This is a genomic window from Haemophilus sp. HMSC071C11 (assembly GCF_001837655.1).
GTDB lineage: Bacteria > Pseudomonadota > Gammaproteobacteria > Enterobacterales > Pasteurellaceae > Haemophilus > Haemophilus influenzae.
The window spans coordinates 93,827-151,497 of record NZ_KV833409.1 but is presented as its reverse complement, the minus strand read 5'-3'; the positions used below and the strand labels follow the sequence as shown (position 1 = coordinate 151,497).

Annotated in this window: 56 protein-coding genes, 1 other RNA gene and 1 riboswitch (1 of these 58 cut by a window edge); of the genes, 34 read left to right on the top strand and 23 right to left on the bottom strand. The window is 38.2% G+C overall.

Annotated features, from left to right (window positions below; translation table 11 throughout):
* The gene (prfB, locus tag HMPREF2644_RS04285) for a peptide chain release factor 2 (RefSeq protein ID WP_105873601.1) occupies window positions 1-1,018 on the top strand (it extends 81 nt beyond the left edge of the window). Within the gene, window positions 1-1,018 belong to an annotated coding region that runs on past the window's edge; the region does not span the whole gene.
* 111 nt (window positions 1,019-1,129) lie between these two features.
* A complete protein-coding gene (gene lysS, locus HMPREF2644_RS04280) occupies window positions 1,130-2,638 on the top strand; it encodes a lysine--tRNA ligase (protein WP_011272443.1) in 1,509 nt (502 codons plus the stop codon).
* Between the two features lie 86 nt (window positions 2,639-2,724).
* On the opposite strand, the gene mdh is transcribed toward lysS, so the two are convergent.
* Window positions 2,725-3,660, bottom strand: a complete 936-nt coding sequence (mdh, locus tag HMPREF2644_RS04275) for a malate dehydrogenase (protein ID WP_070828258.1) — start codon at window positions 3,658-3,660, stop codon at window positions 2,725-2,727.
* A gap of 206 nt (window positions 3,661-3,866) precedes the next feature.
* On the opposite strand from mdh, the gene argR reads away from it, so the two are divergent.
* Together argR and HMPREF2644_RS04265 are read left to right on the top strand one after the other, a co-directional pair.
* Window positions 3,867-4,322 carry a transcriptional regulator ArgR gene (gene argR, locus HMPREF2644_RS04270; RefSeq protein WP_005657110.1) on the top strand — a complete coding sequence of 152 codons (456 nt, stop codon included), beginning with the start codon at window positions 3,867-3,869 and terminating at the stop codon, window positions 4,320-4,322.
* Window positions 4,322-5,212, top strand: coding sequence for a TIGR01777 family oxidoreductase (locus HMPREF2644_RS04265; protein ID WP_005657112.1), 891 nt, complete (start codon window positions 4,322-4,324; stop codon window positions 5,210-5,212). Before argR ends, HMPREF2644_RS04265 begins: the two co-directional genes overlap by 1 nt.
* 64 nt (window positions 5,213-5,276) lie before the next feature.
* Here the strand turns inward: HMPREF2644_RS04265 and purF are convergent, their stop codons facing one another.
* From purF to yfbV, 3 genes are all read right to left on the bottom strand, one after another.
* Entirely contained in the window at window positions 5,277-6,794 is a 1,518-nt protein-coding gene (gene purF / locus HMPREF2644_RS04260; protein WP_011272442.1) for an amidophosphoribosyltransferase, read from the bottom strand.
* Window positions 6,795-6,804: 10 nt separating this feature from the next.
* A complete protein-coding gene (locus HMPREF2644_RS04255; RefSeq protein WP_005657117.1) occupies window positions 6,805-7,296 on the bottom strand; it encodes a CvpA family protein in 492 nt (163 codons plus the stop codon).
* Between the two features lie 86 nt (window positions 7,297-7,382).
* Window positions 7,383-7,826 (bottom strand): terminus macrodomain insulation protein YfbV, encoded by a 444-nt coding sequence (gene yfbV / locus HMPREF2644_RS04250; RefSeq protein ID WP_005657119.1) that lies wholly within the window; start codon window positions 7,824-7,826, stop codon window positions 7,383-7,385.
* A gap of 216 nt (window positions 7,827-8,042) precedes the next feature.
* Between yfbV and HMPREF2644_RS04245 the strand changes: the two genes are divergently transcribed.
* Both HMPREF2644_RS04245 and pta read left to right on the top strand, forming a co-directional pair.
* Window positions 8,043-9,248 carry an acetate kinase gene (locus HMPREF2644_RS04245; RefSeq protein ID WP_011272441.1) on the top strand — a complete coding sequence of 402 codons (1,206 nt, stop codon included), beginning with the start codon at window positions 8,043-8,045 and terminating at the stop codon, window positions 9,246-9,248.
* 67 nt (window positions 9,249-9,315) lie between these two features.
* Entirely contained in the window at window positions 9,316-11,451 is a 2,136-nt protein-coding gene (gene pta, locus HMPREF2644_RS04240; RefSeq protein ID WP_038441339.1) for a phosphate acetyltransferase, read from the top strand.
* A 77-nt stretch (window positions 11,452-11,528) separates the two neighbouring features.
* Here pta and smrB read toward each other — a convergent pair whose 3' ends face one another.
* The gene (smrB, locus tag HMPREF2644_RS04235) at window positions 11,529-12,032 is read right to left on the bottom strand and encodes an endonuclease SmrB (RefSeq protein ID WP_005689264.1); all 504 of its coding nucleotides are present in this window, start codon (window positions 12,030-12,032) and stop codon (window positions 11,529-11,531) included.
* A gap of 130 nt (window positions 12,033-12,162) precedes the next feature.
* Here smrB and prmB point away from each other — a divergent pair, with 130 nt between their 5' ends.
* Window positions 12,163-13,107: a 50S ribosomal protein L3 N(5)-glutamine methyltransferase gene (gene prmB, locus HMPREF2644_RS04230; RefSeq protein WP_011272440.1), complete on the top strand. Its 945-nt coding sequence runs from the start codon at window positions 12,163-12,165 to the stop codon at window positions 13,105-13,107.
* A 58-nt stretch (window positions 13,108-13,165) separates the two neighbouring features.
* On the opposite strand, the gene cysB is transcribed toward prmB, so the two are convergent.
* The 7 genes from cysB to HMPREF2644_RS04195 all read right to left on the bottom strand — a co-directional run bounded on the left by cysB (window position 13,166) and on the right by HMPREF2644_RS04195 (window position 20,076).
* On the bottom strand, window positions 13,166-14,137 hold the full coding sequence (gene cysB / locus HMPREF2644_RS04225) for an HTH-type transcriptional regulator CysB (RefSeq protein WP_005689269.1): 972 nt from the start codon (window positions 14,135-14,137) through the stop codon (window positions 13,166-13,168).
* A gap of 10 nt (window positions 14,138-14,147) precedes the next feature.
* On the bottom strand, window positions 14,148-15,221 hold the full coding sequence (rluB, locus tag HMPREF2644_RS04220; protein WP_011272439.1) for a 23S rRNA pseudouridine(2605) synthase RluB: 1,074 nt from the start codon (window positions 15,219-15,221) through the stop codon (window positions 14,148-14,150).
* Between the two features lie 47 nt (window positions 15,222-15,268).
* Window positions 15,269-15,892 (bottom strand): L-threonylcarbamoyladenylate synthase, encoded by a 624-nt coding sequence (locus HMPREF2644_RS04215; protein ID WP_005689272.1) that lies wholly within the window; start codon window positions 15,890-15,892, stop codon window positions 15,269-15,271.
* Between the two features lie 120 nt (window positions 15,893-16,012).
* Complete coding sequence (sucD, locus tag HMPREF2644_RS04210) at window positions 16,013-16,894, bottom strand: succinate--CoA ligase subunit alpha (RefSeq protein WP_011272438.1); 882 nt, start codon at window positions 16,892-16,894, stop codon at window positions 16,013-16,015.
* On the bottom strand, window positions 16,894-18,063 hold the full coding sequence (gene sucC / locus HMPREF2644_RS04205) for an ADP-forming succinate--CoA ligase subunit beta (RefSeq protein ID WP_070828257.1): 1,170 nt from the start codon (window positions 18,061-18,063) through the stop codon (window positions 16,894-16,896). Before sucC ends, sucD begins: the two co-directional genes overlap by 1 nt.
* Before the next feature lie 35 nt (window positions 18,064-18,098).
* Window positions 18,099-19,190, bottom strand: coding sequence for a 23S rRNA (cytidine(2498)-2'-O)-methyltransferase RlmM (rlmM, locus tag HMPREF2644_RS04200; RefSeq protein WP_011272436.1), 1,092 nt, complete (start codon window positions 19,188-19,190; stop codon window positions 18,099-18,101).
* Window positions 19,183-20,076 (bottom strand): transcriptional regulator GcvA, encoded by an 894-nt coding sequence (locus HMPREF2644_RS04195; protein WP_005667412.1) that lies wholly within the window; start codon window positions 20,074-20,076, stop codon window positions 19,183-19,185. The genes rlmM and HMPREF2644_RS04195 overlap by 8 nt, the downstream gene beginning before the upstream one ends.
* Before the next feature lie 474 nt (window positions 20,077-20,550).
* Here HMPREF2644_RS04195 and ilvE point away from each other — a divergent pair, with 474 nt between their 5' ends.
* A complete protein-coding gene (gene ilvE, locus HMPREF2644_RS04190) occupies window positions 20,551-21,582 on the top strand; it encodes a branched-chain-amino-acid transaminase (RefSeq protein ID WP_011272435.1) in 1,032 nt (343 codons plus the stop codon).
* Between the two features lie 50 nt (window positions 21,583-21,632).
* On the opposite strand, the gene HMPREF2644_RS04185 is transcribed toward ilvE, so the two are convergent.
* Complete coding sequence (locus HMPREF2644_RS04185; RefSeq protein ID WP_005634891.1) at window positions 21,633-21,776, bottom strand: hypothetical protein; 144 nt, start codon at window positions 21,774-21,776, stop codon at window positions 21,633-21,635.
* Window positions 21,777-21,885: 109 nt separating this feature from the next.
* A riboswitch (PreQ1 riboswitch) is annotated at window positions 21,886-21,930 on the top strand.
* 1 nt (window position 21,931) lies between these two features.
* Here HMPREF2644_RS04185 and queC point away from each other — a divergent pair.
* The 8 genes from queC to HMPREF2644_RS04140 all read left to right on the top strand — a co-directional run bounded on the left by queC (window position 21,932) and on the right by HMPREF2644_RS04140 (window position 30,440).
* A complete protein-coding gene (gene queC / locus HMPREF2644_RS04180; RefSeq protein WP_011272434.1) occupies window positions 21,932-22,615 on the top strand; it encodes a 7-cyano-7-deazaguanine synthase QueC in 684 nt (227 codons plus the stop codon).
* Complete coding sequence (queD, locus tag HMPREF2644_RS04175; protein ID WP_011272433.1) at window positions 22,608-23,033, top strand: 6-carboxytetrahydropterin synthase QueD; 426 nt, start codon at window positions 22,608-22,610, stop codon at window positions 23,031-23,033. Before queC ends, queD begins: the two co-directional genes overlap by 8 nt.
* Complete coding sequence (locus HMPREF2644_RS04170; RefSeq protein ID WP_005686506.1) at window positions 23,034-23,669, top strand: 7-carboxy-7-deazaguanine synthase QueE; 636 nt, start codon at window positions 23,034-23,036, stop codon at window positions 23,667-23,669.
* A gap of 609 nt (window positions 23,670-24,278) precedes the next feature.
* Window positions 24,279-26,459: a DNA helicase II gene (gene uvrD / locus HMPREF2644_RS04160; protein WP_042594456.1), complete on the top strand. Its 2,181-nt coding sequence runs from the start codon at window positions 24,279-24,281 to the stop codon at window positions 26,457-26,459.
* 89 nt (window positions 26,460-26,548) lie between these two features.
* The gene (locus HMPREF2644_RS04155; protein WP_005647473.1) at window positions 26,549-27,550 is read left to right on the top strand and encodes an ABC transporter permease subunit; all 1,002 of its coding nucleotides are present in this window, start codon (window positions 26,549-26,551) and stop codon (window positions 27,548-27,550) included.
* Window positions 27,551-27,564: 14 nt separating this feature from the next.
* Entirely contained in the window at window positions 27,565-28,452 is an 888-nt protein-coding gene (locus tag HMPREF2644_RS04150; RefSeq protein ID WP_070828256.1) for an ABC transporter permease subunit, read from the top strand.
* A 9-nt stretch (window positions 28,453-28,461) separates the two neighbouring features.
* Entirely contained in the window at window positions 28,462-29,454 is a 993-nt protein-coding gene (dppD, locus tag HMPREF2644_RS04145) for a dipeptide ABC transporter ATP-binding protein (protein ID WP_005694258.1), read from the top strand.
* A 2-nt stretch (window positions 29,455-29,456) separates the two neighbouring features.
* The gene (locus tag HMPREF2644_RS04140; protein ID WP_005663823.1) at window positions 29,457-30,440 is read left to right on the top strand and encodes a peptide ABC transporter ATP-binding protein; all 984 of its coding nucleotides are present in this window, start codon (window positions 29,457-29,459) and stop codon (window positions 30,438-30,440) included.
* A gap of 28 nt (window positions 30,441-30,468) precedes the next feature.
* On the opposite strand, the gene HMPREF2644_RS04135 is transcribed toward HMPREF2644_RS04140, so the two are convergent.
* Entirely contained in the window at window positions 30,469-31,275 is an 807-nt protein-coding gene (locus HMPREF2644_RS04135; RefSeq protein ID WP_058222244.1) for a DNA ligase, read from the bottom strand.
* 207 nt (window positions 31,276-31,482) lie between these two features.
* On the opposite strand from HMPREF2644_RS04135, the gene lpcA reads away from it, so the two are divergent.
* The 6 genes from lpcA (at window position 31,483) to HMPREF2644_RS04105 (ending at window position 35,534) form a co-directional block, all read left to right on the top strand.
* Window positions 31,483-32,067, top strand: coding sequence for a D-sedoheptulose 7-phosphate isomerase (lpcA, locus tag HMPREF2644_RS04130; protein ID WP_070828255.1), 585 nt, complete (start codon window positions 31,483-31,485; stop codon window positions 32,065-32,067).
* 125 nt (window positions 32,068-32,192) lie between these two features.
* Window positions 32,193-32,924: an arginine ABC transporter ATP-binding protein ArtP gene (gene artP, locus HMPREF2644_RS04125; RefSeq protein WP_058222234.1), complete on the top strand. Its 732-nt coding sequence runs from the start codon at window positions 32,193-32,195 to the stop codon at window positions 32,922-32,924.
* Window positions 32,925-32,941: 17 nt separating this feature from the next.
* A complete protein-coding gene (locus HMPREF2644_RS04120) occupies window positions 32,942-33,661 on the top strand; it encodes a lysine/arginine/ornithine ABC transporter substrate-binding protein (protein ID WP_050845870.1) in 720 nt (239 codons plus the stop codon).
* A 3-nt stretch (window positions 33,662-33,664) separates the two neighbouring features.
* Window positions 33,665-34,330: an arginine ABC transporter permease ArtQ gene (artQ, locus tag HMPREF2644_RS04115; RefSeq protein ID WP_005660414.1), complete on the top strand. Its 666-nt coding sequence runs from the start codon at window positions 33,665-33,667 to the stop codon at window positions 34,328-34,330.
* Window positions 34,330-35,013 carry an arginine ABC transporter permease ArtM gene (gene artM, locus HMPREF2644_RS04110; RefSeq protein WP_005657179.1) on the top strand — a complete coding sequence of 228 codons (684 nt, stop codon included), beginning with the start codon at window positions 34,330-34,332 and terminating at the stop codon, window positions 35,011-35,013. The genes artQ and artM overlap by 1 nt, the downstream gene beginning before the upstream one ends.
* Window positions 35,014-35,105: 92 nt before the next feature.
* The gene (locus HMPREF2644_RS04105) at window positions 35,106-35,534 is read left to right on the top strand and encodes a YadA C-terminal domain-containing protein (protein WP_227990536.1); all 429 of its coding nucleotides are present in this window, start codon (window positions 35,106-35,108) and stop codon (window positions 35,532-35,534) included.
* Between the two features lie 97 nt (window positions 35,535-35,631).
* Here the strand turns inward: HMPREF2644_RS04105 and HMPREF2644_RS04100 are convergent, their stop codons facing one another.
* The 4 genes from HMPREF2644_RS04100 to HMPREF2644_RS04085 form a co-directional block, all read right to left on the bottom strand.
* Entirely contained in the window at window positions 35,632-36,144 is a 513-nt protein-coding gene (locus HMPREF2644_RS04100; RefSeq protein ID WP_005647500.1) for an opacity family porin, read from the bottom strand.
* A 50-nt stretch (window positions 36,145-36,194) separates the two neighbouring features.
* Window positions 36,195-36,710: a SprT family zinc-dependent metalloprotease gene (locus HMPREF2644_RS04095; RefSeq protein ID WP_005667437.1), complete on the bottom strand. Its 516-nt coding sequence runs from the start codon at window positions 36,708-36,710 to the stop codon at window positions 36,195-36,197.
* A 294-nt stretch (window positions 36,711-37,004) separates the two neighbouring features.
* Window positions 37,005-38,159 (bottom strand): methionine adenosyltransferase, encoded by a 1,155-nt coding sequence (gene metK, locus HMPREF2644_RS04090; RefSeq protein WP_070828254.1) that lies wholly within the window; start codon window positions 38,157-38,159, stop codon window positions 37,005-37,007.
* 84 nt (window positions 38,160-38,243) lie between these two features.
* Entirely contained in the window at window positions 38,244-38,825 is a 582-nt protein-coding gene (locus HMPREF2644_RS04085; RefSeq protein ID WP_011272424.1) for an anthranilate synthase component II, read from the bottom strand.
* A gap of 41 nt (window positions 38,826-38,866) precedes the next feature.
* On the opposite strand from HMPREF2644_RS04085, the gene HMPREF2644_RS04080 reads away from it, so the two are divergent.
* Complete coding sequence (locus HMPREF2644_RS04080; RefSeq protein ID WP_038441346.1) at window positions 38,867-39,853, top strand: aminodeoxychorismate synthase component I; 987 nt, start codon at window positions 38,867-38,869, stop codon at window positions 39,851-39,853.
* Window positions 39,853-40,419 carry an aminotransferase class IV family protein gene (locus tag HMPREF2644_RS04075; protein ID WP_011272422.1) on the top strand — a complete coding sequence of 189 codons (567 nt, stop codon included), beginning with the start codon at window positions 39,853-39,855 and terminating at the stop codon, window positions 40,417-40,419. Before HMPREF2644_RS04080 ends, HMPREF2644_RS04075 begins: the two co-directional genes overlap by 1 nt.
* A 39-nt stretch (window positions 40,420-40,458) precedes the next feature.
* Here the strand turns inward: HMPREF2644_RS04075 and HMPREF2644_RS04070 are convergent, their stop codons facing one another.
* Window positions 40,459-40,803, bottom strand: coding sequence for a DUF496 family protein (locus HMPREF2644_RS04070; RefSeq protein WP_005647511.1), 345 nt, complete (start codon window positions 40,801-40,803; stop codon window positions 40,459-40,461).
* Between the two features lie 190 nt (window positions 40,804-40,993).
* Here HMPREF2644_RS04070 and serC point away from each other — a divergent pair, with 190 nt between their 5' ends.
* Together serC and hisC are read left to right on the top strand one after the other, a co-directional pair.
* Window positions 40,994-42,082, top strand: a complete 1,089-nt coding sequence (gene serC, locus HMPREF2644_RS04065) for a 3-phosphoserine/phosphohydroxythreonine transaminase (protein WP_070828253.1) — start codon at window positions 40,994-40,996, stop codon at window positions 42,080-42,082.
* A gap of 87 nt (window positions 42,083-42,169) precedes the next feature.
* Entirely contained in the window at window positions 42,170-43,270 is a 1,101-nt protein-coding gene (gene hisC, locus HMPREF2644_RS04060) for a histidinol-phosphate transaminase (protein WP_050838312.1), read from the top strand.
* A 76-nt stretch (window positions 43,271-43,346) separates the two neighbouring features.
* Here the strand turns inward: hisC and grxD are convergent, their stop codons facing one another.
* Complete coding sequence (gene grxD, locus HMPREF2644_RS04055; RefSeq protein ID WP_005653629.1) at window positions 43,347-43,670, bottom strand: Grx4 family monothiol glutaredoxin; 324 nt, start codon at window positions 43,668-43,670, stop codon at window positions 43,347-43,349.
* A gap of 150 nt (window positions 43,671-43,820) precedes the next feature.
* The gene (gene ompA, locus HMPREF2644_RS04050) at window positions 43,821-44,885 is read right to left on the bottom strand and encodes a porin OmpA (RefSeq protein WP_070828252.1); all 1,065 of its coding nucleotides are present in this window, start codon (window positions 44,883-44,885) and stop codon (window positions 43,821-43,823) included.
* Between the two features lie 378 nt (window positions 44,886-45,263).
* Here ompA and HMPREF2644_RS04045 point away from each other — a divergent pair, with 378 nt between their 5' ends.
* From HMPREF2644_RS04045 to cydC, 7 genes are all read left to right on the top strand, one after another.
* A complete protein-coding gene (locus HMPREF2644_RS04045) occupies window positions 45,264-48,347 on the top strand; it encodes a D-2-hydroxyglutarate dehydrogenase YdiJ (protein WP_070828251.1) in 3,084 nt (1,027 codons plus the stop codon).
* A 13-nt stretch (window positions 48,348-48,360) separates the two neighbouring features.
* Complete coding sequence (locus HMPREF2644_RS04040; RefSeq protein WP_009766849.1) at window positions 48,361-48,777, top strand: hotdog fold thioesterase; 417 nt, start codon at window positions 48,361-48,363, stop codon at window positions 48,775-48,777.
* Window positions 48,774-49,745: a ferrochelatase gene (gene hemH, locus HMPREF2644_RS04035; protein ID WP_070828250.1), complete on the top strand. Its 972-nt coding sequence runs from the start codon at window positions 48,774-48,776 to the stop codon at window positions 49,743-49,745. Before HMPREF2644_RS04040 ends, hemH begins: the two co-directional genes overlap by 4 nt.
* Before the next feature lie 73 nt (window positions 49,746-49,818).
* A complete protein-coding gene (locus HMPREF2644_RS04030; RefSeq protein WP_070828249.1) occupies window positions 49,819-50,676 on the top strand; it encodes a co-chaperone YbbN in 858 nt (285 codons plus the stop codon).
* A 73-nt stretch (window positions 50,677-50,749) separates the two neighbouring features.
* On the top strand, window positions 50,750-51,706 hold the full coding sequence (trxB, locus tag HMPREF2644_RS04025) for a thioredoxin-disulfide reductase (protein WP_070828248.1): 957 nt from the start codon (window positions 50,750-50,752) through the stop codon (window positions 51,704-51,706).
* Between the two features lie 71 nt (window positions 51,707-51,777).
* On the top strand, window positions 51,778-53,538 hold the full coding sequence (gene cydD / locus HMPREF2644_RS04020) for a heme ABC transporter permease/ATP-binding protein CydD (RefSeq protein WP_011272412.1): 1,761 nt from the start codon (window positions 51,778-51,780) through the stop codon (window positions 53,536-53,538).
* A complete protein-coding gene (cydC, locus tag HMPREF2644_RS04015) occupies window positions 53,538-55,268 on the top strand; it encodes a heme ABC transporter ATP-binding protein/permease CydC (RefSeq protein WP_070828247.1) in 1,731 nt (576 codons plus the stop codon). The genes cydD and cydC overlap by 1 nt, the downstream gene beginning before the upstream one ends.
* Window positions 55,269-55,289: 21 nt before the next feature.
* Here the strand turns inward: cydC and ffs are convergent.
* Window positions 55,290-55,388: signal recognition particle sRNA small type (gene ffs, locus HMPREF2644_RS04010), an RNA gene on the bottom strand.
* Window positions 55,389-55,516: 128 nt separating this feature from the next.
* Here ffs and nrdG point away from each other — a divergent pair.
* Window positions 55,517-55,984 (top strand): anaerobic ribonucleoside-triphosphate reductase-activating protein, encoded by a 468-nt coding sequence (gene nrdG / locus HMPREF2644_RS04005; protein ID WP_005667477.1) that lies wholly within the window; start codon window positions 55,517-55,519, stop codon window positions 55,982-55,984.
* A gap of 99 nt (window positions 55,985-56,083) precedes the next feature.
* On the opposite strand, the gene HMPREF2644_RS04000 is transcribed toward nrdG, so the two are convergent.
* A complete protein-coding gene (locus tag HMPREF2644_RS04000) occupies window positions 56,084-57,406 on the bottom strand; it encodes an L-cystine transporter (RefSeq protein WP_005686463.1) in 1,323 nt (440 codons plus the stop codon).
* Window positions 57,407-57,671 lie beyond the last annotated feature (265 nt).

Here is a 57,671-nt window from a genome sequence, read left to right as displayed (position 1 = left end):
TGATGCCAAAGTTGAGCGTTTAGAAGAAGTCAATGCGGAATTAGAACAGCCAGATGTTTGGAATGATCCAGATAAAGCCCAAGCACTTGGTAAAGAACGCGTTTCTTTAGAACAAGTTGTAAATACCATCAAAAATTTAGAACAAGGTTTAGAAGATATTGATGGGTTGCTAGAACTTGCCATTGAAGCAGAAGACGAAGACACCTTCAATGAAGCGGTAGCTGAATTAGATGAACTCGAACAACAACTCGAAAAATTAGAGTTCCGTCGAATGTTTAGTGGCGAACATGATGCTTGCGATTGCTATGTGGACTTACAAGCAGGCTCTGGCGGTACGGAAGCTCAAGATTGGACAGAAATGTTGCTGCGTATGTATCTCCGTTGGGCTGAAAGCAAAGGTTTTAAAACAGAACTGATGGAAGTCTCTGACGGCGATGTAGCTGGATTGAAATCGGCAACCATTAAAGTGAGCGGTGAATATGCTTTTGGTTGGTTACGAACAGAAACGGGGATTCATCGCTTAGTGCGTAAAAGTCCATTTGATTCCAATAACCGTCGTCACACATCATTCAGCGCAGCATTTGTCTATCCTGAAATTGATGATGATATTGATATTGAAATCAATCCTGCTGATTTACGTATTGATGTTTATCGAGCATCGGGAGCTGGTGGGCAGCACGTAAACAAAACTGAAAGTGCGGTGCGAATTACCCATATGCCAAGTGGTATTGTGGTGCAATGTCAAAATGACCGTTCACAGCACAAGAACAAAGATCAAGCGATGAAACAATTAAAAGCGAAATTGTATGAGCTTGAATTACAGAAGAAAAATGCGGATAAACAAGCAATGGAAGATAATAAATCTGACATTGGTTGGGGAAGCCAAATTCGCTCTTACGTATTAGACGATTCACGCATTAAAGATTTACGTACTGGCGTGGAAAACCGTAATACGCAAGCCGTATTAGACGGGGATTTAGATCGATTTATTGAAGCGAGTTTAAAAGCTGGGCTTTAAGCATGATTTGCTGGATAAGTAAAGACGCGTTACTTATCCCATCATAGAAATAACCCAAAAGTGCGGTTATTTTTTAAGGTATTTTTAAAGTTAAAATTAAAGGTAAACAACATGTCAGAACAAGAAGTTAAAGAATTAGATCTCAATGGCGAAATGCTCGTCCGTCGTGAAAAATTAGCCGCATTGCGTGCAAAAGGTAATGCCTTTCCGAATAAATTCCGTCGTGATGCGCTCGCACAAGATTTGCACAATCAATATGATTCAGAAGACGGGGAAATCTTAAAAGAGAAAAGCATTGAAGTACAAGTTGCTGGTCGTATTATGACTCGCCGTGCAATGGGTAAAGCAACGTTTATCACTATTCAAGATATGAGCAGTAAAATCCAGCTTTATGTTGCACGCGATAATTTGCCTGAAGGTGTTTATAAAGATGACGTTGGTACTTGGGATTTAGGCGACATCGTTGGCGTTAAAGGCACTTTATTTAAAACAAAAACCGATGAACTTACCGTTAAAACCACTGAGGTTCAACTTTTAACTAAAGCACTTCGCCCATTACCAGATAAATTCCACGGTTTAACCGACCAAGAAGTTCGTTATCGCCAACGTTATTTAGATTTAATTTCTAACGAAGAATCTCGCCGCACTTTTATTATTCGTTCTAAAGTTGTCGCGGGGATTCGTGAATATTTCATTTCTAAAGGCTTTATGGAAGTGGAAACGCCAATGTTACAAGTCATTCCAGGCGGTGCATCTGCGCGTCCTTTCGTAACTCATCACAATGCATTAGATGTGGATATGTATTTACGTATCGCACCTGAACTTTATTTAAAACGCTTAGTCGTTGGTGGGTTTGAACGAGTATTTGAATTAAACCGTAACTTCCGTAATGAAGGGGTTTCTGTTCGTCATAATCCAGAATTTACTATGCTTGAATATTATCAAGCCTATGCGGATTACCATGATTTAATGGATAACACCGAAGAACTGCTTCGTAAATTAGCGATTGATATTCTTGGTACTACTATTGTGAAATACGGCGAATACGAATTTGATTTTGGTAAACCATTCGAACGTATTACGTTACACGATGCAACGGTTAAATATGGTGCAGACAAAGGTATCGTAAAAGAAGATTTATATGACTTTGATCGTGCAAAAGCCACGGCAGAACGCTTAGGTATTGAAGTACAAAAATCTTGGGGTTTAGGCAGCATTGTCAATGCAATTTTTGAAGAAGTGGCTGAACATCACTTAATTCAACCAACATTCTTAATGGCTCATCCTGCGGAAATTTCTCCACTTGCACGTCGTAATGATGAAAATCCAGATGTAACAGATCGTTTTGAGCTCTTTATCGGTGGTCGTGAAATCGGTAATGGTTTCTCAGAATTAAATGACGCAGAAGATCAAAATGAACGTTTTGATGCACAAGTGGCTGCAAAAGAAGCTGGCGATGATGAAGCGATGTTTAAAGATGAAGACTTTGTTGTTGCATTAGAGCACGGCTTACCACCAACAGCTGGGGAAGGTTTAGGTATCGACCGCCTAGCAATGCTTTATGCAAATGCACCATCAATTCGTGATGTGATCTTATTCCCTGCAATGCGTCAGAAATAATAAAGATACAAACAAAAGCCACCATTTGGTGGCTTTTTTATTTTAATAAAAAGAGAATTTTATATTCCCTTCTTATTGTTTAACGATTAACCATTAATAAATTTTTCGCCTAATTCAATATCTGCACGTAAAGTTGGCAACATATTTTCTAAAGCTTGTTGTTCAAAATTGCTTAATGGGCCAATTGGTAAAATTTCTTCTACACCCTCTTTGCCTAAACGAACGGGTTGAGAGAAGAAACGAGCATATTTGCCATCGCCTTCAACATAAGTACATTCAACCACTGTCTCGCCACTTAATCCTTTCACTAAAGAACGAGCAAAACGTGCCGCAGCTTGCGCCATTGAAAGCGTTGCAGAACCGCCACCTGCTTTTGCATTGACCACTTCTGTACCTGCATTTTGGATACGTTTTGCTAATGGTTCGATTTCATCTTCATTCCATTTTGCATATTGAACTTGAGAAAGTAATGGAAGAATAGTCACACCTGAGTGACCACCAATAACAGGAACGCTGGTACGAGAAACATTTAAACCTTTTAATTCAGCCACAAAAGTTTCAGAACGTAACACGTCTAAAGTTGTCACACCAAATAATTTACGTTTGTCATAAACGCCTGCTTTTTTCAACACTTCAGCCGCAATCGCAACAGTAGTATTTACTGGGTTAGTGATGATACCAACACAAGCTTTTGGGCAAGTAATCGCGACTTTCTCAATTAAACCACGCACGATACCTGCATTAATATTGAATAAATCTGAACGATCCATACCAGGTTTACGTGCAACACCAGCAGAAATTAATACAACATCCGCACCTTCAAGTGTAGGAGTTGGATCTTCGCCAGAAAAACCTTTTACATTCACTGCTGTTGGAATATGGCTCACATCTACTGCAACACCTGGTGTTACTGGGGCAATATCATATAATGCTAAGTCGGTGCCTGCTGGCAACTGAAGTTTTAGTAATAACGCTAATGCTTGACCAATACCACCTGCGGCACCTAATACAGCAACTTTCATAAATACTCCTTATGTGTTAGTTAATTTAAAACAGACTGATTTTAAAATGTTCATCTTACAATTACAAATAGAGAAATATCATTCTATGATCTAGTTCACATTTCTGAGATAAATATTTTCTTCTCTTTGTTCTTATTCATATTTCAGTTGATGAAAGTGAATTTTTATGCAATTCTTATGCAAATTTTGACTATTAAAAAATAAAGATGACTGACAATTTAACTCGTGCTTTTAAAGAATTACTCAATCAAGAACGCTTTGGTTCTCAAAATGAAATTGTCGATGCCTTAAAAAAACAAGGCTTTACTGGTATTAATCAATCAAAAATATCGAGAATGCTCAGCAAATTTGGTGCGGTTCGCACTCGTAATACAAAAATGGAAATGGTCTATTGCTTACCAAATGAATTAAGTGTTCCCAATACCAGTAGTCCATTAAAAAATCTTGTCTTAGATGTTGATCACAATTCGATGTTAATCGTAATAAAAACGACGCCCGGTGCTGCTCAATTAATTGCACGATTACTTGATTCCATTGGAAAATCGGAAGGCATTTTAGGCACTATCGCAGGCGATGATACTATTTTTGTCACGCCCACAAACGATAAACCTATTGCTGAATTATTGCAAAATATCCAACGTTTATTTGAAAACGCATTGTAATGAATATTTTATTAACAGGAGGCACAGGGCTTATCGGCAAAGCACTTGTTGAACAACTTTGCTTACGTAATGAACAAGTGACGATCTTAACGCGCTCAAGTTCGCCGCACACTCTCTCAAAGCAAAAAAACATCAAATTTATTACCGCACTTTCAGAACTCGATTTACAAGAACAGTTTGATGCCATCATCAATCTTGCTGGCGAACCAATTTTTCATAAAGTTTGGTCGAAAAACCAGAAATCTATTTTACGAGAAAGTCGTTTAAGCCTCACTACTCAACTGGTTGAATTCATCAATCAGTATCAGCAATACCCAATTTTTATATCAGGTTCAGCAACTGGAATTTACGGCGATCAAGGCGAACAAAAAATTACCGAAACAAGCAAAACAGCAAAAACCTTTACCGCACAATTATGCCAAGATTGGGAAAATATCGCTCAACAAGCTAATGCGAGAGTTTGTTTGATTCGAACAGGCATGGTCTTTTCTACAAAAGGTGGCGCACTTGCTAAAATGTTGCCTTTATACAAATGGGGACTTGGCGGTAAACTGGGCAATGGAGAGCAATATTTCCCTTGGATTGCTTTGGAAGATATGGTAAACGGCATTTTATTTTTACTCGACCATTCAGAATGCCAAGGATCATTTAACTTCACCGCCCCGAATCCCATAAAACAGCATAAATTTAACCGCACTTTGGCTGGAATATTAAAACGTCCTGCCTTTGCAACTATTCCAAAATGGATATTACATTTCATTCTTGGCGAACGAGCGAATCTATTACTAGAAAGCCAAAATGTTGTGCCTGAAAAATTACTCAACGCTGGATTCCAATTTCAGTATTCTGATTGCAAAAACTATCTAGAAGAAATCCTAAAAAACAAATAAAAAATCACCGCACTTTTTTAATGCGGTGATTTTTATCGGACTAAATATCTCACCTTATCGCAATTTATTGTTCATTATAAATTTCAAGATTGGATGCTTGTTTTTCACGTTTTTTCTTTGCACTATCGTTGCGTTGAAGTGCGATTTTATCAAGATATTCAGGACTAATATCGCCTGTAATATATTCGCCTGTGAATACTGAACAATCAAAACCTTGAATGGCTGGATTTTCCAATTGAACAGATTCAGTAAGTGCGGTCAGATCTTGGAAAATTAATTTATCTACGCCGATCAAATGTGCAATTTCCTCAACATTTCGACCGTAAGCGATCAGTTCATCACAACTCGGCATATCAATACCATATACATTCGGATAACGAATTTCAGGAGCTGCAGAGGCAAAGTAAATTTTCTTCGCACCAGCTGAGCGAGCCATTTCAACAATTTGCTCAGAGGTTGTGCCACGAACGATAGAATCGTCCACCAATAACACATTTTTATCTTTAAATTCAGCTTTAATGGTATTCAATTTGCGACGAACAGAACTAATACGCTGTGCTTGACCTGGCATAATAAAGGTACGACCAACATAGCGATTTTTCACAAATCCTTGTCGATAAGGCTTCCCTAGAACACGAGCTATTTGTAACGCAATATCTGTGGAGGTTTCAGGAATAGGAATGACCACATCAATATTATCAATTTCATCCGCCCATTCTTTTGCAATTTTTTTCCCGAGTTTTTCCCCCATATGAACACGTGCCGCATAAACAGAGACACCATCAATCGTTGAATCTGGGCGTGCAAAATAAACATACTCAAAAATACAAGGATTTAACACCGCACTTTCGGTACATTGTTGTGAATAAAGCTCGCCATCAAATGTCACATAAACGGCTTCGCCCGCAGCAATATCACGCACAAACTCGAAACCCACAATATCTAAAGCTACTGTTTCAGAGGCGAACATATAATCAGTTTTGCCATTTTCTTCACGTTTACCCAACACCAAAGGACGAATACCAAAAGGATCTCTAAATGCAACCATTCCGTGTCCAATAATCATCGCTACGCAGGCATAAGCACCACGAATATCATTGTGAGTTTTACGAACAGCATAGAAAATATCTTGTGGATCAAGATGGTTTTGAGGAATGTGATCAAGATGATTAGCGAGAATATTAAGAAGAAGTTCAGAATCTGAATTAGTGTTTACGTGACGGCGGGCAGTTTTAAAGACTTTTTCTTTTAACTCCACTGAGTTGGTTAAATTGCCGTTATGCACCAAAGTGACACCATAGGGAGAATTTACATAAAAAGGTTGTGCCTCTGAGACGCTAGAACTTCCTGCCGTAGGATAGCGAATATGCCCTAATCCAGCATTTCCTTGCAAGCGTAGCATATGCTCTTGACGGAACACATCGCTGACTAAGCCATTAGCTTTACGTAAGCGGAAACGGTTTTCATCATCAACCGTTACAATACCCGCCGCATCTTGTCCACGATGTTGCAAAAGAGTTAATGCTGCATAAATAGATTCATTAACCGGACTTTGGCTAACAATACCGACAATACCACACATTTTGTGTTCCTTATTGATTAAGCGTTGGATTTAAAAAACTTGAACTTGACTGAAGCTGTTGAAAGAACCATTCAATAATAAAACCAAAATGCGGTATTAATTGAGATTCTTTCCACCAATCAGTTTGTTCAAAATTGGTAAAAGTATCCATAAAAAATAACAACGCAGCCACAATCAATGCACCGCGCACTAAACCGAAAGCAGCACCTAATACGCGATCAGTGCCGCTTAAACCCGTCTTATCTACTAATTGACTAATCACATAATTTACTATTGCGCCCACGATTAAAGTCAGAACAAACAGAATGGCGATTGCAGTTCCATTACGCACATACATTGATTCAATTTGCGTAAGATAAGTGGCAAGATAAGGATAGAACTGGCTTGCTACGATAAATGCCACAACCCAGCTACCAAGTGAAAGTACTTCGCGTACAAAACCACGTAATAAGCTGACAAGAATGGAAAAAGCGATAATGCCAATAATAATGTAATCGATCATTAAAAAATCTCTCAATGAAAAACGGCCGTTTAAAACGACCGAGGTATTCTACAAAAATACAGCCAAAAAGAAAACGTTTGCGTAAACTAAATTTCCTGCCAAAAAGCACGTTCAAATTTGCTTTGAGCTTTCCTTAAGACTTCCGCTAAATGTTGATATGTCGGTTTTTCTTGCACAAAAGGCAAGGGTTCATTTTGTTGTTTTAAGCGTTCGCAAATATCGTAAAACCATACCGCACTTTGATTTTCTAATGGCGAATTTGCACGCTTACCAAGCCAATAAAGCCCTTGAAAAGGAATAAGCAAGGCAAAAAGTGCGGTCAAAATTGCGATAGAAAATGCCATTAAATCATTTTTTGCATAAATCTGTTGCCACAGTATTGCAAATACAGCAACAAAAGGCATAAATTTTTGTGCAAAACTCGTGGCTTTCATAATACGGTTTTCAGGGAAAATAATCCCTAACTTCGCCTCCTGCGGCCAAGTATTAAGATAAATTTGTCCCTGTTTAAAAATGGAAAAAAACGCCATAAAAAACACCTCAAAAAATTGACCGCACTTATCATACGCTATTTTAAGTCTATTTTTAGTAAAAATAGTTTAATTTTTCAAAAAATACGATAAAGTTTGTATTTTTTCCTTACCGATGAATTTATTTTATTCATCAAAAGGTGTATCCTATACCTAATTTTTCAAACCATCTTAAATGATGGATTTCTATTAACCTCAATCAAATATAGGGTTCCTATGTCAAAACTTGTTCTTATCCTTAACTGCGGTAGTTCTTCACTAAAATTTGCAATTCTTGATCCAGCAACAGGGGAAGAAAAATTATCTGGCTTAGCCGAAGCATTTTTCTTACCAGAAGCACGTATCAAATGGAAACTCAATGGAGAGAAAGGTAACGCAGATTTAGGCGCAGGCGCAGCGCATACTGAAGCGCTTAATTTTATTGCATCTAACATTCTGACTGATGAACTAAAAAATTCTATCGCAGCAATTGGTCACCGTATCGTTCACGGTGGCGAAAAATACACCCAATCTGTTATCGTAACTGATGAAGTTGTTAAAGGTATTGAAGATGCTGCACAATTTGCGCCACTTCACAATCCAGCTCACTTAATTGGTATTCGCGAAGCATTTAACGCATTCCCACACTTAAAAGATAAAAACGTGGTAGTTTTTGATACAGCATTCCACCAAACTATGTCTGAAGAAGCATTCCTTTATGCCCTTCCATACTCTTTATATAAAGAACACGGCGTACGTCGCTATGGTGCACACGGCACAAGTCACTACTTCATTTCTCGTGAAGTCGCTGAATATGTAGGCAAACCCGCAGACCAAGTCAATGCTATTATTTGTCACTTAGGTAATGGTGGTTCTGTTTCTGTTGTGCGTAACGGTCAATGTATCGATACGTCAATGGGTTTAACTCCACTAGAAGGTTTGGTAATGGGTACGCGTTGTGGCGATATTGACCCTGCAATCGTATTCTATCTATACAAAACACTAGGTATGTCTATGGAACAAATCGAAGAGACTTTAGTGAAAAAATCTGGTCTTTTAGGTTTAACTGAAGTAACCAGCGACTGCCGTTATGCTGAAGATAACTACGATAATGCATCTAAACCAGAAGCAAAACGCGCTTTAAATGTTTATAGCTATCGTTTAGCGAAATACATTGGTGCTTATATGGCTGTGTTGGGCGATGATCACTTAGATGCGATTGCATTCACTGGTGGTATTGGCGAAAACTCAGCGCACGTTCGTGAATTAGCATTGAATCACTTAAAATTATTTGGCATTAAAATTGATAATGAACGAAATCTTGCCGCACGTTTTGGTAAAGATGGCGTAATCACGACTGATGATTCCGCATTTAAAGCGATTGTTCTTCCAACTAACGAAGAATTGGTTATCGCACAAGATACCGCAAGACTTTGTTTCTAATTCAACAACAAACTGCCGAATTTTTCGGCAGTTTTTATTTATAACATATACATATTAAGGTTTAACTATGTCTCGCACGATTATTCTTATCCCTGTAAGTACAGGCGTGGGTTTAACTAGCATTAGTCTTGGATTAATCCACTCTCTCGAACAAAAAGGCACAAAAGTTGCTTTTATGAAACCCGTTTCTCAACCAAGCACTGGCGAAGATAAATTGGATCGCACAACCTCTATTATTCGCACTAGCACTAGCCTTGAAACTGCCGAACCCTTTATGTTAAGCGTGGCAGAATCATTAATTGGTCAAAATCAGTCTGACGTATTGTTAGAAAAAATTGTAGCTAACCACCAACAATTAACCAAAAACAACGATATCGTTGTGGTGGAAGGTTTAATTCCAACAAGAAAACACGGTTATGCAAATAATATCAACTATGAAATTGCACAAGCATTAGATGCAGAAATCGTATTAGTTGCAGCACCAGCAACTGAAACCCCAACCGAATTAAAAGATCGTGTAGAAGCAGCAGCCTCTTTATTTGGTGGTAAAAACAATCCAAATCTTTTAGGCGTAGTTGTAAACAAATTCAATGCACCTGTTGATGAATCTGGTCGTACACGCCCCGATCTTGCTGAAATCTTTGATTCATTCCAACACAATCATATTAGCGAAACAGAAGTAAACAAATTATTTGCAGGTAGTGCCATCAAGTTATTAGCTTGTGTGCCTTGGAATGCAAATTTAATCGCTACACGAGCAATCGACTTAGTCAAACATTTAGGTGCATCAATCATTAATGAAGGGGAAATCAATCGCCGTATTCGTGGTATCACTTTCTGCGCAAGAAGTTTACCAAATATGGTTGAGCATTTCCGTGCAGGCAGTTTATTAGTCGCTTCAGCAGATCGTCCAGATGTGCTTGTAGCAGCCGCTCTCGCAGCGTCAAATGGTATTGAAATCGGCGGTATTTTATTAACAGGCGGTTATAAAATTGATGCTCAAATTAATAAACTTTGCCAACCTACTTTTGAAAAAGCAAAATTGCCGATCTTCCGTATTGAAGGCAATACTTGGCAAACGGCATTAAGTTTACAAAGCTTTAATCTTGAAGTGCCTGTTGATGACAAAGAACGTATTGAGAATATTAAACAATACATTAGCCAACACTTTAATGCTGACTTTATCAATAATTTAGTTGCAGATTCTAGCCGTTTACCTCGCTTATCCCCACCTGCATTCCGTTTCCAATTAACTGAACTTGCTCGTGCGGCGAAAAAACGTATTGTGCTTCCTGAAGGCGATGAACCTCGTACAATCAAAGCAGCCGTACTTTGCGCAGAACGTGGCATTGCGGAATGTGTGCTTTTAGCAGATCCTGCATCCGTTCAACGTGTTGCAGAAGCACAAGGTGTTAAATTAGGTAAAGGCATTACAATCATTAACCCAGCAGATGTTCGAGAAAACTATGTTGATCGTTTAGTTGAATTACGTAAAGCGAAAGGCATGACCGAAACCGCAGCACGTGAACAATTAGAAGATACCGTAGTGCTTGCTACTATGATGTTAGAAGCAAATGAAGTAGATGGTTTAGTATCTGGTGCCGTTCACACGACTGCAAACACCATTCGCCCACCAATGCAGATCATCAAAACTGCACCAGGTAGTTCAATCGTTTCTTCTATCTTCTTTATGTTATTACCAGATCAAGTACTTGTTTACGGTGACTGTGCGGTAAACCCAGATCCAACTGCAGAACAACTTGCGGAAATCGCAATTCAATCTGCGGATTCTGCGAAAGCATTTGGTATTGATCCAAAAGTCGCAATGATCTCTTACTCAACAGGTACATCTGGTAGCGGTGCTGATGTGGAAAAAGTGAAAGAAGCAACCCGTATTGCGAAAGAAAAACGCCCTGATTTATTAATCGATGGCCCATTACAATACGATGCAGCTGTGATGGAAGACGTGGCTCGCTCTAAAGCACCAAATTCACCAGTAGCAGGTAAAGCAACAGTATTCGTATTCCCTGACTTAAATACGGGTAACACCACTTACAAAGCAGTACAACGTTCTGCAGATTTAGTGTCTATTGGCCCAATGCTTCAAGGTATGCGTAAACCAGTCAATGACTTGTCTCGCGGTGCCTTAGTTGATGATATTGTATACACAATTGCCTTAACCGCAATTCAAGCAACACAATAGTTCATACAAAATTGTAAAAGAAAATACCGCACTTTGCCCTAGGCAGTAAAAGTGCGGTATTTTTTTATAACGTTTTTTTACAAATCAACCAAAATCAAAATTGCGGCTTCACCGCCCCATTCTCTTGGCGCTTGATGCAATGCCCGCACTTTAGGATGTTGTACTAGCCAACGTGGAATTTGTTTTTTCAATGTAAAGGTGCCATAGCCCGTCATGATACTGGCACAATCAATATGCTCATTTTCACAAGCCAGTAAAAGTGCGGCTAATTCTTGCTTAGCTTGTTCACGGGTTAAACCGTGTAAATCTAAAAACAATTCTGGCGAAAAATCTCCACGACGAAGTTGTTTTAATAAATGGGAATCTTCCCCATCACGTAAATATTTCACAACACCATCATGCTCATTCAGTAACGGCTCATATTCATCAGAAAAATAAAATAACGTATCTTCTTTCGCTCGTAATTCTTTCAATTCTATTTTTTTCTGATCACGTTTTTGGTGAGGGGCAACAAAAGTATCTTGTTTCATTGGCTTAATGCCTTTGGTTTCCGCACGGAATAAATCAAATTCGTCTTGCATTTTTTTCTCATTAATTTCAAATTTTGCGTATCATATCATAGTTCTACATTCTCATCTGTGGTATAACTACGCCAAATTTTCATACCGAATTTTATGCTAACTTTTCTACTCACTTTTATGGAGAAATGCGATGGAAACTTCACATAACCAAGAATTAGTTGCAACTATCTTGGAAGATAATGTTGCAAACGAACTGCAAACCATCCAAGATTTTCTGCGTTGGACGTATAGCATTCTCAATCGTTCTGATATTTACTTCGGGCAAGGGCACGATAATCCTTGGGATGAAAGCCTGCAACTCGTTTTAAGTGGCTTACATTTACCCATTGATTTACCTACCGAATTATTTAACAGTCGATTAACCCCATCTGAAAAAGAAACCTTAGTTCAACTTGTATTAACCCGAATCGAACAACGCATACCTGTGGCATATTTAACGAATAGCGCTTGGTTCTGCGGTCACGAATTTTATGTCGATGAACGAACCATTATTCCACGTTCTCCAATTAGTGCTTTAATTCAAGATCGCTTTGAAGATTTAATTTCACAAGAACCAAATCATATTCTCGATCTATGCACAGGCAGCGGTTGTATTGCCATTGCTTGTGCTTATGCTTTCCCGAATGCGGAAGTAGATGCGGTAGATTTATCGGTTGATGCACTTAATGTCGCAGAGATCAATATTTCACGCCATCAATTAGAGCATCGTGTATTCCCGATTCAATCAAACTTATTTGAAAATATTTTGGGACAGAAATACGATCTTATCGTGACCAATCCACCTTATGTGGATGAAGAAGATCTCGCCGATATGCCAGAAGAATTCCATTTTGAACCAGAGTTAGCCTTAGGTTCTGGCAGTGATGGCTTAAACATTACCAAACAAATTTTGAAACAAGCACCAGATTACTTAACCGAAAATGGCGTGTTGGTGTGTGAAGTGGGTAATAGTATGATTAGCTTAATTGAGCAATATCCAGATGTACCATTTGAATGGGTAGAACTTAAAAATGGCGGACTAGGCGTATTTGCTATTCAGCGTAAAGATTTAGTGAAATATCACGATCTGTTTTAATCTTTCAAGTGCGGTTAAAATTCTTATTAAATTTCAACCGCACTTCATTTATACATTGTTATCTTGTTTCCAATTCAATGCCTTCAAATAATTTTTTCACTGAATTGTTATCACGCAAACGCTCGGCTTTTTCTACGACACTACGAATTAAGTGCGGTGAAAAATATTCCATAAAATCGTACATATAATTACGTAAGAACGTGCTATGTTTAAATGCAATATTCGTCATACTCGGGCGGAACAAATGGCTTGCATCAATTAGCACAAGATCCGCATCTAATGCCGTATGCGCCATAGATGCCATAATGCCCACCCCTAAACCCAAGCGCACATAAGTTTTAATAACATCAGCATCGGTAGCCGTAAAAACTATATTTGGTAAAATGCCTGCACTATTAAATGCGTAATCTAAATCAGAAACACCCGTAAAACCAAACGTGTAAGTCACAAGTGGGTATTTGCCTAATTCCTCAATGGTCAGTTCTTTCACTTTGGCAAGCGGATGTTCTGGCGAAACAATCACGGCACGATTCCACCAATAGCATGGAATCTGAACTAAATCATCAAATAAATAAGGTGCTTCAGTGGTAATTGCCAAATCCACTTCACCTGACATTAAAGCATCGTGAATTTGTGTTGGCGAACCTTGATGAATATGCAAGCTCACATCAGGATATTTTTTAGAAAAACGTTCAATCACGCTTGGCAGCATATAACGTGCCTGAGTATTTGTCGTCGCAATACGTAATACACCGTGATTTGGCCGAGTATATTCATCGGCAACGGCACGGATACCTTGCGCTTTAACAAGTAACTCGCGTGCAATTGAGATAATCTTTTTCCCTGCTGGTGTAATTGATTTTATATGCTTGCCATGACGCTCAAAAATTTCCAGACCTAATTCATCTTCTAATAGGCGAACTTGTTTACTGATACCCGGCTGTGATGTGTAAAGTGCATTTGCCGCTTCTGTGACATTCAAATTTTGGTTTACAATCTCAACGATATAACGCAATTGATGCATTTTCATAAAAAAGTCCTTATTTTTTATAACGTTTGTTCATCTCCGAATAACGTTTTACCGCTTTACGAATTTGCCCAGATTTTGGACGACGACTAGCCTGTTTTACATCTAATTTCGTTTCAGTCTCAGCAGGTAATCCCACCAATTCACGTAAATAATTGACGTTTTCAAGATCCATTTCTTCCCAGCCACCACGAGGCAAACCTTTCATCAGTTTGATATTTCCATAACGAATACGAATCAAGCGGCTAACTTGAATCCCTTGAGATTCCCACAAACGACGAACCTCACGGTTACGTCCTTCCATCAAGGTTACGTCATACCATTGGTTAATACCCACACCGCCTGTAAATTTAATTTCTTTAAAATTAGCAGGACCATCTTCAAGCTGAACGCCTTTACGTAAACGCGCTAACATCGCATCATCAACTTGACCAAATACACGCACAGAATATTCACGTTCAACTTCACGGCTTGGGTGCATTAAACGATTTGCTAATTCGCCATCAGTGGTAAAAAGCAATAAACCTGATGTATTAATATCTAAACGCCCCACCGCAATCCAACGAGATCCCGTTAAACGCGGCAAACGATCAAACACGGTCGCACGCCCTTCTGGGTCGCTACGTGTACAGAGTTCGCCTTCAGGTTTGTAATACATTAATACACGGCAAATTTCTTTTTGTGCGTGGCTAAGATTAATGATTTGACCATCAATACGCACTTTCACGCCAGAATGTACGTCAATACGATCGCCTAAAGTCGCAATTTTACCCTCTACGCTCACTCTGCCTGCGGCAATCATCGTTTCAATTTCACGACGAGAGCCTTGTCCAGCACGCGCTAAAACTTTCTGTAATTTTTCGCCCTCTGCTTTCGGTTGATTCGAGGCTCTTACAACAGGTTTCGCTTTTGGCTTAGATAAAAATTTGTTGTCAGAATTAACCGCACTTTTTTTCGTATTTGCTGTTTCTATGCGAGCAGTACGAGATACTGAACGTCTGTCATTTTTAGCTGAAAAATCACGTTTCTTTGCTGAATCTTTGGAAAAGTGCGGTTGTCTTTGAGTTTGTTTTTGACTAGGTTTCATTGTTTTCCTTGAATAATGGAAAGGTCGCTTTCACAAGCGTCTATAGGTTAAATAAAAGGAGCAGTACTTCCACTTCCTTCGCGTAAAATCACTGGCGATTCTTCCGTTAAATCTACCACTGTTGTAGGCTCTTGCCCTAAATATCCACCATGAATAATTAAATCCACTTGATGTTCCAAACGATCACGAATTTCTTCAGGATCGGATTGCGTAGTATGTTCTTCATTCGGCAACATTAACGAACAAGATAAAATCGGCTCGCCTAAGGCTGAAAGCAAATCTAAAGCAATTTTATTATCTGGTACGCGTAAACCAATGGTTTTACGTTTTGATGTCATTAAACGGCGAGGTAATTCTTTCGTTGCTGTAAGAATAAAAGTATAACGCCCTGGCGTATTATTTTTAATCAAACGATAAGCGGTATTATTTACCGTTGCATAAGTTGAAAGTTCCGACAAATCGCTACACACCAAGGTAAAATTATGTCCTTCAGGCAATTTACGAATTGCTACAATGCGATCCATTGCGTGTTTATCGCCCATCATACAGCCCAAGGCATATCCCGAATCCGTTGGATACACAATCACACCGCCTTTTTGTAAAATCTCTACGGCTTGATTAATCAAGCGCGCTTGTGGATTTTCAGGGTGGATATAGAAAAATTGGCTCATGTGTTTCTTCCTTAAAAAATGTGCGCTGATTATAGCAATTTTGTGCTCACTTTATAATGGCGAGCATATAAAAATAAAGGCGTAGAAAGCCAATCTACGCTTTAGAAAACTAAAGTGCGGTTAATTTTTAGATGATTTTAATAGCTTTCTCAAGGCTTCACCAATTTCAGCGAGGCTTTTTACACAGGTCACACCAGCGGCTTCTAACGCTGCAATTTTTTCTACTGCAGTACCTTTTCCGCCGCTAATAATGGCTCCCGCATGCCCCATCCGTTTTCCTTTTGGCGCAGTGATACCCGCAATATACGCAACCACTGGTTTAGTAACATTATCTTTAATGAAGATTGCTGCTTCTTCCTCTGCAGAGCCGCCAATCTCGCCAATCATCACAATGGCTTCTGTTTCGGGATCTTGTTGAAATCTTTCAAGAATATCAATAAAACTAGAACCTGGAATAGGATCTCCCCCGATACCCACACAAGTCGATTGTCCAAAGCCTTCATCTGTAGTTTGTTTTACCGCTTCATAAGTTAAAGTTCCAGAACGAGAAACAATCCCCACTTTACCTTTTTTATGTATGTGAGCGGGCATAATGCCGATTTTACATTCATCAGGCGTAATCACACCTGGGCAATTTGGCCCAATCATTACTACGCCCGTTTCATTTAATTTCTGTTTCACTTTAAGCATATCCAATGTAGGAATACCCTCAGTAATACAGACAATTAACTGAATCCCTGCATCAATGGCTTCAATTATGGCATCTTTACAAAATGATGCTGGCACATAAATAACTGTCGCTGTTGCCCCCGTATTTTCGACAGCTTCACGAACTGTATTAAATACAGGTAAACCAAGATGAGTGGTTCCACCTTTATTTGGCGATACGCCACCAACTAATTGCGTTCCGTAGGCTAATGCTTGTTCGGAATGAAAAGCCCCTTGTCCACCAGTAAAACCTTGGCAAATCACTTTAGTATTTTTATCAATTAAAATCGCCATTAGTGTTCTCCTTTTGCTGCATTCACAGCTAATTCTGCAGCTTGTTGTAAACTCTGTGCTGTAAGAATATTAACGTCGCTTTGCGCTAAAATTTGGCGACCCATTTCAGCATTCGTTCCTTCTAATCGCACAACCACAGGCACTCTCACGCCCACTTCATTTACTGCAGCAATCACGCCTTCAGCAATCAAATCACAACGAACAATGCCACCAAAAATATTCACTAAAATCACTTTAACGGAAGGATCGGTTAAAATGATTTTGAACGCTTCAGCAACCCGCTCTTTCGTTGCACCACCACCCACATCAAGAAAATTCGCAGGCTTCCCACCATAGAGTTTCACAATATCCATGGTGCCCATTGCAAGCCCAGCCCCGTTTACCATACAACCAATATCGCCCTCTAAAGCCACATAGTTTAACTGGAATTTTTCAGCTTCTGCTTCACGGGCATCATTTTGAGTTAAATCTTGCAGTGCTAAGAGATCTTTATGGCGAAATAAAGCGTTATCATCGACAGATATTTTGGCTTCGAGACAAACCAAATAGCCTTGTTTAGTTAGAACAAGTGGATTGACTTCCACTAAAGATAAATCTTTTTCTAAAAACAAACGAGATAAGCCCATAAAGATATCGGTAAACTGTTTGTTTTGCGTACCACTTAACCCTAATTTAAACGCCAATTCACGGCCTTGATAAGGCAATCCTCCAAATAAAGGATCAATCTCGACTTTATGGAGTAAGTGCAGTGAATTTTGCGCGACTTCTTCAATATTCATTCCACCAGCAGGAGAAGCAATAAACATAACTTTTTGAGAGGCACGATCAACAACCGCACTTAAGTAAAATTCTTTATCAATATCGCAAGTTTCTTCAAAATAAATCTGGTTTACTGGCTGACCCAATTTATCCGTTTGAAAAGTGACTAAACGTTGTCCCAGCCATTTTTCTGCAAAAGCTCTCGCTTCCTCTACATCCTGTACCAATTTAACGCCACCCGCTTTACCACGCCCACCAGCATGAACTTGGCATTTCGCCGCCCACTTATCGCCTGAAAGTTGAGCCAGTACCAAATCGACATCCTCAACAGATTGACAGACTGCCCCATTTTTTACGGGTAATCCATAATGCTCAAATAGTTGTTTTGCTTGGTATTCGTGTAAATTCATTCGCGACGTCCTTTTTGGTTATGAAAACAATTCACTCAAGGTTTTAATGCTATATGAACCGTGATTTCTTCACGATCGTGATATAAATGTTTTGCTTGGATATCAAAATTTAAATTCTGCTCAGCCAACATAACAGCCAAGTTTTCTAAACATAATATCACTTCTTGATAACGTTTTTTCATGGGTAATTTTAAATTGAAGATGGTTTCTCGGCACCAACCATTCAACAACCATTTACCAATCAATAACGAAATACGACTTGGTTGTTCCACCATATCACAGACTAACCAATCCACTTTTTTCCTTTTTGGGGGCTGAAATTTAAAACCATCTTCCGCGCAATGTTCAATGCACCCCGTATCATGCAAACTCGCCGCCATTTTTCCGTGATCAACTGCATAAACAAATAAACCTCGTTTGACTAATTGATACGTCCAACCGCCAGGGCAAGCCCCTAAATCAACGCCAATCATATTTTCATTTAAACGTTTATTCTCTTCTTTACGCGGAATAAAAGTCAAAATAGCTTCTTCTAGTTTTAACGTAGATCGACTCGGCGCATCTGCAGGAAATTTTAAACGAGGGATTCCCATAAAATGGGAGGAATGATTATCCACATAAGAATATCCCACATAGCAGCAATTCGGTTTTACAAAAAAACAATGTAAAAATTGACCGCACTTTTGACTCGCCTTTGCCGAAAGCCAACCTTGTTTTTTCAATGCCTGACGTAAAGGCACGGTAAACTTACGACAAAAAGTGGAAAGCTCCTTTGCTTCATTTGTGTCTGCAGTTTCTACAAAAAGCTCGCTAGATTGAGCAAAATTAACTTGTTGTGATAATTCTTCAAATGCCGCCACGATGGGACTAATACGATCAGCGGGATCTAAATCTTCCAATAAATCGGAAATAACCATCATCTGACGAGCAAAAATCAAACGATTAAAAGGAATGTCTCGGGCAAGGCGATCTGCCTCATCAGGTTGATAACATTCAAAAATCACGTAGCCCGAATTATCTTGCACTCGAGCAAAACCAAATACACCTAAATGACTTGCTTGATCGGTAATCTCTGCGGCGACTTCTTTCTCAAAACCTGGGCGACAATATAATGCGAGTTTATTCATTTTCTTCTTGTTTAATTGAGTTAATAATCCACTGACGGAATGCTTGAATTTTTTGGTCATCAAGGCGATCAAGATGATTGACCACATAAAATGATTTTGGATCAGGCAAATTAGTCGGCAACACTGCTTGCAATGAGCCATTTTCAATTTCTTGCAAGGCTAATAAGCGATTAGCTAATACAATACCTTGCCCGTGAATAGCCGCCTGTAACGCCATAAATGTATGGCTAAATAACGGCCCTTGCTGAATATTTAAATCATCTAACTGTAAATGATTTGCCATCGCTTGCCAATTATCACAGGTATGAATGTGAATTAATGTGTGTTTTTTTAAATCTTCAGGCTGAATAATTGGATTTTCTGCTAGCAATTCAGGTGAGGCTAAAATCAATAAATTTTCTTCGCAAAGACGATCTACTTGAAGATTCTGCCAATTTCCCAAACCATAATAAATAGCAAGATCAATTTCTTTATTTAACAAACCTTCATCTTGATCCACGCCTGTTAAACGAACCTCAATTTGCGGATAAAGCTGATTAAATTCACTTAAATGTGGCACTAACCATTGGATACCAAAAGTTTGTGGCACGCTAATATTTAAATGCGGATCCGTTTTTAACGTTAATAATCGCTCTGTTGCTTCATTTAAGCGACGCAGAATTTTATTAATATCAACAAAATAAGCTTTACCAAGCTCCGTTAATTCTAAAGAACGATTCTTTCGCTTAAATAATTCAATCCCTAAAAATTCTTCTAATAATTTAATTTGATGACTAACCGCCGCCTGTGTAACACAAAGCTCATCTGCTGCTTTAGTAAAACTTAAATAACGAGCAGCCGACTCAAAAGATTTTAGTGAATTCAATGGTGGCAAACGTTTATACATATAGTATTTCCATTTATAAAATTTTCGTCTATAATGGACAAGATTTATTTCAAATTAGTTTTTCTAATACCTAAAATAAAAAAACGTCACTTGTCCTTTCCTACCCTTTTCCTTACAATACAACCATACTTAATGATTGGTAATTCCTTACTAGTTAATGAGTTTCAGACTTAAGTATGATGTTGTGTTTGCATATAGTTCGGGAAACCGAACTTGAGTAACAATTTGTTACTCATTTACTTCCTGTATATTATTAAACCGATTTGGTTAAACGCTGCTCTCATTGAGTGGCGTTTTTTTCATCCCGATTTTAGCATAACTATATTGTTATTTCCTGCCCTGTTTCCAAAATTTCATTATTCCTTTTTAGTTGGCTAAAAATTGCATCATTTCGAGAATTTATTATTTAAATCACTTCAGGAATGGTGTAGATTAAGCGAAATTTCATTCAAAAAATAATATTAAGGAAGTAAAATGAAAGACTTAGACTGGAATAACCTTGGTTTTAGTTATATTAAAACAGATTACCGCTTCATCGCTCACTGGAAAGATGGCAAATGGGACGAAGGAAAACTCACCACAGACAATACTTTACATATTCACGAAGGTTCTACCGCACTTCACTACGGCCAACAATGCTTTGAAGGCTTAAAAGCTTACCGTTGCAAAGATGGTTCAATCAACTTATTCCGCCCGCAAGCAAATGCAGAGCGTATGCAACGTACCGCAGACCGTCTTTTAATGCCACGCGTACCAACTGAATTATTCGTGCGTGCATGTAAAGAAGTGGTTAAAGCTAACCAAGATTGGTTGGGTCCTTACGGTTCTGGTGCAACCTTATACTTACGTCCATTCTTAATTGGCGTGGGCGAAAATATCGGCGTGAAAACGGCACCAGAGTTTATTTTCTCTGTTTTTTGTTGCCCAGTGGGTGCTTACTTCAAAGGTGGTTTGGCTCCATCAAACTTTATCACGACTGATTATGACCGTGCTGCACCAATGGGCACTGGTGGTGTGAAAGTGGGTGGGAACTACGCAGCAAGCTTACTTCCACACGAATTAGCCGCAGAACAAGGTACGCCAGAACGTAAATTTGCGGATGCAATCTATTTAGATCCAAAAACTCACACTAAAATTGAAGAAGTCGGTGCGGCAAACTTCTTTGGGATCACAAAAGACAATAAATTCATCACACCAAAATCAGAATCTATTTTACCAAGTATCACTAAATACTCTCTTTTACATATCGCAAAAGAGCGTTTAGGTATGGAAGCTATTGAAGGCGATGTGTATATCGATCAACTCGATCAATTCGTAGAAGCTGGTGCGTGCGGTACAGCGGCGGTGATTACTCCAGTGGGCGGCATTCAACACAACGGAAAATTCCACGTATTCTATTCAGAAACTGAAGTAGGCCCTGTTACCCGTCGTCTTTATGATGAATTAACAGGCATCCAATTCGGTGATATCGAAGCACCTGAAGGCTGGATTGTGAAAGTAGAATAATTTCTACCAATAGAAAAACGAAAGTGCGGTTAAAAATCAACCGCACTTTTTTATTGATTCAATCCCCATTGGCGAGAATCTTTATCAAATTTAACACCTGAATGCGAACCTTCTGCACCGTTAAAATACACATCCTTATTTGCGCAAGCTGAAATAATCAACGCGCCTGCGATAATCAACAACCATTTTTTCATAAGTAAACCTTTTTGCTAAATTAAAAACCTGCGAATTGTAGCACAACGACTTCACATCCAACGAAATATTTCACTTGTCTTGCTAAAATAGAACTTCCCCACTAGAATACCCCCCGTAGTTCGCAAACCTCCTACAATAAAAAACTAGGTAAAATATGAATATTTTCAATCCAAACCACGATCGTAAAGCGATTGTCATCTTTTCAGGTGGACAAGACTCCACGACTTGTTTATTCCAAGCTATTGCTGAATACGGCAAAGAAAACATAGAAGCCATTACCTTTCAATATGGGCAGCGTCATGCTATTGAATTAGAAAAGGCACGCGCCATTGTGCAAGATCTCGGCATTAAACAAACCTTGATTGATACATCTGTTATGAAAGCTATCACACATAATGCATTAATGGATGAACAGGCGCATATTGAGCAAAAAGAGAATGAATTGCCAAACACTTTTGTTGATGGTCGCAATGCCCTATTTTTACTTTATGCAGCGATTTATGCGAAAGGCCAAGGCATTCAAGATATTATCACTGGCGTATGTGAAACAGATTTCAGCGGTTATCCAGATTGCCGAGATGTGTTTATCAAGTCAATGAATGTCACATTAAATTTAGCTATGGATTATCAATTCAATATCAAAACACCATTAATGTATCTCACTAAAGCCCAAACTTGGCAGCTTGCTGATGAATTAGGCGTATTAGATTATGTACAAAAACATACTCACACTTGCTATGAAGGCATCGAAGGTGGATGCGGAAAATGCCCAAGCTGTATTTTACGCAATAAAGGTCTAAAGAAATATTTGACTCAAAAAGGTAGAAAAAATGTTTAAAATTTCCAAAGAATTTAGCTTTGACATGGCACATTTATTAGATGGACATGATGGGAAATGTCAAAATTTACATGGACACACATATAAATTACAAGTTGAAATTTCGGGTGACTTATATGAATCAGGTGCAAAAAAAGCAATGGTCATTGATTTTTCAGATCTAAAGTCTATTGTGAAAAAAGTTATTTTAGATCCGATGGATCACGCCTTTATTTATGATCAAACCAATGAGCGAGAAAGCCAAATTGCCACTCTATTGCAAAAGTTAAACTCAAAAACTTTTGGTGTTCCCTTTAGAACTACGGCAGAAGAAATAGCTCGTTTTATTTTTAATCGTTTAAAACATGATGAACAACTGTCCATATCATCCATTCGTTTATGGGAAACCCCAGCTTCATTTTGCGAGTATCAGGAGTAAATGTTGATGGAAAAATATCATGATTTTGAACCGAACTTTAACATAGTCGAAATTTTTGAAAGTCTGCAAGGGGAGGGCTTCAATACGGGAATGCCAAGTGTTTTTGTACGATTTGGTAAATGCAATCTAGACTGTCCTTGGTGTGATACACCTTATAATAATTTTAAACGCTGGTCTGTATCACAAATTCTAGAAAAAGTGCGGTCATTTTCGTCAAAGAATATTATCATCACAGGTGGTGAGCCAACAATTGTACCAAAAATTGAATACTTACTTGAGCAATTTAAATCAGATGGCTATTTTCTTGCAATTGAAACCAATGGTCTAAAAGCAATTCCTGCACAAATAGATTATATTGCGACGAGTCCTAAGAGCCTTTATGCTCATAAGTATGAAAAGCGTTGCATTCCATTTGCAAATGAAGTACGTATTGTAATGGACAGTAATATGCCATCATTTTGTGAATTGATCGAGCAAAAAATAAAAGCAAAGAATTACTATCTTTCACCTTGTGAAATTGATGGGAAAATGAATTTACTTGAGACTATCACTTTACTTGGTCAATTGAATCAACGTTCAAATAAACCTAAATGGCAGCTAAGTTTACAAACACATAAATTGATTGGTATTGAGTAATAGAAGGAAATATTATTTTTTGATCAGTATATAATTTAGTATATGACGTTTTCTACTTTAGAGAGTGATCATAATGAAACTTGGATAGCACACTTCTCCCATTCCTTTGTGCTAACCATTTTTTGAAATTTTGTACCATATCTCACTCTTTCTTATTTGTATTAATTATGAATAACATTGAATTTGAGTAACTTTTTAACCTAAAACTTAATTCGGACAAAATCACCGACTATGCGTAAAATGGCGTGCAAGTAGAAGGAAAAGCAAATGTTTATAAAATCATTACAGGAATCCTAGCAAATCAAGTATTGATTAAGTCATTAAACAACATTCCTATACTATTACATCATGGGTATTTTTGGAAAAATGAGAAACCTTGCATTTTAGGAATGAGAGGTAAACGAATTAAAAATTTGTTTATAGATAGTATAAAAATAGCTTTCAAAGCATATGGTTTTGATGTTGAGTTTAAGGATATAGGAGAATCCCGCTTAATATTATTCTTAAAATGTTCTACCCTACTTTTGATATACTCACAAATCTTATTGTTTCACAAGATAGATGAGACTATAATAACTGTAAATTTAAACAGATTAAAGATAGTTTATGATGGATATTTCTGAATTACTTGACGGGCTTAACGATAAACAACGCGAAGCCGTAGCTGCTCCTCTTGGTAATCACCTAGTGCTAGCTGGTGCAGGATCGGGCAAAACGCGTGTATTGACGCACCGTATTGCTTGGTTAATTGCGGTCGAAAATATTTCTGAAGGCAGCATTATGGCGGTGACCTTTACCAATAAAGCCGCAGCAGAAATGCGTCATCGTATTCAATCTACCCTTGCCAAACACGCACAACATCAATTAGTTGGTATGTGGATTGGCACCTTTCACAGCATTGCCCATCGTTTATTACGAGCTCATCATTTAGATGTGGGATTGCCACAAGATTTCCAAATTTTAGATTCAGAAGATCAACTTCGTTTAATTAAACGATTATTAAAATTACATAATTTTGATGAAAAAGCTTTTCCGCCTAAACAGGCTTGTTGGTACATCAATAACAAAAAAGATGAAGGCTTGCGACCAAATGATATTGAAGATTTTAATGATCGCCAAGAACGTGAATGGATTAAAATTTATCAGATCTATCAAGACACTTGCGATCGCGCAGGGTTGGTCGATTTTGCTGAATTATTAATTCGGGTCTATGAATTATTTGAGAAAAAACCATTAATTTTGCAACGTTATCAACAACGTTTTCAGCATATTTTGGTGGATGAATTTCAAGACACCAATAAAATCCAATATAAATGGATCAAAATTCTTTCTGGAAAAACAGGCAAAGTCATGATTGTGGGCGATGATGATCAATCTATATACGGTTGGCGTGGTGCACAAATAGAAAATATCCAAAAATTCTTGAAAGATTTCAAAGCCGAAACAATTCGCCTTGAACAAAACTATCGTTCTACCGCCAATATCCTAAACAGCGCAAATGAATTAATTGCAAACAATAGTGATCGTCTTGGTAAAAATTTATGGACAGAGGGTGAAAAAGGCGATCCTGTGGGCATCTATGCTGCCTTTAATGAATTAGACGAAGCAAAATTTGTCGCCTCACAAATTCAGGATTGGGTGGAACATGGCGGAAAACTTGATGATTGCGCTGTACTTTATCGTAGTAATAGCCAATCACGGGTTATTGAAGAAGCTTTAATTCGTTGTCAAATTCCATACCGTATTTATGGCGGTATGCGTTTCTTCGAACGTCAAGAAATTAAAGATGCGTTAGCCTATCTTCGTTTGATTAATAATCGTCAAGATGATGCGGCTTTTGAGCGTGTAATTAATACGCCAACCCGTGGCATTGGCGACCGCACTTTAGATATATTGCGTAACTTAACACGTGAACGCCAAATTACCTTATGGCAAGCAGTACAAGTCGCAACACAAGAAAATATGTTGGCAGGGCGAGCCTCAACAGCCTTATTACGTTTCCAAGAATTAATTAATTCACTACAACTTGATACCGCAGAAATGCCGCTTTTCGCACAAACTGATTTTGTGATTAAACATTCGGGCTTATATGAAATGTATCAACAAGAAAAAGGCGAAAAAGGCGAAGTGCGTATTGAAAATTTGGAAGAATTAGTTACCGCAACCCGTGAATTTATCAAACCTGATAATGCGGAAGAAATGACCGAACTCACTGCCTTTTTAACGCACGCTTCCTTAGAAGCTGGCGAAGAACAAGCCTCGCCGCATCAATCTTGTGTAGAAATGATGACGTTGCACTCTGCGAAAGGCTTAGAATTTCCTCGTGTATTTATGGTGGGCGTAGAAGAAGGATTATTCCCAAGTTTTCGTTCTTTTGAAGAACCCGGACGTTTAGAAGAAGAGCGTCGTTTAGCTTATGTCGGTATTACTCGTGCGCAGAAAAAACTGACCATCTCTTATGCGGAAAGCCGTCGATTATATGCCAAAGAAGAACGCCATTTGCCATCACGGTTTATCGCAGAATTACCGAGAGAATGTATCCAAGAAATTCGTTTACGAGGGACAGTCACGCGTGCGATGAACCTAGCAAAAGTCGGTTCATTGTCGAATACCAGTGCGGTCGAAAATGAATGGAAAATGGGTCAAAAAGTTAAACACGAAAAATTTGGTTTCGGCACAGTGATTAATGTGGAAGGATCTGAAAATAACACACGTTTACAAATAGCGTTCCAAGCTCAAGGCATTAAATGGTTGATTGCGCATTTGGCAAAATTGGAAAAAGTGCGGTAGAATTCAAGAGTATTATATTTTTTACCGATTAATTTCTTTGAAAAGTGCGGTGAATTTTTACCGCACTTTTATTATCTACGAGTGATGGAATGTTTAAATTTGTATTCAAACGAATCTTAATGGTGATCCCTACTTTTATTGCCATTACTCTTATTACCTTTGCCCTTGTGCATTTTATTCCCGGTGATCCTGTGGAAATTCTGATGGGGGAACGTGGCTTAACGGCAGAAGTACATCAACAAATGATGCACCAATTGGGTTTAGATTTACCTCTTTATCAGCAATATTTCCACTATATTGGCAATGTAATTCAAGGGGATTTCGGTGCATCGTTCCGCACTCAACAACCTGTCCTTACTGAATTTTTTACGCTTTTTCCTGCTACCGCTGAATTAGCTTTTTTTGCGTTATTTTGGTCATTATTAGGTGGAATAATTTTAGGCACGATTGCCGCAGTAAAAAAAGACAGTTGGATTTCTCACACCGTTACAGCTGCATCGCTCACAGGTTATTCTATGCCGATTTTCTGGTGGGGTTTAATTTTAATTTTATATGTTTCGCCACAACTCGGTTTGCCACAAGGTGGACGTTTAGATAATGAATTTTGGATCGATACACCAACAGGATTTATGCTTATTGACAGCTGGCTTTCTGGTATGCCAGGTGCCTTCGAAAATGCGGTGAAATCCTTAATTCTTCCTGCAATAGTCCTAGGCACAGTTCCTCTCGCCATTATTACGCGTATGACACGATCTGCAATGCTGGAAGTATTAGGCGAAGATTACATTCGCACGGCAAAAGCAAAAGGTTTAAGCTATACTCGAATTGTTATTGTTCACGCATTGCGTAATGCGTTAATTCCTGTTGTCACTGTGGTCGGGTTAATTGTAGGTCAATTGCTTTCTGGTGCAGTTCTCACAGAAACTATTTTCTCTTGGCCGGGGATTGGAAAATGGATTATTGATGCCATTCAAGCCCGTGATTATCCGGTATTACAAGGTTCTGTACTGATTATTGCGACGATTATTATTGTGGTGAATTTAACCGTCGATTTACTTTACGGCGTGGTCAATCCGCGTATCCGTCATTAATTGTAGGAGAAATTATGTCTGACACGCCTTTAACTTTTGCGCCAAAAACACCTTTACAAGAATTTTGGTTTTACTTCAAACAAAATCGTGGTGCGCTAATTGGTTTAATTTTTATTTTGATTGTTGCCTTAATCAGCATTCTCGCACCTTATATTGCGCCTTTTGATCCAACAGAACAAAATCGTACCGCACTTTTACTTCCCCCTGCTTGGTATGAGGGCGGTAATCCTGCTTATTTACTCGGCACAGACGATATTGGGCGAGATATTCTTTCGCGTATTATTTATGGAACGCGAATTTCCGTCTTTGCGGGATTTATCATCGTATTACTATCTTGCGCCTTTGGTACCAGCCTTGGCTTGATTTCTGGCTATTATGGCGACGTGCTAGATACAATTATCATTCGCCTAATTGATATTATGCTCGCAATTCCAAACTTACTTTTGACGATTGTAGTCGTCTCTATTTTAGAGCCATCACTCGCCAATGCCACTTTAGCGATCGCCGTGGTATCGATTCCTAGCTATGTGCGTTTAACTCGAGCAGCGATGATGAATGAAAAAAATCGTGATTATGTGACTTCATCTAAAGTGGCAGGGGCAGGTATTTTACGCCTCATGTTTATTGTGATTTTACCAAACTGTTTAGCCCCTTTAATTGTGCAAATGACTATGGGAATATCCAATGCTATCTTAGAACTCGCGACACTTGGTTTCTTAGGCATTGGTGCAAAACCACCAACACCAGAACTTGGCACAATGCTTTCCGAAGCTCGTGGTTTTATGCAAGCGGCAAACTGGTTAGTTACAATTCCTGGCTTAGTGATTTTATCTTTGGTATTAGCTTTCAACTTAATGGGCGATGGCTTGCGTGATGCCCTTGATCCAAAACTCAAACAATAGGAAAACAGAATGGCATTATTAGACGTAAAAGAACTTTCTGTTCACTTTGGCGATAAAAAAACGCCATTTAAAGCAGTGGATCGCATTAGCTATCAAGTCGCACAAGGCGAAGTGCTTGGCATTGTGGGAGAATCAGGTTCGGGTAAATCTGTGAGTTCTCTCGCAATTATGGGATTAATTGATCATCCTGGACGTGTATCTGCTGAATCCTTGCAATTTGAAAATACTGATTTACTCACTTTAGAGAGTAAAGCTAAACGCCAGCTTATTGGTGCTGATGTTGCGATGATTTTCCAAGATCCGATGACAAGTTTAAATCCTGCTTATACTGTGGGATTCCAAATTATGGAAGCGTTAAAAACTCACGAAGGCGGCACAAAAAAGGCGAGAAAAGACCGCACTTTAGAGCTTTTAAAATTGGTCGGTATTCCTGATCCTGAATCTCGGATTGATGTTTATCCCCATCAGCTGTCTGGTGGAATGAGCCAGCGCGTGATGATTGCGATGGCAATTGCTTGCAGACCTAAATTATTGATTGCTGACGAACCAACCACGGCATTGGACGTGACTATCCAAGCTCAAATTATGGAACTCTTACTTGAATTGCAAAAGAAAGAATGTATGTCCCTAATTTTGATTACTCACGATCTAGCACTTGTGGCTGAAGCGGCAGAGCGAATTATCGTGATGTATGCTGGACAAATCGTTGAAGAAGGCACCGCAAAAGATATTTTCCGCGAACCAAAACATCCTTACACACAAGCCTTGTTACGTTCATTACCTGAATTTGCAGAGGGAAAATCTCGCTTAGAATCATTACAAGGGGTCGTCCCTGGAAAATACGATCGCCCAACAGGCTGTTTATTAAATCCTCGCTGCCCTTATGCCACCGAATATTGTCGCCAAGTTGAACCTCAATTGCATCATATCGGTTCGCGTAAAGTAAAATGCCATACTCCGCTGAACGAGCAAGGCAATCCAGTTGAATATCAAGGAGCTTAATAATGACGAATGAAGTAAAAGAAAATACGCCATTATTAAATGCCATTGGCTTAAAAAAATATTACCCTGTAAAAAAAGGCTTGTTTGCAAAACCACAGCAAGTAAAAGCGTTGGATGGTGTCTCTTTTCAGCTTGAACGAGGTAAAACTTTAGCAGTCGTGGGGGAATCTGGTTGTGGAAAATCAACGCTAGGTCGTTTATTGACAATGATTGAAGAACCAACCAAAGGCGAACTTTATTACAAAGGGCATAATTTTTTAGAAAATGATTCTGAAACAAAAGCACTACGTCGTAAAAAAATTCAAATAGTTTTTCAAAATCCTTACGCATCGTTAAATCCACGCAAAAAGATTGGTTCAATTTTGGAAGAACCATTAATCATCAATACAAAACTTTCCGCCAAAGAACGGCGAGAAAAAGTTTTATCGATGATGGAAAAAGTGGGCTTGCGCGCTGAATTTTATGATCGTTATCCCCACATGTTCTCAGGCGGACAACGCCAACGTATTGCCATCGCTCGTGGTTTAATGTTAGATCCAGATGTTGTCGTTGCCGATGAGCCTGTTTCTGCATTGGATGTTTCCGTGCGTGCACAAGTACTGAATTTAATGATGGATTTACAAGATGAATTAGGCTTGTCTTACGTGTTCATTTCACACGATCTTTCTGTGGTAGAACATATCGCTGATGAAGTGATGGTAATGTATCTAGGTCGTTGTATTGAAAAAGGGACGACAGAGCAGATTTTTTCTAATCCTCAGCATCCTTATACCAAAGCGTTACTTTCAGCGACACCACGTTTGTCGCCAAACTTGCGCCGTGAACGCATAAAACTGACAGGCGAATTGCCAAGCCCGATTAATCCGCCAAAAGGCTGTGCATTTAATCCTCGTTGTTGGAAAGCGACAGAAAAATGTCGTGAAAATCAACCGCACTTGGAACAATATACTGATGGAAAATTAATCGCTTGTTTCCATATTGATTAAATTCATTTTGTCAGATTTATAAATAGGCTCATTTTTTCTCTCGCCAATAGGTTGCAAATCGAGGTTTTCCACTATTCGTAATGCCTCGATATTTATAAGTAATCACAGATCCTATCGGAGGGGGATTTTCTCGTTCGTTTAAATTAAAACCCGAACCGATTTTAAATTCTCCCCGATGATTTTTACAAGTTAAAGCACCCATCACATTTTCAAATTGTCCTTTGCCTTTATGGTGTGCAATAACCGTACATTCTTCATCTCGTGCTGTTTTCAATTTTAAAATTTGTGAGCTTCGCTTACGTTCATAAGGTGCATTAGGGTTACGTACAACAACGCCCTCGCCTTGCAAATTTTCGACTTGTGCAAGAAATTGATATAAATGGGTTTTATCTTTAACAGGAATTTGCTCAATAATTTCAATATAAGTTGTAGGATATTCAAGTAAATAGGCTTTCAATTTAGCTAAACGCTCAAATAAATTGCCCTCTGCATCAGGCACATCAAAAACATACAATTTAAGTTTTTCCCAACCATCGCCTTTAAAAGATTTTGTGATGGATGAAATTTCCTCAAAATGATTTCGCTCACTAAATAATTCGCCATCAATGGCAAAAGGCGGAAAATCCTTAGTGAAATAGGCGGGCGGTAATAAAGGTTGCCCTTGTCGGGTTAATAATTGCTTTCCATCCCAATAACCTCGTACACCATCTAACTTTTCAGACATCACCCAACCCTCTATGGGTTGATTATTATAGGTATGAAGAAGCATTAAATCTGAGTTAGCAAAAGCAAAAGAACTAGCAAAGAAAAGTAACAAAGTGCGGTAAAATTTCATTGTGTTTTTGAAAATTAAAGGGCTAATAAGTTTACGCAAGATAAACATATCTTGAAAAATATCCAACCACTCAAACTTATTTTTTCGATCTAAATCGCAAAAAATCATTATTTCATCGAAAAAAGATGAATTTTTATTTAGGCTAGCGAAGAATCTTCATCTGCTATACAATGCCATCGCGATTTTATTCCCAACAAGGAGCAATCAATGTATTTAGATCAAATCAAAGCAGAACTTGTGGAAGCACAAGATGTGTTAAACAAATTTATTTCTGACGAAAATAACATTAAATTAATTCAAGAAGCGGCATTATTAATTTCCAATAGTTTTAAACAAGGTGGAAAAGTGCTTTCTTGTGGTAATGGCGGTTCGCACTGTGATGCGATGCATTTTGCAGAAGAATTAACGGGGCGTTATCGTGAAAATCGCCCTGGCTACCCCGCTATTGCGATTTCAGATGTAAGTCATTTAAGCTGTGTAAGTAATGATTTTGGCTATGAATATGTCTTTTCTCGCTATGTTGAAGCGGTGGGGAAAAAAGGCGATGTGTTATTCGGTTTATCAACCTCTGGTAATTCAAAAAATATCTTAAATGCTATTGAAGCGGCAAAAGCAAAAGGCATGAAAGTCATTGCGATGACAGGAAAAGACGGCGGGAAAATGGCAGGATTAGCAGATGTTGAAATTCGTGTACCCCATTTCCGTTATGCAGATCGTATTCAAGAAATCCATATCAAAGTTATTCATATTTTAATGATGTTAATTGAGTTTGAAATGGCAAAACAAGCCTAAAGTGCGGTTGATTTCAATCAAGTTTTTAAAATCCCAAATTTTTTGGGATTTTTTATTAATAGCACTTGCATAATTATGCATAAAAATGTAATATTTTTTCATCTTATGAAGCATAGAGAAGAAAAATGGCTATTCGTGTTAAAAATCTCAATTTCTTTTACGGTTCATCACAAACGTTATTTGATATTAACCTTGAAGCAGAAGAAGGCGATACCGTTGTGTTGCTGGGCCCAAGTGGTGCAGGCAAAAGTACATTAATTCGCACATTAAATTTGTTAGAAGTGCCAAAGTCTGGTGAATTAAGTATTGCAAATAATGATTTTAATTTATCCAATGCAATGGCAAATCCCAAAGCAATCCGACAATTACGCCAAGATGTAGGAATGGTTTTTCAACAATATCATCTCTGGCCGCACTTAACGGTAATTGAAAACCTAATTGAAGCACCAATGAAAGTACGTGGTGTGAGTGAAAATGAAGCGAAAACCGATGCAATGGAATTGTTAAAACGTTTACGTTTAGAACAACTTGCCGATCGCTTTCCATTGCATTTATCAGGCGGTCAACAACAACGTGTTGCAATAGCGCGCGCCCTGATGATGAAGCCACAAGTTCTGTTATTTGATGAACCAACGGCTGCGCTAGATCCAGAAATTACAGCGCAAGTTGTAGATATTATTAAAGAATTACAAGAAACTGGCATTACGCAAGTGATTGTAACCCACGAAGTCAATGTGGCGCAAAAAGTAGCGACAAAAGTCGTCTATATGGAACAAGGTAAAATCGTCGAAATGGGATCGGCTGATTGCTTTGAAAATCCAAAAACGGAACAATTTAAACACTATCTTTCTCACTAGAAAATAAGGAACTTACGATGAAAAAAACATTATTAACTGCCATTTTATTGGGATCATCTATTGCTGTAAGCGCACAAGAACTCACTTTTGCAATGGAACCTAGCTATCCACCATTTGAAACCACAAATGCAAAAGGCGAAATTATTGGTTTTGATGTGGATGTGGCGAATGCAATTTGTCAAGAAATTCAAGTAACCTGTAAATTCAAGAGCGAAACCTTTGATTCATTAATTCCAAGTTTAAAAGCAAAACGTTTTGATGCAGCAATTTCCGCAATCGATATTACCGATGCTCGTGCAAAACAAGTGTTATTCTCTGATGCGTATTACGATAGCTCTGCAAGCTATGTTGCTCTTAAAGGCAAAGCAACCTTAGAAAGTGCAAAAAATATAGGTGTTCAAAATGGTACAACATTCCAACAATATACCGTAGCAGAAACCAAGCAATATAGTCCAAAATCCTATGCAAGTTTACAAAATGCCATTTTAGACTTAAAGAGCGGTCGGATTGACATTATTTTGGGCGATACCGCAGTGCTTTCCGATATGATTTCCAAAGAGCCAGAAATTCAATTTGTAGGCGAAAAAGTAACCAATAAAAAATATTTTGGTAATGGTTTAGGTATTGCAATGCACAAATCAAACAAAGATTTGGCTGCACAATTAAACAAAGGTTTAGCTGCAATTAAAGCAAATGGCGAATACCAAAAAATCTATGATAAATGGATGACAAAATAATTTATGTTTTCTGACTTTCTTTCTTTAATGTTTACCGCTGCTCTAATGACTTTAGGGCTTGCGGTCTGTTCATTGCTCTTAGGCTTATTTTTAAGCCTTATTTTTGCCGTGCTTGAAGCAAATCGCTTTGTTGGCAAGCCGATGACAGTATTTGTGGCATTATTACGTGGCTTACCCGAAATTATTGTTGTATTACTTGTCTATTTTGGTTCTACCGAATTAGTCGAAATGCTGACAGGAGAATACATTGAATTTGGGGCATTTGGCTGTGGTGTGTTTGCGCTTTCTCTCATTTTTGCAGCTTATGCTTCACAAACATTACGCGGTGCAATTCAAGCCATACCAAAAGGACAATGGGAATCAGGTGCAGCGTTAGGCTTAAGCAAAAGCTATACGTTCATTCATATTGTTATGCCACAAGTATGGCGTCACGCCTTACCTGGTTTAAGCAACCAATGGCTTGTATTGCTAAAAGATACGGCATTGGTTTCATTAATTGGCGTAGACGATTTGATGCGCCAAGCGGATCTGATTAATACCAACACCCATCAGCCTTTTACTTGGTATGGTATTGCTGCGTTAATTTATTTAGCAGTGACATTAATTAGCCAAGTTGGTATTCGAAAATTAGAGCTGCGTTTTACTCGTTTTGAAAGGGGCGTGAAATAATGTTTCAAGAATATTTAACTGTGATCGCACAAGGGATCCCAACGAGTTTACTCCTCACAGTCGTATCCTTACTGATTGCTTTCTTTTTAGCCTTATTTCTTACTTTTTTACTTTCAATGGAAAACAAATGGATAAAAAGTGCGGTCAATTTATACCTTACTTTATTCACAGGCACGCCACTGTTAGTACAGTTCTTTTTAATTTATGCAGGGCCCGGTCAATTCCAATGGATTATTGACAGCCCATTATGGTATGTCTTATCCAATGCGTGGTTCTGTGCTGCATTAGCTTTAGCACTAAACAGTGCAGCCTATTCCACCCAATTATTTCACGGTGCAGTGAAAGCCATTCCCAAAGGACAATGGGAAAGTTGTGGCGCATTAGGATTAAACCGCATACAAACTTTAAAAATTTTAATTCCTTATGCCTTAAAACGTGCGTTGCCGTCTTACAGTAACGAAATTATTTTGGTATTTAAAGGCACGGCATTAGCATCCACCATTACGATTATGGATATTATGGGTTACGCACGCCAACTTTATGGGACAGAATATGATGCAATCACAATTTACGGCATTGCGGGCGGTATCTATTTAATTATTACGGGCATTGCAACATTATTACTACGTAAATTAGAGAAAAAAGTATTGGCATTTGAACGTTTTGAAGTAAGCAAAGCATAAAGTGCGGTAAAATTTTTAGTGATTTTAAATCCCAATCTCCGTTGGGATTTTTTATTTTGTGATCTTGATCACATATTTTTGAAATTAAGCCATTGGAAAATGCTTATAAAACAGAGCGTCAAAATTATGCTGATTTGGCAGAATTACATAATATTCTTTACGATTTGCCGAAAAAAAAAGAGGAAGTTGCTGGGTTAAAAAGCAATATGGAACAGTTGAAAACCGCAGCTAATCCAAATCAAGCTAAGATTGACAATGCGACTAAATCTTATGAAACAGCTAAAAATGAATTAGTTTCAATTTGGAAAGGCACTGCGGGTTCGGTTTCAGTGGGGAATGAAATAAGAGGCATAACCCGCCAAATTACTGGCGTAGCTGCAGGGACTACTTATCGAGGACAATCTGCCGTTGCAGTTGGGGTTAGTTATACACCTAAACCGAATATGGTAATTAGCCTTTCAGGCTCTGCTGATACCAATAACGGTGTGGGTGCTGCAACTGGGGTAAGTTTTGGGTTTTAGCGTATTGAAATCATCCCAAAATAAATAACGGTGATTGTTTTAAACGATCACCGTTAAATTAAAGTGTTTTATAAAAAAGATTTTTGTATTCTAAAAATTAGAATCCGTAACCCACACCAACTTTCGCACCATAGTTATTAACTTTGGTACTATCAAAATTACCTAAACGATTGTACTCAACTCCACCATTTGCGTACCAGTTGCCATCTAACTTATATTTTGCACCTGCTACAACCCCATATCCGAGCTTAATATCAGAAGAACTTTTAAACTTTTGTTCTGCGCGATTGGTGTATTTAAATTGATTAGTCGCTACACGAGCACCAACATAAGGTTGCACTTTAGAATTCGTGTCAAAATCATATAATACTGATGCACCTAAACCTTGAATTTTTGTGCCATCAACTTTTCCATGATGAGTATAATCACCCGCAACACGTGTATTTCCTACTTTATAACCCACGGATACGCGAGGTTCAACTCTTGTATTGTTACTACCGTTTGCTTTAGTTTGAGATAAACCGATATCGCCCTCAGCATAAATATTCGCATTTGCAACAGAAGCAAAGGCAAATGCACCAACAATAACTGCTAATAAAGATTTTTTCATTGGATAACTCCTTTATTTATTGAATAAATTGGAAAAATATATCACAAAAATTATTCTTCATCATCGACAAAAACTAATTTTCCCTTACATTTTTTACACAAATATTCGATGTTTTCTTTCATTATTTTGTTATGCCGACGAATAGTTAGAAAATGGGTTTGGCAAGCACAACGATATTCAAAGGTTTTACCTTGCACGTTTTTTATATCAAATTGATGGCAAGTGTCTGCGGGAAGCTTAAAAATTTCATTCATTACAAGCTGCCACTCTTTCCCGTGTGGTTTTACGCGACCAAACATTTGATACACAATCAAATGCGCAAGCTCATGTGGCACGACTTGTCGAATAAATTCATCCGTATTTTCTTGCAATAAAGTGCGGTTAAATTTTATTTCATTTTTTTGTAGGTAAGCCACGCCTGCCTTTATACCTCGTAACTCATAATTTACCTCTGGCATTGTAAATTTTCGCTTAAAATAAGCCTCTGCAAGCAGCAAAGACTGATTCAATTTGCGTTGCACTTGCATTTTTAAATGACGGAATGGAATAAGTGATATTGATGTCATCGGTAAAAGCAAAAACCGCTAGATAAGCGGCTTTTATATGATAGAATAACCAGTGGTTGGTCAGGTACGTTATTGCCTGACTGGCGGGTCAGGCAGTAACTCAATCTCGATCAGCTTTGTTTAACAACTCTGAAAGGAGATAGCCTTATGATAAAAATCATCTTAATGATTATTATCGGGTTCTTGTTGCTGTCCTTTAGCTCCCCAGCTTGGTAGCAACCTAAACCAACTAAGGCAACAAGAAACCTTGTTGCCTTTTCAATATAAGCCTTTCAAACTAAAAATTCAAGCCTATTATTTTAAACCTGCCGCAATACGTAAATCTTCTGTGCGATCCACTTTTTCCCAAGGGAATTGCTCACGACCGAAATGGCCATAAGCCGCCGTTTCACGATAGATTGGTTGGATTAAATCTAACATTTTAATTAAGCCATAAGGACGTAAATCAAAAAACTCACGAACTAATGACACTAATAATTCATTTGCAACTTTTCCAGTTCCAAAGGTTTCGACCATGATAGATGTTGGATCAGCCACACCAATCGCATAAGAAAGTTGGATTTCACAACGATCTGCTAAACCTGCTGCCACAATATTTTTTGCGACATAACGTGCAGCATAAGCCGCTGAACGATCTACTTTAGATGGATCTTTTCCTGAGAATGCGCCACCACCGTGACGAGCAGCACCACCGTAAGTATCCACGATAATTTTACGACCAGTTAAACCACAATCCCCCATCGGTCCACCAATAACAAAACGACCAGTCGGGTTGATGAAGAATTTTGTTTCTTTAGAAAGCCATTCAGTTGGTAATACAGGTTTGATAATTTCTTCCATCACACCTTCGTGTAAATCTTTTTGGCTAACTTCTTCAGAATGTTGAGTAGAAAGTACAACCGCATCCACACCAACAATTTTATTATCTTCATATTTTAACGTGACTTGGCTTTTCGCATCTGGGCGTAACCATGCTAATTTACCGCTTTTACGCACTTCAGCTTGTTTTTCCATTAAACGATGTGCATAAGTAATAGCTGCAGGCATTAATACATCCGTTTCATTGGTGGCATAACCAAACATAATACCTTGGTCGCCTGCACCTTGATCTAATGGATTTTCACGATCAACGCCTTGATTAATATCTGCAGATTGTTTACCAATCGCATTAAGCACCGCACAAGAATGACCATCAAAACCCATTTCAGAATGTTCATAACCAATATCACAAATCACTTTACGGGTTAAATTCTCAATATCAACCCACGCAGAGGTTGTGATTTCCCCACCCACCAATGCCATACCGGTTTTTACGTAAGTTTCACAAGCTACTCGTGCTTTTGGATCTTGTTTTAGGATTTCATCAAGTACTGCATCAGAAATTTGATCGGCAATTTTATCTGGATGCCCTTCAGAGACAGATTCAGATGTAAATAAATAGCTAGACATATTTTCTCTCTTCTTCTTTTAAATTTGGATGTATTGACGTATAGACGGCTATAATACGCATTTTTGCTTAATAAGCAAGCGGTATTATGGGTTAGTTGAGGGAGGAATCGCCAACCAATTACGCAAAATTTTCTCGCCAAAGTCTGACATATAAGATTCTGGATGAAACTGGACACTATAAATTGGCAAAGATTTATGTTGCATTGCCATCACCACGCCTTCATCGCAAAGTGCGGTAACTTCTAGGCAATCAGGAAAATCTTCTTCCTGTACGCCCCAAGAATGATATAGCCCGATATTAAATTCAGTTGGAAGATCAAAAAACAATGGAGAATTTGACCGCACTTTTAATGTTCGTTTCTGCCCGTGACGAACATTCTCTAAGTTATACAATGTACCACCAAAAAATTCACATAAGGTTTGATGCCCTAAACACACACCTAAAATAGATTTTTGCTGATAATATTTTTCCAACATAGAAAAAAGTTGTGGATAAGCGCGTGGTATATCAGGCCCTGGCGAAATCAATATATGACTATATTTTTCCGCTGTACTTTCCTTTAAATCTTCCACGTTTAAAACATCATAAGGCACATTTAATTTTCGAATTAAATCCACCAAGTTAAAAGTAAAAGAATCGTGATTATTAATGATGAGTAATTTCATAACAGTTCGGTATTCGTTATAATCAGGTCATTTTACGCAAAATGGCACAAAGCACAATGCAACATTTTATTGAACAGGCTAATCATTATGGCAAACAACGCACGCCATTTTTCTTTCTTATTGATTTTGAAAAAGAAAAACCCTTGATTTGTCCTCTCGAAAATTCTGCACAACAAGGCATTTATTTTGATATTTTAGGCAAAAGAAATTGCACGATTTCTCCACAATCTCTCCCTCTTAATTTCACCAAACATCCAATGCCTTTCTCGCATTATCAACAAGGTTTTGAACTTGTTCAAAGTGAATTACAAAAAGGTAATTCTTATTTATTAAATCTCACCTACCCCACTGAAATTTCAGGTAATCTGTCACTTGAACAAATTTTTCATCAAACCAATGCACCTTATAAATTGTGGTTACAAGATCAATTCGTTTGCTTTTCGCCTGAATGTTTTGTCAATATTCATGACAACAATATTTTTACCTATCCCATGAAAGGGACAATTAATGCCACTCTGCCCGATGCAGAAAATCAGTTACTCACAAATGAAAAAGAACAACGCGAGCATTACACGATTGTTGATTTAATGCGTAATGATTTATCCATGGTGGCAGAACACATTCAAGTGAAAAAATTTCGTTATATCGATCGCATCAAAACACAAAAAGGCGAAATACTGCAAACCAGTTCTGAAATTTACGGAAAATTGAATGAAAACTGGCAAAATCAAATTGGTGATATTTTAGAGAAACTGTTGCCTGCTGGGTCTATTAGTGGTGCACCAAAAGAAAAAACCACACAAATTATTCAACAAGCAGAAAAACAAAAGCGCGGTTATTACACGGGAATTTTTGGCATATTTGATGGCAAAACACTACAAAGTGCGGTAGCAATTCGATTTATTTCTCAAGTAGATGAAAAATTTTATTTTCATAGTGGAGGCGGGATTACCATTCATAGCAATGCGCAAGATGAATATGAAGAATTATTAGAAAAAGTCTATTTACCGATTGAAGGTGCTGATTAATGTATCCTCTATTTGAAACCCTTTGTATTGAAAACGGGAAAATTCAAAATATCGATTTACACCAAGCGCGATATGAACGTAGTTTGCGTGAATATTATGGCAAAAGTGCGGTGAAAATTTTTAATCTTTTTTCCCTTATTCAACTGCCTGAAGATTTACAAAATCAATTAGTTCGCTGCCGCATTGATTACAATGCCGAAACCACACAAATTCAATATTTTGAATACCAACGAAAAATCTACCGCACTTTTCAACCTGTAATTTGTGATGACATTGAATATAGTTTGAAATATTTAGATCGCAGTTTAATTAATACATTATTTGCTCAACGTGGTGCTTGTGATGAAATTATGATTATCAAAAATGGAAAAGTGACAGATTGTTCCATCGGTAATTTAATTTTTCGCCAAGGAAAAAAATGGTACACGCCAGACACGCCATTGCTTTTAGGCACACAACGAGAAAAATTATTACAAGAAGGGAAAATTCAAGAACGCACAATATTCCAAGAAGATATTGTCAATTTTGATGAAATTAAAATCATTAACGCAATGAATAGCTTATAAAAAATAAGCCGACTGATTTAGTCGGCTCTAGTTATCCTATTATTTTTCAGCATTTTTCAATAATTCTGCGTGTGCTTTTTTCTGTTCTTTCATTTTCGTACTCGCTTCACGGCGTTGCTTAGAAAGTTCAGCATTGCGAATTGTATAATCATCCACACGGCTTTCATAATCATCACGCATACTTTCAATAATTCCGCGTACTTCTGCAATAGTCATATCATCACGAATATATTGATTTAAATTATCCAATAACAATATGCGTTTTTGGTTATCGCGAATCTTACGATTATTGTCTTCCATATCTCGTTTAATTCTATTTTTTAAACGATACATACGCACGTATTCCAACACTTCTTGAAAAGATTGTTTATTCACAATTTCCATAACAACTCCCTTTAAAATAAATAAAATGACTGTGCCGTAATTTAGCTTTTTTTTAATCAATCGTCAAAATTTACCCTCTATTTTATGAATGATAGAAAGAATTTTTTTGATTTCAGTAAAAAGCATTGATTATCGATTTTTGTAGTGATAAAAAAGACATCATTATTTTCATAAAAAGCAAGGAAATACAATGTCACAAGTCTTTAATTTTAGCGCAGGTCCTGCGATGATTTTCCCAGAAGTGTTGCAAAAAGCACAAAATGAACTTACAAACTGGCTCAATCAAGGTGTTTCTGTAATGGAAGTAAGCCATCGTGGAAAGTATTTTATGGAACTCGTTACCCAAGCGGAAAAAGATCTACGTGAGGTTTACAATATTCCTGATAACTATCGTGTACTTTTCTTACAAGGTGGCGCTCGCGGTCAATTTGCCGCAATTCCGATGAACTTAATCGGTAAAAAAGGCAAAGCCCTTTATTTAAATAGTGGGCATTGGTCAGCTACAGCGGCAAAAGAAGCAAGAAATTTTGCAGAAATTGATGAAATCACTATCGTAGAAAATGGCGAACAGACTCGAATTACCGATCTTGATTTTAGCCATATCGCTGATCAATATGACTACGTTCATTATTGCCCGAATGAAACTATTAGTGGTGTAGAGATTTTTGATGTGCCAAATGTGGGCAATGCCGTATTGGTCGCGGATATGTCTTCAAATATTCTTTCACGTCAAATCGATATCAGTAAATTTGGGATAATTTATGCAGGTGCGCAAAAAAATCTTGGCCCTGCGGGTATTACGTTAGTGATTATTCGCGATGATTTAATCGGTAATGCACGTAAAGAACCCCCCTCTATTTGGAATTATGCAACTCAACGTGATGCAGATTCAATGATCAACACGCCTCCAACTTTTGCGTGGTATTTATGTTCCCTCGTATTTAAACATCTTAAAGAAATAGGCGGCTTAGAAATAATCGAAAAACGTAATGCACTAAAAGCACAAACTCTTTATGATTATATTGATTCGAGCAAACTTTACCGCAATGTGGTAGCAAAAGAAAACCGTTCAACAATGAATGTCACTTTCATCACAGGTAATCCTGAATTAGATGCAAAATTTGTCGCAGAATCTACTGCTACGGGTTTGCAAGCCTTGAAAGGTCATAAGGTTTTAGGTGGAATGCGCGCATCTATTTATAATGCAATGTCGCAAAATGGTGTTGAGGCACTCATTTCATTTATGAAAAAATTTGAAGCTGAAAATCTTCCTCAATAGGAAAAATATTTCCAATGGGCGTATTTACTACGCCCAAATTTATTTAAAAATACATACTAACCCATATCAATATTTACAAATAACACTATGCAGTACATTAACATTGCCAATCGTGGCGTAAAATCCTTATCACCTTACCAAGCTGGTAAACCGATTGAAGAATTAGAACGAGAAATTGGTATTTCCAATATCGTTAAACTTGCCTCAAACGAAAACCCATTTGGTTTTCCAGAAAGTGCAAAAAAAGCAATTTTCGAACAATTAGATAAACTGACTCGTTATCCAGATGCGAATGGCTTTGAACTAAAACAAACTATCGCAAAAAAATTTGGCGTTCAACCAAATCAAATTACACTCGGTAATGGCTCAAATGATTTATTAGAACTTTTTGCTCACACTTTCGCAACGGAAGGCGATGAAATCATTTATTCACAATATGCTTTTATTGTTTATCCTTTAGTGACTAAAGCGATAAATGCAATTGCAAAAGAAATTCCAGCTAAAAATTGGGGACACGATTTACAAGGATTTTTAACCGCACTTTCTGATAAAACAAAGCTCATTTACATTGCTAATCCCAATAATCCAACGGGTAATTTTTTAACATCACAAGAAATTGAAGATTTTTTAGCAAAAGTCCCCGAAAATGTAATCGTGGTATTAGATGAAGCCTACACAGAATTTACTAGATCTGAAGAACGAGTGGACTCTTTCAGTTTATTAAAAAAATATTCAAATTTAATTATTTCACGCACTCTTTCTAAAGCCTATGGCTTGGCAGGCTTACGCATTGGTTATGCGGTATCTAATCCAGAAATCGCAGATTTATTAAATCGAGTTAGACAGCCATTTAACTGTAATTCTTTGGCATTAACCGCTGCAGTTGCCGTAATGAATGACGATGAATTTATTGAAAAAGTCGCTGAAAATAATCGAATAGAAATGCGACGTTATGAAGACTTTTGTCAAAAAAATCAATTGGATTATATTCCCTCTAAAGGAAATTTTATAACCATTGATTTCAAACAACCTGCCACTTCGATTTATGATGCGTTGTTACGAGAAGGTGTAATTGTTCGCCCAATTGCTGGTTATGGTATGCCAAATCATTTACGCATAAGTATTGGTTTACCTGAAGAAAACGATAAATTTTTCACCGCACTTTCTAAGGTATTAAAGTTTGCTTAATCTATTATTTAATAATGAAAGGGAAATTTATTATATAAAAAACCCGCTTATTGCGGGTTTTATTTTTCCACTGTGATTAAGCGTGCTTTGCTGCCACTTCAGCTAATAAAGTTTGCAATTCGCCTGCTTGATACATTTCTAAAATAATATCACAACCACCAATTAATTCTCCCTCAACCCATAATTGTGGGAAAGTTGGCCAATTTGCATATGTTGGTAATTCAGCACGAATATCTGGATGTTGCAAAATATCCACATAACCAAAAGGCACTTTGCAGTGCATTAATGCCTCTGATGCACGAGCAGAAAAACCACAAGATGGTAATTTTGGCGAACCTTTCATATAAATAAGAATGGGATTTTCACTAATTTGCTTTTTGATTTTGTCTAAGGTTTCCATAATGTTCCCTATAAATAAACGAGGTAAGCATTTTATCACAAGTTAAAACTTGATTGAAATGCTTGGTTTTATATTCATTTAAAACAAAAGGCCTAAACCGAAGTTTAAGCCTTTTTCTGTATTTAATCTTTCGTTAAACAAATACTAAAATTATTTAGTACCGTTTACTGCGATTTCTACACGACGGTCTGGAGCAAGACAAGCGATAAGCGCTTTACGACCTTTAACTTGGTCACAAGTTGCACCAGTTACTGGGTTTGCTTTACCGTAGCCAGTTGCAGAGATTGCGTCTGCTGCAACACCTTTAGCAACAAAGTAGTTAGCTACTGAATCTGCACGTTCTTGAGAAAGTTTTACGTTGAACGCGTCAGAACCAATACGGTCAGTGTAACCAGCAATAGCTACTTTTGCACTTTTAACTTGTGACATTTCGCCATAGATGCTGTCTAATGTTGCTTGCGCTTGAGGTTTTAAGTTTGCTTTACCAAATGCGAAAGTTACATCAGAGTTTAAGCTGAAAGTTTTGCTTACAACTTCAGGTGCTGCAACAACTGGCGCTGCGCCTTGACCAAAACGGTAAGAAATACCCGCATTGATAGAACCAATCCAAGGGTTGTAGTTAAGTGCGGTATTTGGTTTATCTTGAGGGCGGTATTTACCTACGCGAGTTAGCCATTGGTATTCTAAACGAACTGCTAATTCTGGTAATACTGCATATTCTGCACCTACTGCAAATAAACCAGAGGCACGTGCTCTGTGATGTTCGCCTAGTTTTTTAAGAGTATTACTACTATTTTTATCGTACAATTTATAGTCAGAACGAACTAAAGCAACACCTGCTTTACCATAAACATCTAAACCTTCTAACACTTCATAGCTACCTTTTAAGCTTAAATGCGCACCGTGGTTAGTGTGTTTAGCAACAGTTTTACCTTTTTCACGACCTTTAGCACGACCGAAATCGTCGTAACCTAATTCAACCGCTAAACCTAAGTTATTTTGATTTAAAATTTGATAACCACCGAATACACCATAAGTGAAAGAATTACGGTGATAACCAACATTCTTTTCACGAGCTAGAGCACGAAGTCCATCGTGAAAAGATGCTTGACCAGCTTTAACGCCAGCGTAGAAAGTGTTTTCTTGTGGAGCTGCTTGAGCTACTGAAGCTGCTGCTAAACCAGCAACTACTAATGCGATTGCAGTTTTTTTCATTTTGATGTCCTCTATTTAGTGATCGAATAGTAATAAAAAAGTGTCCTTGTTTATACTGAACTTTTAATTAAAGTTACATTCTAAACAGTCACTTAACTAGGGTTTTGAATTTGCCCTACTTTATTACCTTTTGACAAATTCAATTCCTTTGTTTACGCCAAAGGAACGTTCAAAAGTGCGCTTATTATCCTATAAAAATTGAAAAGATCAAATTCTTTTGAATTTTTTGTTTATTTTTCATCCAAACAACACTCTTTTCTTGACTCATTTACTCCATAAAACACTCCTTAAAAATGCTCAAAATCTAATTCGACATCATTAACGCCTTAAGATATTATCAATAACCTGCCATTTTTACCTTTAAATGAGTTAAATACTATGTTGCCAAATCTAAATCGCATTCCTCAAGTTGAACAATATGTACTTGATTATCTTGATGATCTTCAATGCCAACATTTTGAGGGGGATATTGCAACAAATTATTCGGATAGATTAAGTCTGGCTACGGATAACAGCGTTTACCAACAACTTCCACAAGCGATTCTTTTTCCGAAAAATGTTGCTGATATAGTGCGTATAACCAAATTGGCAAATTTACCTGAATATCAATCAATCAGCTTTACGCCTCGCGGTGGAGGCACTGGCACAAATGGACAATCCATTAATAACAATATAATAGTGGATCTTTCTCGTCATATGACTGCCATTTTAGAACTCAATGTAAAAGAACGCTGGGTTCGAGTACAAGCAGGCGTTGTAAAAGATCAACTTAATCAATTTTTAAAACCACATGGTTTATTCTTTGCTCCAGAGTTATCCACCAGCAATCGAGCGACTTTAGGCGGAATGATTAACACAGATGCCTCGGGGCAAGGTTCATTGCAATACGGTAAAACCTCTAATCATGTTTTGGCATTACGTGCAGTCTTAATAAATGGCGAAATTTTAGATACAAGTGCGGTCAATTCTGTTGATGTTTTAGAAAACATTGATGCGCTTAAATTAAGTGAGAGTAGCAAAAGACTCCATCAAACAATCGCGCAACACTGTAAAGAAAAAAGAGCGGCTATCATTAAAGATTTGCCACAACTTAACCGTTTTTTAACGGGTTACGATCTGAAAAATGTCTTTAATGAAGATGAAAGTGAATTTAATCTCACGAGAATTCTCACTGGTTCTGAAGGTTCTCTCGCATTTATTTGCGAAGCCAAACTCAATCTTCTGCCAATTCCGCAGTATCGCACGCTCATCAATATTAAATATCGTTCTTTTGATGCGGCATTACGCAATGCACCCTTTATGGTAAAAGCCAATGCGCTTTCTGTGGAAACCGTTGATTCCAAAGTCTTAAACCTCGCCAAACAAGATATTATTTGGCACTCTGTGAATGAACTTCTTACAGAAGATGAAAAAGATCCAATTCTCGGTTTAAATATTGTGGAATTTGCTGGTAATAATAAAGAAAAAATAGACCGCCAAGTCACCGCACTTTGTCGCTCACTTGATGAAAAAATTGAACACAATCAAGATCACATTATTGGCTATCAAGTTTGTTCTGATTTACCTTCTATTGAACGTATTTATGCGATGCGAAAAAAAGCCGTGGGCTTACTTGGTAATGCAAAAGGTGCAGCCAAACCGATTCCTTTTGTAGAAGATACTTGTGTCCCCCCAGAAAATCTTGCGGATTACATCAGTGAATTTCGCGCTTTATTAGACCAGCACAATTTACAATACGGCATGTTTGGTCACGTGGATGCGGGTGTGTTACACGTTCGCCCTGCGCTTGATTTATGCGATAAAGAACAAGTGAAATTATTTAAACAAATTTCAGATGAAGTGGCAGAACTTACGATTAAATATGGTGGATTACTTTGGGGAGAGCATGGAAAAGGCGTGCGTTCCCATTACGGCGAAAAATTCTTTACCCCAGAACTCTGGCACGAACTTCGTTATATCAAAACCTTATTCGATCCGAACAATCGCTTAAATCCCGGCAAAATCTGTACGCCTTTGCATTCCAAAGAGGAACTTTATTCTATTCTTTCGCCGATGCGAGCTGATAAGGATCGCCAAATTCCTATCCAAGTGCGTGATGAATTTAAGGGTGCGATGAACTGCAATGGAAACGGGTTATGTTTTAATTTTGATGAACACAGCATTATGTGCCCGTCGATGAAAGTCAGTAAAAACCGTGTATTTTCGCCGAAAGGTCGCGCAGCCATGGTTCGAGAATGGCTTCGATTGATGGCGAATGAAAATGTTTCGTCCGAACAATTAGACTTCCGTAAAACAGAAATAAAACTAACCGCACTTGTAAAAAGACTAAGCAATACGGTTCAAAAATGGCGAGGCGATTATGATTTTTCTCACGAAGTAAAAGCTGCAATGGACACTTGCCTTGCTTGTAAAGCCTGTGCAAGCCAATGCCCGATTAAAATCGATGTACCAAGTTTCCGCGCGAAATTCTTTCATTTCTATCACAGCCGCTACTTACGCCCCGCAAAAGATCACATTGTGGCAAATTTAGAAATCGCTGCTCCTTATATGGCAAAGCAGGCAAAATTCTTTAATTATTTTACCAAGCTAAAAGTCACACAAACATTAGTGGAAAAAACGTTAGGCATGACCGATTTGCCCTTGCTTTCTGAACCCAATTTGCAACAACAACTGGTGGAAATTCATTATCAAGGCAAATCCTTGGAAGAATTGGAAGACCTAAGTGCGGTAGAAAAAAACGATATTTTATTTATTGTGCAAGATCCTTATACCTCTTACTATGATGCGAAAGTGGTACGCGATTTTGTTCTGCTTACGCAGGAATTAGGCTTTACACCAATTCTGTTGCCATTTAAACCAAACGGCAAAGCAATGCACATTAAAGGTTTCTTAAAACGCTTTAGCAAAACCGCACAAAACCAAGCCGAGTTTTTAAATCGAATGGCAAAATTAGGCATTCCTCTTGTGGGCGTTGATCCAGCCATCGTGCTATCTTATCGAGATGAATACAAAGAAGCACTACAAGAAAAACGGGGCGACTTTCACGTTCTCACCGCACACGAATGGTTAAAACAAAGATTACAAAATGCGGAGTTACAAGAGAAGTTAAAAAACATCGCCAAAACTGACCGCACTTTCGATTGGTATTTATTCCCGCATTGTACGGAATCTACTTTTATGCCGAACAGTCCAAAAGAATGGCAAGAAATTTTTAGAAGATTTGGACAACAACTTAATGTAGAAAAAGTCGGATGTTGCGGTATGGCTGGTGTATTTGGACATGAAGTGCAAAATCAAAAAATGAGCCGAGAAATCTACGATGTATCCTGGCATAAAAAACTACATGAAAAAGATCCGCACTTTTGTTTAGCAACTGGTTATTCTTGCCGCAGTCAGGTAAAACGTTATGAACATGTGGTGCTAAAACACCCTGTGCAGGCATTATTAGAAATTTTAGCGTAATGAAAGGAACATCATGATTTGGCAAAAAAACTTCACGCTCGAAAACTTAAATCAACTCTGCTCCAACAGTGCAGTTAGCCATCTTGGCATTGAAATTTCAGCTTTTGGCGAGGATTGGATTGAAGCGACAATGCCAGTGGATCATCGTACTATGCAGCCGTTTGGTGTATTGCATGGCGGGGTTTCGGTTGCTTTAGCTGAAACAATTGGTTCCCTTGCGGGTTCGCTTTGTTTAGAAGAAGGCAAAACTGCGGTGGGATTGGATATTAACGCCAATCATCTTCGCCCTGTTCGTTCAGGTAAAGTAACCGCGAGAGCCACGCCGATTAATTTAGGCAGAAATATCCAAGTTTGGCAAATTGACATCCGCACAGAAGAGAATAAACTTTGTTGTGTTTCTAGATTAACCCTTTCCGTAATCAATTTATGACAAAACCAGCAAAAATCGGCGTATTACTTGCCAATCTAGGCACGCCAGATAGCCCGACACCGAAGTCAATTAGCCGTTATTTATGGCAATTTTTAACGGATCCTCGCGTGGTCGATTTACCGCGTTGCAAATGGTATCCACTGCTAAAAGCCATTATTTTGCCATTGCGTTCAAAACGTATTGCCAAAAATTATCAAGCCATTTGGACAGAACAAGGATCGCCTTTACTTGCCATTTCACGACAACAAAAAGACGCATTACAAACCTATTTAGATAAGCAAAATATCGATACACAAGTAGAAATTGCCATGACATACGGCAATCCATCAATGCAAAGTGCGGTAAAAAATTTGCTTAAAAATCAAGTTGAGCGAATTATTGTTTTACCTCTTTATCCGCAATACTCTAGCTCAACCACGGGCGCAGTATTTGATGCTTTCGCTAATGCACTTAAAGAAGAACGAGGATTAGTGCCTTTTGATTTCATCCATTCTTATCATGTTGATGAAAATTACATTAACGCCTTAGCAAACTCCATAAAAGTGCGGTTAAAATCCGATGAATTTTTACTATTTTCTTATCACGGTATTCCTTTGCGTTATGAAAAAATGGGCGATTATTATCGTGAACATTGTAAACAAACGACTATTGCAGTGGTTAATAAACTGGGCTTAACAGAAAACCAATGGGGAATGACGTTTCAATCTCGCTTTGGACGTGAAGAATGGCTACAGCCTTACACAGATAAATTTCTTCAAAATGCAGCACCACAAGGCATTCATAAAATAGCTGTCATTTGTCCAGGTTTCTCCGTAGATTGTTTAGAAACCATTGAAGAAATTGACAAAGAAAATCGAGAAAATTTTCTAAAAAATGGTGGACAATCTTATCAATATATTCCCGCACTTAATATAGAGCATGCACATATTGAAATGATGGGAAAATTGATCCTAGAAAAACTTACTTAATAAATGGTAAAACGTTTCTAAAATCTTCCGCACTTTGCTAAAATCAGCCATTATTTTTTCACAAGGATAAAACATGGCTGATTTTCCTTTTATCGTTGAGATCAACGAACAAAATCTTACTGAAATACTGCAACAATCCTTAGAAAAACCACTTGTCATCAATTTTTACGCGCCAACCCATAAAGAATCGGCGGATTTTTTGGTGCTACTTGAGCAAGTTGCAGAACAATATCAAGGACAATTTATTCTTGGAAAAGTAGATTGTGAAAAAGAGCAAATGATTGCCGCACAATTCCGCATCCAAGCATTGCCAACCACCTATTTGTTTAAAGAAGCACAGGCATTAGAGGCATTTCCAGGCATGCTTGATAAAGCATCATTAATCCAACGATTAAGCATTATTTTACTTAAAGAGGAAGATTTAAAATTCCAACAAGCATTAGATTTCTTGCAAGTAGAAAATTACGAAGCCGCATTGCCATTGTTGAAAGACGCATGGGAACTTTCCGATAAGAAAAACAGTGATGTTGCCCTGCTCTATGCGGAAACCTATATTGCAATGAAGAAAACGGAGCCAGCACAAGAAATTTTAAATCAAATTCCATTGCAAGATCGAGATAGCCGTTGGCACGGATTACAAGCACAAATTGAGCTACAAATTCAAGCAGCCGATACACCTGAAATCCAACAATTACAGGCTGATTATGCTAAAAACCCAACAGCTGAAATTGCAATAAAACTTGCCGTACAACTTCATCAAGCTGGACGAAATGAAGAAGCATTAACACTACTTTTCGGCATTTTAAAAACAGATTTAAGCGCGCAGAATGGCGAAGTTAAACAACAATTTTTATCTATTTTAAGCGCAATGGGCAATGCTGATCCGCTGACAAATAAATTTCGTCGATTGCTTTATTCGCTGCTTTATTAAGCAAAAAGTTTATAATCAGTAAAATGCAACTTATTGCATTATATTATTACTTAACTACAAACAAGGATTCTTTATGTCAGATATCAAACACGCAAAACTTTTAATTTTAGGCTCAGGCCCTGCTGGTTATACAGCAGCCATTTATGCGGCACGTGCAAACTTAAAACCCGTACTGGTGACTGGTTTACAACAAGGTGGGCAGCTGACTACCACAGATGAAATTGAGAACTGGCCGGGTGATTTTGAGATGACTACTGGTTCAGGTTTAATGCAACGTATGTTGCAACATGCAGAAAAATTTGAAACAGAAATCGTCTTCGATCATATCAATCGCGTAGATTTATCTTCTCGCCCATTCAAACTTTTTGGCGATGTGCAAAATTTCACTTGTGATGCATTAATTATCGCAATGGGTGCCTCTGCACGCTATATTGGCTTACCTTCAGAAGAAAACTACAAAGGTCGTGGGGTTTCTGCTTGTGCAACCTGTGATGGTTTCTTTTATCGTAATAAGCCTGTTGGTGTCATTGGTGGAGGAAATACAGCGGTGGAAGAAGCCCTTTACTTAGCCAATATTGCAAGTACAGTGCATTTAATCCACCGTCGCGATAGCTTCCGTGCGGAAAAAATCCTTATCGATCGTTTATACAAAAAAGTAGAAGAAGGGAAAATCGTTCTTCATACTGACCGCACTTTAGATGAAGTATTGGGCGATAATATGGGCGTAACTGGATTACGTTTAGCCAACACAAAAACTGGGGAAAAAGAAGAACTCAAATTAGATGGCTTATTCGTGGCGATTGGTCATTCGCCAAATACGGAAATTTTCCAAGGGCAACTAGAATTGAATAATGGCTATATCGTTGTAAAATCTGGTCTTGAAGGAAATGCAACCGCCACTTCTGTGGAAGGCGTGTTCGCAGCAGGCGATGTCATGGATCACAATTATCGCCAAGCCATCACCTCCGCGGGAACTGGTTGTATGGCAGCCTTGGATGCAGAACGCTATTTAGATGCTCAAGAAGCATAAATCTTCTAACCAATTCCCCTCTTTTAACTCTTTTAAAGAGGGGAACTTTTTCTATAATCACGACCAAAACAATGAATAAACTTCGCCAAAAATATTTACAAAAATGGCTTCGCGCACAACAAGAACCTATCAAAAAATTAATGCGTGCAAACATTGTCTTAGCTACGCTTTCTTCATTCATTTTAGTCGCACAAACTTATTTTCTTGCGACGTTGCTCGATAAACTGATTATGCAAAATGTGCCTCGTGATGAACTTATTCCTTATTTTCTCGGGCTAATTATCGGCTTCGGGATGCGTGCTATTATTTTATGGGCACGCGAAAAAATAGGTTTCCAAAGCGGACAATTATTACGCAACCATATTCGTCAAAAAATTCTGGATAAAATTCATCTTGTCGGCCCTGCGACAATCAATCAAAAACCAGCTGGAAGTTGGGCAAGCATTATGTTGGAACAAGTTGAAAACTTACATAATTTCTATGCCCGTTTTCTGCCTCAACAAAGTCTTTCAGCCATTGTTCCAGTGGTTATTTTCATTGCTGTATTTCCCTTGAACTGGGCTGCAGGCTTAATCTTAATGATTACCGCACCGCTTGTTCCTCTGTTTATGATCATTGTCGGTATTGCTGCGGCTGACAACAGCCAAAAAAATATGGATACCCTTTCTCGCCTCAGTGCCCAATTTTTAGATCGCTTACGCGGTTTGGAAACCTTGCGTCTTTTTAACCGCACTTCTGAACAAACTGAGCATATTGAAAATGCCACTGAAGATTTCCGTGAAACCACAATGGATGTGCTAAAACTCGCTTTTCTCTCTTCTGCAGTATTGGAATTTTTTACCTCTATTTCCATTGCACTGATGGCGGTCTATTTTGGTTTTAGCTACTTAGGTCAAATTGAATTTGGTACCTATAATGCACCGCTTACACTTTTCACAGGTTTCTTTTGTTTAATTCTTGCACCTGAATTTTATCAACCCTTACGCGATCTAGGCACCTATTACCACGACCGTGCAGCAGGTATTGGTGCAGCGGATGCCATTGTTGATTTTTTAGAATCTGATTATTTAACTGTACATCAAAATGAAAAAACAATTTCTTTAGAAAGTGCGGTTGAAATTTCTGCCGAAAATTTAGTGGTGCTTTCGACACAGGGTTCAGCATTAACCAAGCCGTTAAACTTCCAAATTCCAGCAAATCATAATGTTGCGCTTGTAGGACAAAGTGGCGCGGGAAAAACTTCATTAATAAATGCGATTCTGGGCTTTTTACCTTATGAGGGCTCGCTCAAAATTAATGGGCAAGAACTTCGCGAAAGTAATCTAGCTGACTGGCGCAAACATATTGCGTGGGTAGGACAAAATCCATTGTTATTACAAGGCACAATTAAAGAAAACTTACTACTTGGCAATATTCAAGCCAACGATGAAGAAATTAATCAAGCTTTAATGCGTTCTCAAGCGAAAGAATTTACCGATAAACTTGGACTTCATCACGAAATAAAAGATGGTGGATTAGGCATTTCTGTGGGACAAGCGCAACGCCTTGCCATTGCTCGGGCATTGTTACGCAAAGGCGATTTACTTCTGCTCGATGAGCCAACCGCAAGCCTAGATGCGCAATCAGAAAATCTTGTTTTACAAGCATTGAATGAAGCAAGTCAGCATCAAACTACACTGATGATTACACACCGAATTGAAGATTTGAAACAATGTGATCAAATTTTTGTGATGCAACGAGGAGAAATAGTACAGCAAGGTAAATTTACCGAATTACAACATCAAGGTTTCTTTGCTGAACTACTCGCTCAACGACAACAGGATATCCAATAATGCGCACATTACTTCCGTTTATACGTTTATTTAAATTCGCCAAATTCCCGCTTATTTTAGGCTTGGTGCTAATGATTCTAGGTTTGGGCTCTAGTATGGGCTTGCTTACCGTTTCAGGCTGGTTTTTAGCCGCTACAGCCATTGCAGGACTAGGCACGCTATTTAACTTTTTCTATCCTTCAGCCAGTGTGCGAGGTTTAGCTATCGGACGAACCGTCATGCGCTATTTTGAAAAAATAGTAACGCATGATGCAACATTCCGCATTTTGTCCAAATTACGCGTGCAAGTATTTGAAAAAATCATTCCTTTAAGTCCAGCTGTGTTAAATCGTTATCGCAACAGCGATTTGTTAAATCGTTTAGTGTCCGATGTGGATACACTTGATAGCCTCTATTTACGTTTACTTGCACCATTTTTCACTGCTGTATTTGTAATCATTGCCATAACGATTGGGCTTAGCTTTATCAATATTCCACTCGCACTTGGTTTAGGCTTATTTTTGTTAATTTTATTAATGATTATCCCAACTGTTTTCTATCGACTAGGACAGGAATTTGGTGAACGCTTAATCCAAGCACGCGCGACCTATCGAACCCAGTTTTTAGAATTTATCCAAGCACAAGCCGAGCTTTTATTATTTAATGCAGAAGATAAATTAAAAGAGAAAATGTCAGCCACAGAAAAAACATGGCAGGAAGATCAAGCCAAAGAAGCAAAATTAAGTGGATTTTCTACCGCACTTGTTCTCTTTCTTAATGGTTTGTTGATTTCTGGAATGCTATGGTTTGCAAGTAACGCCGATTTTGGCACAGATGAATATCACACGGCTTATATTGCACTTTTCACTTTTGCTGCGCTTGCCGCCTTTGAGATCATCATGCCATTGGGTGCAGCATTTTTACATATAGGTCAAGTGATTGCAGCAGCAGAGCGTGTGACCGAAATCATTGAGCAAAAACCGCTTGTTGAGTTTAATGGTAACGAGGAATTTGAAACAAAAGTGCGGTTAATTTCTGCGAAGAATTTAAATTTTTCCTATCCCGAACAAGAAACACTCGTATTAAAAAATCTTACATTAGATTTAGAACAGGGCAAAAAAATTGCTATTTTAGGCAAAACTGGAAGTGGAAAATCTTCACTTCTTCAACTTTTAGTACGCAATTATGATGCGAATCAAGGTGAGCTTTTATTGGCAGAAAAACCCATTTCCACCTATTCAGAAGAGACATTACGCCGCCAAATTTGTTTTTTAACTCAACGTGTTCACGTATTCAGCGATACACTTCGTCAAAATTTACAATTTGCAAGTGCGGATAAAATTTCCGATGAAAAAATGATTGAAGTACTACATCAAGTTGGCTTAAGTAAATTACTTGAGCAAGAAGGAAAAGGTTTAAATCTTTGGCTTGGGGATGGCGGTCGTCCACTTTCTGGTGGGGAACAACGCCGTTTAGGTTTAGCGCGTATTTTACTCAATAATGCGCCAATTTTATTATTGGATGAACCAACAGAAGGCTTAGATCGCGAAACTGAACGTCAAATTTTACGTTTAATTCTGCAACATGCCGAAAATAAAACCCTAATTATAGTCACTCACCGTCTCAGTTCAATTGAACAATTCGATAAAATTTGTGTAATTGATAACGGAAGATTAATCGAAGAAGGCGATTACAATAGTTTAATCACCAAAGAAAATGGGTTCTTTAAAAGATTGATTGAGCGAGTATAAGAAAAAGAAAGTTGGGCGGAAACCTTCCCAGCTTCTTCTCGGCACACAGTAATTCCGACTTTGGCTGCTTCCTTCCGGACCTGACCGAGTAAACCAGACACCGTTGCGAGAGACCGAGAAGGTTTCCATTGATATCGCAATGCGATTGCGTGCTATTATGCAAAAATTACCGCCGTATTGCAAAGACTAATTCAAAAGTGCGGTGAATTTGGCGAGAATTTAAGCCACATTTTCAGGATTGTTATGAAATGAACTACCTCCAATACTACCCGACCGATGTTATCAATGGCGAAGGTACAAGATGCACACTTTTCGTCAGTGGCTGTACGCACGCTTGCAAAGGTTGCTACAACCAAAAAAGTTGGTCATTTTCAGCGGGTGTATTATTTGATGACGTAATGGAACAACAAATCATCAATGATTTAAAAGACACACGCATTAAACGCCAAGGTCTGACGCTTTCAGGTGGTGATCCACTTCATCCCCGTAACGTAGAAACATTATTGCCCTTTGTGCAACGTGTAAAACGAGAATGCCCCGATAAAGACATCTGGGTTTGGACGGGTTATAAGCTAGATGAATTAGACAAACAACAACGTGCAATGTTGCCTTATATTGATGTGTTAATTGATGGGAAATTTATTCAAGAACAGGCAGACCCAAGTTTAGTTTGGCGAGGTTCCGCAAACCAAATTATTCATCGATTTAAGTTATAAAACACTGAAAAAAACCACCGCACTTTTTAGTCAAAAGTATTGAGCGATAAAAAATCTGCAACTGAATTCTCAACTGCAGATTTTTTTATTGATTTCCAGTTACTTATTTAGCAAGCGATCCGTAATCGTGCCTGCCACCATGGCACCGTTTACGTTAAGTGCGGTACGTCCCATATCGATGATCGGTTCGATGGAAATGAGTAAACCGACTAATTCCAGTGGTAAACCTAACGTAGATAGCACGACGATAGCGGCGAATGTGGCTCCGCCACCTACGCCTGCGATACCGAATGAAGAAATGGCGACCACGGAAATTAAGGTTAGAATGTAGCTGAAGCTAAAAGGGTCAATGCCGACCATTGGGGCGACCATCACAGCAAGCATCGCTGGATAAATGCCGCCACAGCCGTTTTGTCCGATAGTGGCACCGAATGTGGCAGCAAAGTTGGCGATGACATTGTTGTTACCTAATTTTGCGGTTTGCGTTTCAATATTTAACGGAATTGTCGCCGCACTTGAGCGAGATGTAAACGCAAAACTTAAGGTTGGCAACACTTTTTTGTAGTAATCCACAGGATTGACTTTAACGAAGAACAATAAAATGCCGTGAACCACAAACATTAAGGCAATAGCAGCGTAAGAAGCCACAATAAAATTGCCCAAATTGACAATATCCGCCCATTTTGAGGTGGCAGCCATTTTAATCATCAACGCAAACACGCCGTAAGGGGTTAAGCGAATCACAAAACGCACCAAACGCATCACTAATTTGTTTAAAGTTTCTACACCTTGTGCAATTCGTTCGCCAAGTGCTTGATCTTCTTTGCCTAAACTCAAAGCCGCCACGCCAAGTAATGCTGAGAAAATTACGACACTAATAATGGACGTTGGGTTGGCACCCGTGAGATCAGCAAAAGGATTTTTCGGAATAAAGGACACCAACATCGCAGGCACAGTTAAATTGGACACTTGCCCTGCTTTATCTAACACTTTGCCTTGAGCCGCTAATTCACGATCGCCCAAGATTAATCCTGCCGCCGACACATCAAATAAATGCACCATCGCAATCCCAATTGCAGCGGAAATGGCGGTGGTAATCAGCAAGGTGGATAACACGCCAACGCTGACTTTGCCCAATGATCTGGTTTGATTGATACGAGCGATAGCAGATAAAATCGACACGAACACCAACGGCATCACGATCATCTGCAATAAACGAACATAACCGTTACCGACCACATTGATCCAATCTAAAGTTTTGTCTAACAAAGGTTTTTCAAAAGCGGATTGCAATACCGCACCAAAAAGCAAACCGAGCAATAAACCGATAAATACCGTTTGCCCTAATTTTTCGGTTTTGCGATATAGCTGTGCTAACAGCAATAAAAAAGCAATAAATATCGCCAAATTGACTAATAACATAAAAAATCTCCAAAACTGATTAAAGTGTTTGGAGACTATCAACTTCAGCAAAAATAACAAGTTTTCTTTCGTTATATTTTATACGTTTTGGTAATTAAAATGCGGCTGCAGTGGCTAGCACGCCTGAATAAACTAAATAGCCGCCGAAAAATAAGAAAATTGCCCCTGCAAGATTATCAATATAACGGCTGTATTTGCTGTAAAAAGATTTAGCAAGTGATCGAAAAAATAACAATGAAATGAAATGAAATGAAATGAAATGAAA

Bases quoted from the DNA above. Each gene is read 5' to 3' on its own strand.
- dppD (WP_005694258.1), top strand. From the start codon at position 28,462: ATGGCATTATTAGACGTAAAAGAACTTTCTGTTCACTTTGGCGATAAA.
- artM (WP_005657179.1), top strand. From the start codon at position 34,330: ATGTTTCAAGAATATTTAACTGTGATCGCACAAGGGATCCCAACGAGT.
- metK (WP_070828254.1), bottom strand. From the start codon at position 38,159: ATGTCTAGCTATTTATTTACATCTGAATCTGTCTCTGAAGGGCATCCA.
- artQ (WP_005660414.1), top strand. From the start codon at position 33,665: ATGTTTTCTGACTTTCTTTCTTTAATGTTTACCGCTGCTCTAATGACT.
- HMPREF2644_RS04185 (WP_005634891.1), bottom strand. From the start codon at position 21,776: ATGAAAAAATGGTTGTTGATTATCGCAGGCGCGTTGATTATTTCAGCT.
- rluB (WP_011272439.1), bottom strand. From the start codon at position 15,221: ATGAAACCTAGTCAAAAACAAACTCAAAGACAACCGCACTTTTCCAAA.
- hisC (WP_050838312.1), top strand. From the start codon at position 42,170: ATGCAGTACATTAACATTGCCAATCGTGGCGTAAAATCCTTATCACCT.
- HMPREF2644_RS04085 (WP_011272424.1), bottom strand. From the start codon at position 38,825: ATGAAATTACTCATCATTAATAATCACGATTCTTTTACTTTTAACTTG.
- nrdG (WP_005667477.1), top strand. From the start codon at position 55,517: ATGAACTACCTCCAATACTACCCGACCGATGTTATCAATGGCGAAGGT.
- serC (WP_070828253.1), top strand. From the start codon at position 40,994: ATGTCACAAGTCTTTAATTTTAGCGCAGGTCCTGCGATGATTTTCCCA.
- cydD (WP_011272412.1), top strand. From the start codon at position 51,778: ATGAATAAACTTCGCCAAAAATATTTACAAAAATGGCTTCGCGCACAA.
- smrB (WP_005689264.1), bottom strand. From the start codon at position 12,032: ATGCAAGACGAATTTGATTTATTCCGTGCGGAAACCAAAGGCATTAAG.
- mdh (WP_070828258.1), bottom strand. From the start codon at position 3,660: ATGAAAGTTGCTGTATTAGGTGCCGCAGGTGGTATTGGTCAAGCATTA.
- trxB (WP_070828248.1), top strand. From the start codon at position 50,750: ATGTCAGATATCAAACACGCAAAACTTTTAATTTTAGGCTCAGGCCCT.
- HMPREF2644_RS04070 (WP_005647511.1), bottom strand. From the start codon at position 40,803: ATGGAAATTGTGAATAAACAATCTTTTCAAGAAGTGTTGGAATACGTG.
- HMPREF2644_RS04040 (WP_009766849.1), top strand. From the start codon at position 48,361: ATGATTTGGCAAAAAAACTTCACGCTCGAAAACTTAAATCAACTCTGC.
- HMPREF2644_RS04045 (WP_070828251.1), top strand. From the start codon at position 45,264: ATGTTGCCAAATCTAAATCGCATTCCTCAAGTTGAACAATATGTACTT.
- HMPREF2644_RS04170 (WP_005686506.1), top strand. From the start codon at position 23,034: ATGTTGATGGAAAAATATCATGATTTTGAACCGAACTTTAACATAGTC.
- artP (WP_058222234.1), top strand. From the start codon at position 32,193: ATGGCTATTCGTGTTAAAAATCTCAATTTCTTTTACGGTTCATCACAA.
- HMPREF2644_RS04255 (WP_005657117.1), bottom strand. From the start codon at position 7,296: ATGATCGATTACATTATTATTGGCATTATCGCTTTTTCCATTCTTGTC.
- HMPREF2644_RS04140 (WP_005663823.1), top strand. From the start codon at position 29,457: ATGACGAATGAAGTAAAAGAAAATACGCCATTATTAAATGCCATTGGC.
- purF (WP_011272442.1), bottom strand. From the start codon at position 6,794: ATGTGTGGTATTGTCGGTATTGTTAGCCAAAGTCCGGTTAATGAATCT.
- HMPREF2644_RS04075 (WP_011272422.1), top strand. From the start codon at position 39,853: ATGTATCCTCTATTTGAAACCCTTTGTATTGAAAACGGGAAAATTCAA.
- HMPREF2644_RS04155 (WP_005647473.1), top strand. From the start codon at position 26,549: ATGTTTAAATTTGTATTCAAACGAATCTTAATGGTGATCCCTACTTTT.
- HMPREF2644_RS04245 (WP_011272441.1), top strand. From the start codon at position 8,043: ATGTCAAAACTTGTTCTTATCCTTAACTGCGGTAGTTCTTCACTAAAA.
- prmB (WP_011272440.1), top strand. From the start codon at position 12,163: ATGGAAACTTCACATAACCAAGAATTAGTTGCAACTATCTTGGAAGAT.
- HMPREF2644_RS04265 (WP_005657112.1), top strand. From the start codon at position 4,322: ATGAATATTTTATTAACAGGAGGCACAGGGCTTATCGGCAAAGCACTT.
- HMPREF2644_RS04000 (WP_005686463.1), bottom strand. From the start codon at position 57,406: ATGTTATTAGTCAATTTGGCGATATTTATTGCTTTTTTATTGCTGTTA.
- HMPREF2644_RS04080 (WP_038441346.1), top strand. From the start codon at position 38,867: ATGGCACAAAGCACAATGCAACATTTTATTGAACAGGCTAATCATTAT.
- HMPREF2644_RS04120 (WP_050845870.1), top strand. From the start codon at position 32,942: ATGAAAAAAACATTATTAACTGCCATTTTATTGGGATCATCTATTGCT.
- HMPREF2644_RS04215 (WP_005689272.1), bottom strand. From the start codon at position 15,892: ATGAGCCAATTTTTCTATATCCACCCTGAAAATCCACAAGCGCGCTTG.
- cysB (WP_005689269.1), bottom strand. From the start codon at position 14,137: ATGAAAATGCATCAATTGCGTTATATCGTTGAGATTGTAAACCAAAAT.
- HMPREF2644_RS04095 (WP_005667437.1), bottom strand. From the start codon at position 36,710: ATGACATCAATATCACTTATTCCATTCCGTCATTTAAAAATGCAAGTG.
- pta (WP_038441339.1), top strand. From the start codon at position 9,316: ATGTCTCGCACGATTATTCTTATCCCTGTAAGTACAGGCGTGGGTTTA.
- HMPREF2644_RS04030 (WP_070828249.1), top strand. From the start codon at position 49,819: ATGGCTGATTTTCCTTTTATCGTTGAGATCAACGAACAAAATCTTACT.
- argR (WP_005657110.1), top strand. From the start codon at position 3,867: ATGACTGACAATTTAACTCGTGCTTTTAAAGAATTACTCAATCAAGAA.
- lysS (WP_011272443.1), top strand. From the start codon at position 1,130: ATGTCAGAACAAGAAGTTAAAGAATTAGATCTCAATGGCGAAATGCTC.
- sucD (WP_011272438.1), bottom strand. From the start codon at position 16,894: ATGGCGATTTTAATTGATAAAAATACTAAAGTGATTTGCCAAGGTTTT.
- HMPREF2644_RS04135 (WP_058222244.1), bottom strand. From the start codon at position 31,275: ATGAAATTTTACCGCACTTTGTTACTTTTCTTTGCTAGTTCTTTTGCT.
- HMPREF2644_RS04150 (WP_070828256.1), top strand. From the start codon at position 27,565: ATGTCTGACACGCCTTTAACTTTTGCGCCAAAAACACCTTTACAAGAA.
- rlmM (WP_011272436.1), bottom strand. From the start codon at position 19,190: ATGAATAAACTCGCATTATATTGTCGCCCAGGTTTTGAGAAAGAAGTC.
- grxD (WP_005653629.1), bottom strand. From the start codon at position 43,670: ATGGAAACCTTAGACAAAATCAAAAAGCAAATTAGTGAAAATCCCATT.
- HMPREF2644_RS04195 (WP_005667412.1), bottom strand. From the start codon at position 20,076: ATGTATAAACGTTTGCCACCATTGAATTCACTAAAATCTTTTGAGTCG.
- ilvE (WP_011272435.1), top strand. From the start codon at position 20,551: ATGAAAGACTTAGACTGGAATAACCTTGGTTTTAGTTATATTAAAACA.
- lpcA (WP_070828255.1), top strand. From the start codon at position 31,483: ATGTATTTAGATCAAATCAAAGCAGAACTTGTGGAAGCACAAGATGTG.
- uvrD (WP_042594456.1), top strand. From the start codon at position 24,279: ATGGATATTTCTGAATTACTTGACGGGCTTAACGATAAACAACGCGAA.
- cydC (WP_070828247.1), top strand. From the start codon at position 53,538: ATGCGCACATTACTTCCGTTTATACGTTTATTTAAATTCGCCAAATTC.
- yfbV (WP_005657119.1), bottom strand. From the start codon at position 7,826: ATGGCGTTTTTTTCCATTTTTAAACAGGGACAAATTTATCTTAATACT.
- ompA (WP_070828252.1), bottom strand. From the start codon at position 44,885: ATGAAAAAAACTGCAATCGCATTAGTAGTTGCTGGTTTAGCAGCAGCT.
- HMPREF2644_RS04100 (WP_005647500.1), bottom strand. From the start codon at position 36,144: ATGAAAAAATCTTTATTAGCAGTTATTGTTGGTGCATTTGCCTTTGCT.
- sucC (WP_070828257.1), bottom strand. From the start codon at position 18,063: ATGAATTTACACGAATACCAAGCAAAACAACTATTTGAGCATTATGGA.
- queC (WP_011272434.1), top strand. From the start codon at position 21,932: ATGAATATTTTCAATCCAAACCACGATCGTAAAGCGATTGTCATCTTT.
- hemH (WP_070828250.1), top strand. From the start codon at position 48,774: ATGACAAAACCAGCAAAAATCGGCGTATTACTTGCCAATCTAGGCACG.
- queD (WP_011272433.1), top strand. From the start codon at position 22,608: ATGTTTAAAATTTCCAAAGAATTTAGCTTTGACATGGCACATTTATTA.